Below are 56,847 nucleotides of genomic sequence, written 5' to 3' on the forward strand. Positions count from 1 at the left end.
GGGGCTGAATCCCCCGGGTTGTCATCGGTAGTGATCATCCCCCACCGCGCCCTGTCAGGGGCGGTACGGGATGGGCTCTGCAGGTGGAGTGCTTCTGGCCGGGATAGCTTCGTTCATTCCTGCCATTTTCAGCCTCCTCCTCTCTTTTTTGCCCGATGGAACCGGAATCTTAAAATAAGACAGGAGTAAGCAATGAGCCCGATCAATGTCGCCAAGTTTGGCGGAACCAGTGTCGCCAACTTCCCGGCCATGAATCACTGCGCCGATATCGTGCTGGCCAATCCCGCCACCCGGGTGGTGGTACTGAGTGCCAGCGCCGGTGTCACCAACCTGCTGGTCGCCCTGGCACAAGGGGAGCTGGACGAAGCGGGCCGCGACGAGCAGCTGGCCAAACTGGCCGGGATCCAGCAGGCCATTCTGACCGATCTCGGCAACCCTGTTGATGTGAGCGCCCTCATTCATGGCCAGCTGGACGAAATTCGCCTCATGGCCCAGCAAGCCCACCTGCATACCGATGCGGAGCTGGCCGATCGCCTCATCGCCTGCGGCGAGCTGATGTCTACCCGCCTCTTTACCGAGCTGCTGCGCCAGCGCGGCGTCAAGGCCCACTGGCAGGATGTGCGCCAGCTGATGCGCACCGACAGCCGCTTTGGCAAGGCCACCGTCGATCTGGCCACCACCCGAATCCTCTGCCAGCAGACGCTGGGCCCGCAGCTTGGCGACAGCCTCATCATCACCCAGGGCTTTATCGGAGCCGACAGCGATGGCCGCACCACCACGCTGGGGCGCGGCGGCTCTGACTACAGCGCGGCCCTGCTCGCCGAAGCGCTCGATGCCGCCAGTATCGAGATCTGGACCGATGTGCCCGGCATCTACACCACGGATCCGCGCCTCGTCACCCGCGCCCGTCCCATTCCCGAAATCAGCTTTGTCGAAGCGGCCGAGATGGCCACTTTCGGCGCCAAGGTGCTGCACCCCGCCACCCTGCAACCGGCGGTGCGCCAGAATATTCCGGTGTTTGTCGGCTCCGCCAAGGATCCTGCCGCCGGTGGTACCTGGATCCGCGCCAGCACAGATTCAAGCCCGCTGTTTCGCGCCGTAGCCCTGCGCCGCCAGCAGGTGCTGGTGACCCTGCACAGCCTCAACATGTTCCACGCCTACGGCTTCCTGGCCGAAGTGTTCGGCATTCTGGCCCGTCACCGCATCTCGGTCGACCTCATCACCACGTCGGAGGTGAGCGTATCGCTGACGCTGGATCACACCGGCAGCCAGAGCAACGGCGAACCGATCCTGAGCGACAAGGTACTGGCCGAGCTGGGGCAGCTCTGCAAGGTGGAGGTGGAAACCGGTCTGGCACTGGTGGCGCTCATCGGCAACCGGATGAGCGAAGTGAACGGGGTGGGCAGTCAGGTCTTTGACGCCCTGCGCGAGCACAACATCCGGATGATCTGCTACGGCGCCAGCGCCCACAACCTCTGCTTCCTGGTCAAGGAGAGCGAGGCGGGCAATATCGTCAACCGCCTCCATCAGGAGCTGCTGGACTGACCCTCCCCCGAGGCGAACCAGACCATGCAACAGGGCGCCCGCAAGGCGCCCTGTTCATTTGTACTCCGCAAAGGTATTGGCTCAGGCAAGGCTGGTGGCTGGCAACTGACAGGCGACGGCTTCGCGGCGCAGCTGCTGCAAGCGGGCCAGCAGCCCGGTCTGGCCCAGCTCCGTCTCCTGAGGCGAGAGATTGTCCACCAGCAGCGGATAGTGATCCGTCACTGCCTGCATCAACCAGTCGAGGCGACGCAGGGTGAGCGGGCCGCAGCTCTGGCCGCTCAGATCATCGGCCACATCGAGCCGGTGGCTGCGATACATGTCCCGCCACCAGTTGGCGACCAGCGCCTCGTCGCTCGCCAGCGCGGCGCTCCACTCCCCTTGCAGGGCGTGCAGACGGGCCAGCACGGGCGCGCTGGCCCCTTCGCGGATCAGGTGGTGGATCTCCCGTTTCACCCATTTCAGACAAAGCTCGCGCCAGTAGCGAAATTGCGGCAGAGGATCGGCCTCATCGAGCCAGAGTCCGGAGAGGGTGCGGGTCTCCAACCGCTCCGGCACATGAAACTGCGGGTCGACCAGACCATTGGAGTTGTATTCAAAGCGGGGATCGAAGGTCCACATATAGCCAAAGTCGAACACGCAGATCTGCTCGCCGTCATCGAGCAGGTTGCCCGGGCTCGGGTCCCAGTCAAACCAGCCCCAGCGGGCCAGCTCACCCTGCACCTCCAGCATCTGGGCCAGATTGCGCTCGTTGAGCTGGTGGACCGGCACACCCCGCAACCAGGGAGAGACCAGCACCCCGGCCCGCGCCGAGCCGAAGCTGGTGCAGACCACGTGGGAGAGGACAGTAGGGTGCAGCTCGCGCAGCGCCTCGATTTCGCGCCGCCGCTCCAGCTCGGTCAGAAAGGCAGTCTTGCCATCGAGGTTGGCCACCAGTGAATCCTGACGGCGCCGCTTGAGGCACCAGTGATGCCCCTCCACCTTGAGGTGAAACACCTCGGCGGTGAGACCGTGGCGATAGACCTTGACCACAGCCGGATGGCTATCCTTCAGCTTGACCAGTTGGGCCAGCGGCAGCGGGCAGTCGCGCTCGCGTCCGATCCGGATCTCTTCCTTGCTCTCCAGCATGCGCAGCAATCTGGCCTGACGCGCCATCACTTTGGGATTCATACATGTACCTCCAGTCGCTATCGAGAGACTAAACAGCAGATCCCTCCCAAGCCAGTGGCAAAACCCCATGATGACGCTTTCATCACATATTCCGAACAACCCCTCGATCGGGATCACAATTTGCAAGGTTGAGCTGTAACCAAATATTCATTAAGTGGTCATTAAATTGACAAGCTGAAACAAGGCCCGCACCATCGGGTCAAACTCTATGCGGATGAACGATCTCTCCCTCACTCGCTCAAAGGATGAGCTTATATGAATCGCCCCTCCTCAGGCCGCCCCCGCGTTCTGAGTCTGCCCTCTCTGCTGCTTGCCCTGCTGGGCGGATTGCTGCTGCTGACCCTGTTGTTGCCGCTGATCAATCCCGGCAGCTGGCTGGGCCGTGCCCAACCGCTGGTGCTGGGGCCCGCCGACAATCCGCTGGCTACCCTCACACGCCACGCCCTGCTCTATAAAAGCGACAGCCGCGGCCTCTATCTGGTGGTACGGAGCCAGTGGCAGTTGCGAGGGCCGCTGCAAGCGGGGGACAAGGTGCGAGTGGAGCTGCTCAACGACAAGGGGGAGCGGATCGACCAGCTCAGTCAAGCGGTGGATAAGCGTCAGGTGTGCCGCAATAACCGCTGCACCCTGGATCTCAACAGCACCCTGCGCGCCCCGGATGATGCGCTTGATAGCCGCTATCAGCTGCGCATTGGTCTGCTGCTCAAAGATCGCCCCGAGAGCGGCGACTTCAGCCAGATCCTGCAAACCCTGCCGGAGCAGGGCTTCAACCTCACCTATCTGGTGGTGAGCCTGACGCTGGTGCTGGCCCTGAGCGCCGCTGTGCTCAAAACGGTGCTGCCAAAGCTGCGCCGCAGCCTGCGCTGGCGGATCATCGGCAGCCTGCTGCTTGGCAACCTCACCTTCGTGCTGCTGCACGGCTTCGTGGTGTTCAAGCTGGGGGAATTTCTGCTCTGGTCAGGCTTTCGCCCAGAGCACTACTATCTCGCCTGGGGCAGCATGGTGCTGGGCTGGAGCCTCTGCGCGCTGGCGGGCTTCAACCTCTATATGGGGCTGGTCTTTACCGCGCTGTCAGGCATAGGTCTGCTGGCCAACTTTATGAAGATCGCCATCTACGGCGTGCCGCTCGGCGGGGACGATTTTGGCAACCTGCTGGCGCTGCTGCGGATCCTGCTCGATCAGCACCCCATCCTGCCCATCTTCACCGTCTTGCTGGCACTGTTTCTCTGCTGGCGCTTTGCCCTGTCACGCTGGGTATTGCGCACTGCCGCTGCCACCGTCGCCTTCTTTGCCCTGTGCGTCTTTGCCACCCAGACCGGCAACAAGCTGCTGGGAGCCAACATTCGCTACGTGGATCGCGCGGTCAACTACCACAGGGACATCATCCGCTCCGGCCCCGGCCTCTATCTGTTCAATCTGGTGGACGAGATGCTGCAAAGCGGCAGCGTGTTTCGCTACCCCTTGCAGATCAACGAGCTGACCCCGCAGCTGAGCTATCCGCCCCAGGGCATAGCGCCGCGCTGGGATCTGGTGATCGTGCTGCAATATGAGTCGCTCTGGCTCGACTGGAAGGGGAGGATCTGCGCCCCGGCTCCCACACTCTCCCTGCCCGCCAGCGTGCAGCAGTGGCAAAAGACCATCCACTCCCCCACCACCGGCGGCATGACGGTGCTGGCGGAGTTCGAGATGAACACCGGCCTGCCGGTGGGCTTGCTCAAGCAGGGGGTGGTGCCCTACTACTACCTCTCGCAGCAGGTGCCGGGACTGGCCCAGAGCGCCAGACAGAGCGGCTATAAGACCTTGTTTGCCCACCCCTATGTAGAGAAGTTCTGGGGCCGCGCCAAGGCGATCCCGGCGCTGGGCTATGAGGAGCGCTGGTTCGACACCCGCTTCACCACCCTTGAGCACAAGGGGCTCTATATCTCCGATGATGCCCTCATCGACCACATACTCAAGCGCAGCGAACAGGATGACAAACCGCTGTTTGCCTATGCAGTCACCATGCAGGGGCACGGCCCCTTCGATGGCCCCCGCTATCAGGGGCAGGAGCGCAGCGGCGCCTGCCCGAACCAGAGCGAGAGTGACACCCAGCTGCTCAACACCTATTACACCGGGGTGGTGGATGCCATGGCCTCGCTGGAGCGGCTGCTCAAGTCCCTAGACCAGTCGGGCAAGCGCTATCTGGTGGTGGCATTTGGCGATCACCAGCCGTTTTTGATGTCCGCCGGCAAGGGCATTCACGGTGACAAACCGGCGCGCGATGCCACCTACCAGATCCCCATGATGGCCTTCACCCGCGCCGATGACCCCCTCAATCTGGCGACCCAGTTTGCGCCGGTACGCCAGCTCTACCAGATGGGTCAGGCCACTCGCCAGCTGCTGGCGGGGGATATCACCCCCATCGAAGAGAAGCCCCTGCTCCATCCGGTACTGGGGGAAGAGAAGGGATTCGACCCTTCAAGCCTGGTGCCGCAGATCCGCGCCAGCTTCCGGCCCGATGCACTGCCCTGATCCCTCTCCACAAAAACAGACAAGGCCGCATCAGCGGCCTTGTTGTTGGACATACATTTCGCCCTCATTTTGCTCGCCACCAGGGCTGCAGCAAGGTGAGCTGCTTAAGGTCGAGATCGAGCGCCACCTCGATGCCCAGCGGCAACGTCAGCATGGGGTGGGTATGGGCGCAATCAAACTCCGCCAGAATGGGGAAATCCGGCTCCCCCACCACCTCCAGCAGGATATCGAGGGGGCGCTTGCCGCTACCCTGATCGTTGAACAACTCGTGCTTGCCAAGGATAAGGGCGCCGATCCGATCAAACACCCCGCACAGCTTGAGATGGGCGAAGGAGCGCTCCAGCGTCTCGGCAGATTTCAGGCTGTCCTCCAGCAGCAAAATGTCGCCGTGCTCGATGGGCGGCATATAGGGGGAGCCCCAGATCCCCGCCATGGTGTTGAGGTTGCCGCCAATCAGCCGTCCCTCAACCCGGCCTGAACCCACAGAGATCAGCCGATTGGGCTGGCAGCGCTTGGCCCGGGTCTGGTTCTCCCAGTCCAGCCGTTCATCGCTCCACTTTGCCGGGGTGGGCAGCGTGCAGGGGACGCCAGCTTCATCGGCCAACGCAATCTGTAAAAAACTGGCCAACGTCTCATCCACCAGCGGCGGCAACTCGCCAAAGGAGGCCACCAGCGCCGGGCCATAAAAGGTAACCAGGCCAGTTTGGGCGTGGATGCCGAGCAGCAGGGCCGTCACATCGGAGTAGCCAACGATGATCTTGGGGTCGCGCCTCAGCGCCTCAAAATCGAGGTAGGGCAGCAGGGAGTTGGAGTTGCTGCCGCCAATCACCGACATGATGCAGCGCACTTCTGGGTCGCGAATAAGGGCGTTGAGCTCCTCGGCCCGCGCGGCAATGGAGCCGGATCGCCAGTGATCCTGCTGGCCGGTGAGGCTGCCCGCCTTGAGCCTAAAGCCCTGCCCCTCAAGAAAGGCTTTTGCGCGGGCAAAACGGTTGGGTGCCCAGGCGGTCGCCGCGCTGGAGGGGGAGAAAAAAGCGATGGTATCGCCACGTTGGAGCAGCGGGGGAACCAATAACGTCATGACACACTCATCCTTGCCAATATCCAGCCATCACAGAGTCGTTGAGACTCCTACACAACCCCTTTGATCACAACGGGTTTATCACTGTCGTTTAGAAATACAAAACACTTGATTCATTATTAACAGATATTCTAAACACTATCCCCTTCCTAGAATGACCTCATTGCGATGGCCAACCCCGGTTGGTTGTCAGAACGGTCGGCCTGACAGCCCGGACGTTCTCTTTCCCACTTTTTCTCTCTGACTTATCAATGAGGTGCCTGTCATGAACAAAAACGCATCCCCCAGCGCATTGGTTGTAGAAGGCGGCGCCATGCGCGGCATATTTGCCAGCGGCGTGCTGGATGCGTTTATCGAGCATGACTATCGCCCCTTTGACTTCGCCATCGGCGTCTCGGCGGGGGCCACCAACTTGCTGGCTTATCTCGCCAGCCAGCATGGCCGCAGCCACGAGATCCTGACCAAACTGGCGTGCAGCCAGCAGTTTATGGATCCCCTGCGTTTTGCCAAGGGGGGCAATCTGGTGGATATCCACTGGCTGTGGAACACCAGCTGCCGCAAGTATCCCCTCGACATTCACGCCTACCGGGAGACCGGCATCCCCTTCTATGCGGTGGTGACCAATACCCTGACCGGCAAGGCGGAGTACATCCGGGTCAAGCCGGAGAACATGAACGAGGTGCTGCCCGCCAGCTGCGCCATTCCCCTCGCCTCCCATGAATACCCGGAGGTGCACGGGGTGCCGATGACAGATGGCGGGGTGGCCGACTCCATCCCGGTGATCGAGGCCTACCGCCGCGGTGCCCGTCACCTGACGGTGATCCTCTCCGAGCCCCTTGGCTATCGGCTCAAGCCGATGCCTTTCCCCTGGATGATCCGCACTCTGCTCAAGACCCGCCCCGCGCTGGCACAGGCGCTGGAGCAGCGGGATCGCAGCTACAACGAGGCGCTCGATTTTATCGCCAATCCGCCGGAGGACTGCCAGATCGAGGTGATCGCCCCGGCCGACTACTTCCCCGTCTCCCGTTTCACCCGCGATATCAACAAGCTGGAGATGGGATACGTGATGGGCAAGTGCGCAGGCTATCAGGCCGCCCTGCTCAATTGATAAGGGTTTTACAGGCATGACCCGACCTGCCGCGACGCACGCGCCGCCAACACAATAACAATCGGGTCAGTTGAGCAACATGAGTCATAAAAACAGACCGTGGCGAGGCAAGCGCGGCCAGAACCGATGCCAGACATCCTGACCGGCCCGCTCCTCATCCCTATGCCAGGGCATCTCACCCTCATACAAGGTGTTTATTTATGTCGTTTCTTCTCACCCATCCCGCGCTGGCGCAGCTGTTCGAGCGGCTGCTGCCCGATTACCGGATCATGGCGCCCGCGGCCGAATATCGGGGCGGCCGCTTCTCCGACACCGACAACGTCACCTACCACAGCATCCGCCATCCGGCCGATCTGGTGTGGCAGGAGAAGTCCCACTTCTCCCCAAAAGAGGTGGTGCTCCCCATCACCCAGACCCTGTTCCACTTCGACAATCTGGAGCTGCGCGAATCAAAGGTGGAGGCCAAGCCCACCCTGCTGTTCTTGCGCAGCTGTGATATCCACGCTCTGCGCAGGCTGGATCAGGTCTACCTGAAAAATGGCCAGAACAGCGACGTCTACTACGCCCGGCTGCGCAGCAAGCTCAAGCTGGTACTGCTGGAGTGCCGCGAGAGCTTCGAGAACTGCTTCTGCGTCTCCATGGGCAGCAACGAGACCCAGGACTACGCCGCCGCCATTCGTCTGAGCGATGAGGGTGCCCGTATTGAGGTGAAGGATCCCGAGCTGCTCGGCTACTTTGCCGAGCTCGGGGAATCCGATGACTTCACCCCGGAATTTGTCCAGAGCAACCCGGTCAAGGTACGCCCCCCGGACAGCGTCTGTAACGACCCCCAGCGGATCCGCCAGATCCTCACCGCCCATCCGGTCTGGGCCGAGTACGACAGCCGCTGCATCGGTTGCGGCCGCTGTACCACCTCCTGCCCGACCTGCAGCTGCTACAGCGTGCATGACCTCACCTATGCGGAGAACCCCAAGCAGGGCGAGCGCCGTCGCCAGTGGGCCAGCTGTATGGTGGATGGCTTTAGCGACATGGCCGGTGGCCACGGTTTTCGCGCCAAACATGGCGAGCGCCTGCGTTATCGCGCCCTGCACAAGGTCAACGACTACAAGGCCCGTCAGGGGGAGGAGCACATGTGCGTCGGCTGTGGCCGCTGCGACGATCGCTGCCCTCACTACATCTCCTTTAGCAACATCATCAACAAGATGGCCGATGTGGTCGAACAGACCATCGCAGCCGACAACGCGAAGGGGGCGAACTGATATGTGCCAGTGCCAGCAAACCGCAACAGCAGAACCGCAGCAGGACGTGGTCGAAAACCGCCTGCTGCCCAAGGCCTACACCATTCTGGCCATCGAGCGCCACACCGAGCTTGAGTGGAACTTTCGGGTCTCCCGCGACTTTGATGTCCACTACGGCCAGTTTGTGGAGATCTCCCTGCCCACCGTCGGCGAAGCGCCCATCTCGGTCTCCGACTATGGCGATGGCTATGTGGATCTGTTGATCCGCAAGGTCGGCAAGGTGACCGATGCGCTGTTTGTCCTCGATGTGGGCGACAAGGTGTGGATGCGCGGCGTCCACGGCAACGGCTATCCGCTGGAGACCTACCGCAACCAGCACCTCATCGTGGTGGCGGGCGGCACCGGCGTCGCCCCGGTCAAGGGGTTGCTGCGTCGCTTCAGCAAGCATCCGGAAGAGGTGAAAGCCCTCGACATGATCCTCGGCTTCAAGAACGAGCAGGCGGTGCTCTATCGCCACGAGATGCCGTTCTGGGCCGAGCGCCAGAACCTCATCGTCACCCTGGACGAGGGCAAGGAGAGCGAGCAGTTTCGCATCGGCCGGGTCACCGACTACATCGACCAGCTGGATCTCGCTGACAAGGAAGATATCCAGGTGATCGTGGTCGGCCCTCCCATCATGATCCGCTTCGTGGTGCTCGCCTTCCTCGAGCGGGGCATCCCCAAGGATCGCATCTGGGTTGACTACGAACGCCGCATGGCTTGCGCCGTGGGCAAGTGTGGCCACTGCCGGATGGGCGACACCTATATCTGCGTGGATGGACCGGTCTTTCGTTTTGACCAGGCCCAGCATCTGATCGACTGAGGGAGAACACCATGAGTCTCGATATCGACATCATCAAAGCCCGCGCCAAGAACGAATACCGCCTCTCCAAGGTGCGTGGCGAAGCGATGATCAGCGTACGCATTCCCGGCGGGATCATGCCCGCCCACCTGCTGGCGGTAGCCCAGCAGATCGCCGAACAGTATGGCAACGGCCTGATCCACCTCACCACCCGCCAGAAGCTGGCGATGCCCGGTATCAAGTATCAGGACATGGACAAGGTCAACGCCGCCCTCGAACCCTTTATCAAGGAGATCGAGGTGGAGACCTGCGGCATCGAGGTGGAGGATACCCAAGCCGGTTACCAGACCATCGGCGGACGCAACATCGTTGCCTGTCAGGGCAATACCATCTGCCAGAAGGGCAATATCGACTGCACCGGGCTGGCCCAGCGGATGGAGAAACACCTCTACCCCAACCCCTATCACCTCAAGATGGTGATCGCCGGCTGCCCCAACGACTGCGCCAAGGCCAACATGGCCGACTTCGGTATCCTCGGCATCGCCAAGATCCACTTCAATGCCGAGCGCTGCATCGGCTGCGGCGCCTGCGTCAAGGCGTGCAGCCACCACGCAGTCGATTGCCTCGCCATCAAGCATGGCAAGGCGGTCAAGGAGGAGAGCAAGTGCATCGGCTGTGGCGAGTGCGTGCTGGCCTGCCCGACCCTGGCCTGGCAGCGGGATCCCAAGCAGCTCTACATGGTCAAGCTGGGGGGACGCACCAGCAAGAAGACGCCTCGTACCGGCAAGCTGTTCCTCAACTGGGTGACCGAAGAGGTGCTGCATGCGGTGATCAAGAACCTGTTCGAGTTCGAGGCCGAGATGCTGGATGGCAAACCCATCTACCTGCACATGGGTCACCTTATCGACCGGGCCGGTTATCACAAGTTCAAGGAGCGGGTGCTGCGCGGCGTCACCCTCAATCCGGAAGCCATGGTCGCTGACCGTATCTTCTGGGCCGAAGATCAGTACGTCGCCAACATGCACGTCAAAGCGGTGCAATAGGAAAAACCTCGTTTGGGGAAGCGTGATCAAGTGGCCGACACCGGTGGGGATCTGTCGTTGGCCCGGGCGTAGATCACCCTTCCCCTTTTTTATTCCCGTCGGGGGATCTTTCCCCCGACCATCCTGGGTGCGTCACGGCGCGCCCTGCTATCTCGCCCGGCGCGGCATTGCGAGCGGGCCAGCATCCGGAGCCTGTTATGGACTTTCTCCCTCTCTTCTGTCAGCTGCAAAACAAGCCGGTCCTGATCGTCGGCGGTGGTGAGGTGGCTGTGCGTAAAGCGCGCCTGCTGCTCGATGCCAAGGCGAAGATCACCATCAATGCCCCGCATTTGGAACCCCAGCTGATGAGCTGGGCCGAGCAGGGTCGCCTGACCGTCTGCGCCGCCAGCTTTCACCCAGAGCTGCTCGATGGCAAGTGGTTGGTGATCGCCGCCACCAATCAGCAAGAGGTCAACCAGCAGGTCTTTCACGAGGCGAACCTGCGCCAGATCTTCTGCAATGTGGTGGACTCTCCGGCCCACTGCAGCGCCATCATGCCCGCCATCATTGACCGCTCGCCGCTGATGGTGGCCATCTCCAGCGCAGGCGCGGCGCCGGTACTGAGCCGCCAGTTGCGGGAAAAACTCGAAGCCATGCTGCCGCAACACCTCGGCCAGCTCGCGGCGCTGGCGGGCAAGCTGCGCGAGCGGGTCAAACTGATTCCGGACAAGCTGGCCCGCCGCCGCTTCTGGGAGCGGCTCTTTAGCCATGAGCGACTGGCATGCCAGCTGGCCCGCGGCCAGCAACAGGCCGCCGAGCAGAGCGTCGCTGAACTATTAAATGAGCCGCTACAGAGCAAGGGAAGCGTCACCCTGGTGGGCGCCGGCCCCGGCGATGCGGGGCTGCTCACCCTGAATGGCTTGCAGCAACTGCAGCAGGCGGATGTGGTGGTCTATGACCGGCTGGTGTCGCAGGAGGTGTTGGCGCTTGTTCGCCGGGATGCCGAGCGGATCTTTGTTGGCAAGGAGGCGGGCCGCCACTGTGTGCCCCAGCAGGCGATCAACCAACTGTTGCTTGAACAAGCGCTGCTGGGCAAACAGGTGGTGCGGCTCAAGGGGGGCGATCCCTTTATCTTTGGCCGGGGTGGCGAGGAGCTGGAAACCCTGGCCGAGGCGGGCATCCCCTTCTCGGTGGTACCGGGCATTACGGCAGCCTCAGGCTGCGCTGCCTACAGCGGCATTCCCCTCACCCACCGCGATCATGCCCAGCGAGTACAGTTCATCACCGGTCACGACAAGGAGGGCAATATCGCCCAGGAGTGGTCGGCGCTGGCGGCCCCCCGCCAGACTCTGGTGTTCTACATGGGGCTGGCCCACGCCGCCCGCATTCAGGATGCGCTGCAAACCCACGGTATGCCCGGTCACACCCCGGTGGCGCTGGTAGAGCAAGGCACCCAGCTCAGTCAGCGGGTGGTGCGCGGCGAGCTGCAGCAGTTGGCCGAACTGGCCTGTCAGGTGAAGAGCCCGAGCCTCATCATCATCGGCTCGGTAGTCACTCTGGCCGACAAGCTGGACTGGTATGGGGAAGCCAACGCCATCCACGGCATCTAACCCCGCACGGCTATCACCCAATAGAGACAACAAAACAGAGAGCGGCCATGCCGCTCTCTGTTTTTTGCATCAATGACCAAGCCGTGGCACGACGTGTCTGTTACTCGAGCCGGATGGGGCCGGTATTCTGAACATCGCTGTCATTCCAGTCGCTCTCATCGCGAATGCGCGGATCCCCCTGCAAGGTGTAGAGGATGGTTCCCTGACGAAACTGTAGCGCGCCATCGGCCCGCTTGGCCTTCACCTTGACTCCGTTGACCCACACCTGCTCCTTGCCATCCACCTGAATATTGGCCACCGTGGCGCCTGTCTCGCGGTTCTTGGCGATCCACTTGCCCTGATAGGGTGAGTCCCCCTTGGCCATCGGCAGTGCGGCGGCCTTGCCCGCCGACCAGGCGTGCACGGTGCAAAAGCCGTGGGCCCGGCGATCATGCTTGATGACGTAATCCAGGGTGGGTTCGCTGGCGGGTAGATCGAAGGTGATCCCGATGACCACCTTGCCGCTTGTGGCCGAATAGGCGGCGGGCGCCAGCGTTTTCAGGGTCGCCTTCTTGCCATTGATAAAGACGTTGCCCCCTTGCGACTTGACCCGGATATCGGTGGGACAAGTGGCGCTGAAGTTGGGCAGCGCCGCGAGGGCACTGCCGGCATGGGCAGTCATGGCCAACATGACAAGGGTCAGCAGAGCAGGTTTTTGATTCATAGTGATACGCCTTCAAGAGAAGAGAACCTCGTCCGTGAGCGGTGTTGTTCCTGATGGCGGCACTCTAGCTTGACCCTCTCGGGCTACCCAGTTAAAAAAAATAAAACCGGCTAGCCGAATTATTAATAAATATAAATATTTAAAATCAATTATTTAAGCAATATTCCCGCCAGCCGCCACGTATCAGACAGGCAATAAAAAAGCCGATAACCCGGTTATCGGCTCATTGCCCATGAAGACGCTGGAGCCCGATCAGACCACTACGGCGGTGCCACTGATGCTGACCATCAGCATGCTGCCGTTTTGCCCCACCACTTCGTAGTCGATATCGATGCCGACCACCGCATTGGCGCCAAGAGCGGCGGCACGCTCTTTCAGCTCATCGAAGGCGATCTCGCGGGCACGGGCCAGCTCTTTTTCATAGGCGCCGGAGCGGCCGCCGATGATGTCGCGGATCCCGGCAAAGAGATCCTTGAAAATGTTGGCGCCGAGAATGGCTTCGCCAACCACGATGCCGCGGTATTCACGAATGGCTTTGCCTTCCAGCGTGGGGGTCGTTGAGAGGATCATCTTGAACTCCTGTGAGTAGCAGAAGGGCTCAGACTACCCCAACTGCCCGAAAATCCCAACCAGGGGGTGGCCTGTACGACGCCGACCTTAAAAATCACGACGGCCAGATAAAAAAACACCGCGCACGGGGCGCGGTGTTTGTTTCAGAGGGCCATTGCCAACGGCAAGCCGTCACGGATTGTAAGAGACCACCGAGCCACTGAGGCCGGTCATCTGGGAGATCCGCCCCTGCATCCCTTGCAGTTTGGCCTTGGAGACATCCGGTCCGATAAAGACCCGGTTGAGCTGACCCTGCACCGGTGTGCGCGGCGAGGTGTGGGCAGAGTAGCCCGCCGCCCGCAGCTTGCTCACCAGCGCGTTGACGCTGTCGACGTTCTTGAAAGCGCCAAGCTGGAGGATCCAGCTACCCTGCGCCGGTGCCGCAGCAGGCGCGGGTGTGGTCGGCTGGGTCATCTTGCTTTCAATCAGATCGTCGAGGGACTTGATCTGACCCGCCTGCGGCTTGGTCGGTGCGGGTGCCTTGGCAACTTCAACCGGTTTGGCTGGCGTCGGCTTGGGTGCTGGCTTGGGCGGTTCGACCGGTTTTTTGGCCACCACTTCCGGCTTGGGCTGTGGCTTGGGTTGGGCATTCTGTTGCGGCTGTACCGATGCGGCAGGGGTTGTCGCCGGCTGTGCACCGTTGCCCTGACCGGCGAGGGTCATAGGGTCAGCCACCTCTTCCACTTGCCACTGTTGGGCCGCAGAGGCCTGTTGCTGGCTGGCCAGATGATCGGCGGGCAGGCTGCTGGCTGCCGAGACCTGCAGCGCAGGCTTGGCAGGCTCCAGCTCGGGGCGCAGCGGGATCTTGGCAAAGGCCTCCTCCTTTTGTGCCAGCTTGTGACCATCCAGCAAGTCCGGCAGGAAAATAACAACCAGGGCCACCAGGATGACGGTGCCCACCAGACGGTTTTGAAACTTCGAGGCCAAGTTGAATCCTACCTTTACGTAACTCAATATGCGATTTGGCTCCCCGCCCGAAGGCCGGGGAGCCGGGGTGTGGCCTAGACGGCGACACCCGCCAGAATGTCGGCGACAGTGTAAAACGAACCAAACACAATGACCATATCGTCCGGACTCGATGCGGCCAACGCTGCCTGATAAGCGGCGCTGACATCATCAAACTCCCTGGCAGGCCCTTTGCCCTCCCCCAACGCCGCAGCCAGTTGCGCAGCAGTGGCGGCGCGCGGGCCGGTGAGACTGGCCAGATACCACTCGCCAATCAAGCCATCGAGTTCGGCAAGGGAGCCCGCCATGTCCTTGTCTTTGAGCATGCCGACCACGGCGCGGCGTACACCCGAGCAGGGCATCTTGCGCAATTGAGCTGCCAGATAGGCTGCCGAATGGGGGTTATGGGCCACATCGACGATCACCAGCGGCGCACTTTGCAGCTGCTGCATCCGGCCAGCTAGCCGGGCATTGGCCAGCCCGTCACGGATAGCAGACTCCGGCAGCGGCAAGCCGAGGGATTCCAGCGCCGCCAGCACGGTCACCGCGTTCATCAGCGGCAGCGCCGGTTTTGGCAGATCCCGCCACTGGTTGAGGCCGTGATAATCCCAACCGCTCTCGTGCTCATCGCCACGAAAATCGATACCGACCTGACGCAGGTTGGCGCCAAGACGCTGGGCTTCGCTGGCAATAGTCGCGGGCGGATTAGGCTCACCGCTGATGGCGGGCTTGCCAGCGCGATAGACCCCAGCCTTCTCCACAGCCACTGCTTCGCGGGTATCCCCCAGCCAGTCGCAGTGATCGAGGGCAATGGAGGTGATCATGGCGACATCGGACTCCACCACATTGGTGGCGTCGAGCCGACCGCCCAGCCCCACTTCCAGCAGCAGCACATCGGGCGCGGCGCGGCAGAAGAGCCACAAACCGGCCAGGGTGGCGAACTCGAAGAAAGTAAGGGCAATCTCGCCACGAGCAGCTTCCACCTCGGCAAAGGCGGCGCAGTGATCGCTGTCGGGCAGCTCTTGCCCGTTGACCCGCACCCGCTCGGTAAAGCGCAGCAGATGGGGCGAGGAGTAGACGCCGACCTTGTAGCCTGCGGCCATCAGAATGCTGGCCGCCATGGCACAGCTGGAGCCCTTGCCGTTGGTACCCGCCACCGTGATCACCTTGAACGGCAGCTGGGTAAGCCCCATACGCCGGGCAACGGCACCGACCCGATCCAGCCCCATGTCGATATTGACCGGATGGATCTGCTCCAAATAAGAAAGCCAGTCGACAAGCGACCGGCTTTGGGATTGTTGCATGTTTGAACTCATCTTCACTCTTCGATGACGTGAGTATTCAGCATTTTGGCGAGCAGGCTGGCCAGACGGTTACGCATTTCGCGGCGATCGATGATGATATCGATGGCACCCTTTTCCAGCAGGAACTCGGAGCGCTGGAAGCCTTCCGGCAGTTTCTCGCGCACGGTCTGCTCGATAACGCGCGGGCCGGCAAAGCCGATCAGAGCCTTGGGCTCGCCCACGTTGATGTCACCCAGCATCGCCAGACTGGCAGAGACGCCACCCATGGTGGGGTCGGTCAGCACGGAGATATAGGGCAGGCCCGCCTTGGTGAGTCGGTCCAGCGCTGCACTGGTCTTGGCCATCTGCATCAGGGAGAAGAGGGCTTCCTGCATGCGAGCACCACCAGAGGCGGAGAAGCAGACCAAGCCACGGCCTTCCTTGATGCACTCCTCAACGGCGCGCACAAATCGGGCACCGACCACGGAGGCCATGGAGCCCCCCATGAAGGAGAATTCGAACGAACAGGCGACAACCGGTACCCCTTTGAGGGTCCCTTTCATCACCACCAGCGCATCTTTCTCCGCCGTCTCTTTCTGAGCGGCAGACAAACGATCCTTGTAGCGCTTGGAATCCTTGAATTTCAGTACATCCTGCGGCTCCAGCTCGGCACCGATCTCGGTACGACCCTGCTCATCGAGGAAGCTCTCGAGACGGGCGCGGGCGCTGATGCGCATATGATGATCACACTTGGGGCACACTTCGAGGTTGCGCTCCAACTCTGCCCGGTAGAGCACCTGTTCACAAGCACTGCACTTGGTCCACACCCCTTCCGGAATGTTGTGACGACGAGGCGCAGTGATCTTGCTCTTGGGAAGAATCTTCTCAAGCCAGCTCATGGAATTCCTTAATGCTTTTGTGCCTGACAAAACGCATCGAGCCTAGATTGTTCAATGACTTAATAGCTCGATGGCAACAAATGACGGGTCATTAAACCACAATTTTTCGGGCGCAGTTACTAAAAACTGGTCGTACCCGGTGCCGAGTCCGGCAGCCACAGCGGGCCGAGCGGCAACTGTGGCAGAGCAAACTCGGCCGGGTAATCCACGTCGACCAGATAGAGGCCACCGGCCTTGGCGGTCGGCCCGGCCAGATTGCGATCCTTGGCAGCCAGCACCTCGGCAATCCACTCCACTGGTTTGAGCCCCTGCCCCACCAGCAGCAGGGAGCCGGTGATGTTGCGCACCATATGGTGCAGGAAGGCGTTGGCCTTGATATCGAGCACGATGTAGGGGCCGGAACGGCTGACACACAGATGGGTCACATTGCGCCACGGGGTGTTGGATTGGCAGGCGACGGCACGGAAGGTGCTGAAGTCGTGCTCCCCCAGCAGGCTCTGGCCCGCCTGGTGCATCAACTCGGCATCGATGGTCTCGTGGTAGTGGCTGACGCCACTGCCGAGGATCGCCGGCCGGTAGTTGTGGTTGTAGATGACATAGCGGTAGCGACGGGCAGTGGCGCTGAAGCGGGCGTGGAAGCTCTCGTCCACCTGCTTGACCCAGCGCACGGCGATATCCGGCGGCAGGTTGGAATTGAGCCCCAGGGTCCAAGCCCCTTCGGCACGGTTCGCCTCGGTATCGAAGTGGATCACCTGACCGGTCGCATGGACACCGGCATCGGTGCGCCCGGCACACTGGATGGAGACAGGGTGGTTGGCAATCCGGCTCAGCGCCGTCTCCAGTTCAGCCTGCACGCTGATCACTTCACGCTGACGCTGCCAGCCGAAATACCGGCTGCCGTCATATTCAATACCTAGGGCAATTCGCATGGATAAACTTGTCTTGTTGTGAAAACGCAGTGAAAGAAACGTGGCGGATTATACGCGCTCAGCCCGAAAAGTCCCACCACGCGCGCAATTGGCCTCTATTATGAGCCTGCGCGGCCATGACCCCCATCGCAAATCGCCAAAAGAAGAGGGCAGCCTGCTGGTTGCCCCCGTTTTGCTGATCCCGTGATGGGAGATGCTTTAGCCCAACCGCTTGAGCAACTTCTCGGCTTCGGCGCGCTGGTGATCGCTACCCTGTTCCGCCGCCTCTTGCAGCAGCTCGCGGGCGCTATCCTTGTCGTCAATCTCGAGGTAGGCACGGGCCAGATCCAGCTTGGCACCCACACCGCCGTCATCGGCATCCACGTCAAATCCGGTGGATTCCGGCAGCACCTCGGGGAAGCCATCGAGCCCCACATCCAGCGAGAAGCCCTGATAAGGCTCCTGCTCCGGCGCGGTGGCATCCGCTTCGGCCAGCAGCTTGTCGATCTCGACGTAGCCGCTCTCTTGCGCCTGCTCACGGGGCTGGAGATCTGCCGGATGAGATTCCACCTCGGCGAACGCATCTTCGAAATCGGAGAGCGCCAGCTCGTTGGGATCCCACTCCAGATCCAGCTCAGCTTCCTTCGCCTTGACAGGCTCAAGACCGAGCTCGGCCAGCATGGCATCCGCACTCTCGTCGGTGTCCTCTGCGGCACTGAGATCAATGGCGTTATCATCTTTGCCAGCAGCAGGCTCGTCGAGGGCACTGTCGAAATCGCCGAGATCGAAGCTAGCCAGATCGTCGTCAGCGGCACCGACTTCGTCGATGGAGCTCAAATCGGGCTCGAGGTCGGCTGAGAGATCCGCATCCAGCTCGGCGAACAGGGCTGCCTGCAGCTCCTCTTCGCTCATGATCTCGTCAGCGGCCTTGGGCTTTGGATTGAACTCGCTGGCCAGATCCATGGCGGGCTCGTTGGCAAGCGCGATAGGCTCATCCAGCGAGAGATCGAGATCCGGCACCAGATCCGGGTCACGACTGGCTGGCTGGGCCGCCATCCGCTCGGGCTCGAAGCCCTGCAGCTCCATCTCGCCCTCGTCGCTGAACACCAGATCGACATCCGGCTTGGCGGCCGGCTCGTCAGGCTCCATCGGCATAAAGCCATCCGGGGTGTTGAGATCCGGCACCGGGCGCACCGGCTCGTTGTCGGTCACATCGACGCTCAGCAGATCATCAAACTCGCTCTGCTCCTGATCCATCATCATGGCGGTGGATTCGGAGAGGCTCTTCTCCTGCTCTTCCAGTTCGCGGCGGGCACGGGCACGCAGCCACAGGGTCACCAGCGCCAATACCAGCAGTACCGGCAGCAGAATGATCATGGCGAGGTTGAGCGGCGAGGAGAGCAGCTCCATCAACCAGTTTTTCTCAGGCTCAGGCTCGGCTGCCACCGGCGGGACCGGTTGAGCCTTGAGCTCGGCAATCTCTTTTTGCAGCGCGGTCTGATCCTGCAGCTGGGCCTTGAGGGTCTCCACCTCTTCGGTCAGGGATTGCAGACGCAGCTTGAGCCTGTGGTTCATCTCGGTCACCTGGCCGAGCTGGGCATTGGCATCTTCCAGTGCCAGCGCCATCTCGGTAGCCGGTTTGCCCACCGGTTTATCCAGGTCGGAAGGCAGAGGCGCCGGGGTGGTGCCTTCTGCAGCGCTAGGAGCAGGTGCTACCGCCTCTTTCGGCGCAGGCTCGCTCACCTTGGCCACTTCTTTGGTTTCGGCAGCCGGTTGCGGAGCCACCACCGGGGCGGGAATGGGGGCGGCTTTCGCTACTGGCAGCGGCGCAGGCGCAGCCTTCACCGGCTCGGTCTTGGCGGCTTCCACCTTCGCGGGTTTGGCGGCAGCCGGCTTGGCAGTATGGGTCTGCTTGTCAGCCAGATATTTGGGGCTTAACCCCTTCCAGCTGGCGTTGTCGCTGCGGAACTTGGCGCGGGCCTGTGCATCAGTGATGACGCTCGCCTCGGCCGCGGTCGGCAGCAGAATGCGGGAACCCACCAGAATGTGGTTGATATTGCCATCGGCAAAACTGCGGGGGTTTTTCTCGTAAATCGCCACCATGGTCTGGTAGACGCTGACCCGATTGGAGGGGCGATATTTGCTCGCCAGGCTCCAGAGGGTATCGGTCGGACGAACGGGGCCATAGCTACCGGCATTGGCAGTGACCTGACGTACCACCGGCTGGGCGGTTGCACGCACCGGTTGCGCCACGGGTCTGGCGACCGGCTGCGCCAGCGGCTGGGAATTGACGGCGGGAGGTGCGGGTTCGTCAGGGCCTTTTAGCTCGACAAAAAAAGGCTCCCGCGCCGAGTCTTCAGCCTGGACGGTGCCCAGCAGACCCAATGCGAGTAGCGTTGCCAATGTTATGCGGGAATGTCCCATATTCGTTCCTTCGTATGACGGCCCTATCACATTGAAAAATCTGGATAGTTACCCCAAAACAGTCGGTTCAATATAAATCAGGCTCGCCTGGCAAGCCAGCAGTCCGACACATTTAGCACCCAACTTGACCCTGAGTGTAGGAAAAAACTTAATCAGTTGATATCGCAACAGAATCTTGAAGTGACGGAGTGCGGCATGGGTCACACCCCGGTTTGATCACAGGCCGGATGCGCAGCACTCCCTGCTGCGCATCTGTGGCATCTGACCAGCCTTACAGATAGTCGCGAACCAGCAGCTCGGCAATCTGTACACTGTTGGTTGCCGCGCCCTTACGAACGTTATCGGCCACGATCCACATATTGATACCACTCGGGTGAGAAATATCCTGGCGCACCCGACCCACCAGCACCTCATCCTTGCCGGTTGCGTCACGCACCGGGGTCGGATAATCCCCTTCGTCATCAAACAGGGTCACACCCGGCGCATTGCGCAGCAGGTCCTTGACCTGTTCGGCATCGAGCGGCTGGTGCAGCTCGACGTGTACCGCCTCGGCATGGCCGTAGAAGACCGGCACCCGCACGCAGGTGGGGTTCACGGCAATGCTGGCATCGCCGAGGATCTTCTGGGTTTCCCATACAATCTTCATCTCTTCACGGGTGTAGCCGTTGTCGGTGAAACTGTCGATCTGCGGGATCAGGTTAAAGGCGATCTGTTGCGGATAAAGGGTCGGTTCCACCGGACGGCCGTTGAGCAGATGAGCTGTCTGACCTGCCAGCTCGCTGACCCCCTCTTTGCCGGAGCCTGATACGGATTGATAGGTGGCCACGTTGATGCGGGCAATGCCCACTTCGTCGTGCAGCGGCTTCAGGGCCACCAGCATCTGGATAGTGGAGCAGTTGGGGTTGGCGATGATGTTGCGATTGCGAAAATCGGCCAGCGCATCCGGGTTCACTTCCGGGATCACCAGCGGGATATCTTCGTCGTAACGGAAGCAGGAGGTGTTGTCGATGACGATGCAGCCGTGTTCGGCAGCAATCGGCGCCCACTTGGCAGAGACCTCGGCACCGGCGGAGAAGAGTGCGATCTGCACCTGGCTCCAGTCAAACTCCTCCACATCGAGGATCTCGAGGTTCTTGCCGCCAAAGCGCACGGTATCACCGGCGCTGCGGCTGGAAGCCAGCGGATAGAGGGTCGCTACCGGAAATTCGCGCTCTTCCAGGATCTCGATCATCGCCTGACCCACGGCGCCGCTGGCACCCAATACCGCTACGTTAAACTGCTGGCTCATTCTGTTCTCCTCTGATAATGCTGCAATGGCGCCGGGTGGCGCCATGGTCGGCAGGCTCCCGCACGGCGAGATGACGCTGCCTGATATGGCTGAGCCGGCGCAGTAGCATCTGCGCCAGCTCAGTAAAAAAGGGGTCGAGGTAGCCAGTATGGCTCACCCCTTCCGGTTATCTTCCAACTCTTAGCCCCCGATTCAGGGGCGTGACAGCGCAAATCCCAGCTCACCCAGCGCCTGGTCGGCAAACGCCCCCTCAACCTGCAGGGAGGATAGTTCACGGCGCTCGGGGTAGTGTTTGCGCTGCTCGTCAAAGCTGCCGGGCAGACCGAGTCGGGCACGGAAACGGGCATCATCGCGGCGCACGTCATAAACCAGATGCACCAGCTGCTTGATCAACGCCTGATCCGGCGCGCGGCCCGGCACCACCGCCTGCACATCGGGGGCGGGCAACAGCTGACTCAAATCCTGACGAGGCTGGCGTCCCAGCTGCTGGCAGAGCGCCTGATAGAGCATCCAGGTACCGCGGGCCTTCCCCTCCAGGCTGTAACCGGCGATATGGGGGGTGGCAATCTCGGTATGGGGCACCAGCGCAGCCAGTGGCTCGGGCTCGTTCTCCCACACATCCATCACCAGTCGCAAAGGCGCATCGCCCAACTGGCGCGCCAGCAGGGCCCGGTTATCCCACACCTCGCCACGGGATGCGTTGATCAGGATCTGTCCGGCAGGGCGCGCGGCAATCTGTTCGGCATCGAGCAGATGGTAGGTGGCATCCAGCCCTTCACGGGTAATGGGCACATGGAAGCTGACGATATCGGCGCCAAGAGCGGTCTGATAATCGACAAAACCCGCTGCGGGATTTTCCCGCGCCCTGGGCGGATCGCAGCGCAGCACCCGCATGCCGAGCGCTTGGGCCTTGCCAGCCACGCACTCGCCGGTATTGCCCGCGCCAATCACCGCCAACGTCATGGCCGAGAGGTCGAGTTCGTAACGCTCGGCCAGCACCAGCAGGGCGGAGAGCACATAGTCCCCCACCGAATACTTGTTGCAACCGGGGGCGCTGAAGAAGGGAATATTGCGGCTTGCCAGCAACGCCTTGTCCACATGGTCGGTGCCTATGGTGGCGGTGCCGACAAACCCGAGTTTGGGGCTGGTCGCCAGCAAATCGCCGTTGACGCGGGTGACCGAACGCACCAGCAGCACATCGGCATCCAGCAGATCGCGGGCCTGCATCTGCCGTCCGGGCAAGGGGATCACCTCGCCAAATTCGGCAAACAGCTCCACGGCATGGGGCATATTCTCATCAACGACTATCTTCATCGGGCTCTCTTTGGTCACAACCGCCACGGGGGCGCCATTCTAGCGCAAAGCCGCCCGAGATTTCAGCCTGTGATGCAATCCGGCACGAAAGGGGACCACATTGTGCGGCAGCCGTTCCATCCGCCCGCTCAAACAGAGGATGTCGCCACAAATGTGTAAGCAGAGGTAACAAACGTGCTGCTCGGCTTTGTCCGGGCATGTCACGGTGGCACAATGCCCCTCTTTTTTCGCGATCGCCCATACCCACCATGCCGCCACACGCTCCGCCGCTCCCAATGTCAACCGCCTCACTCACCCGCAGTCAGGTGCTTGGCTTCACAGCCCTGTTAATCCTGCCCCTGTTACTGCTCGCCACATTGCCCTGGCAGCCTTTTCTGACCGGTTCACTGCAATCAGGCTGGCTATGGTGGTCATACGCCCTTACCCGCATGGTCGATATTCCCGGGATCGGGGTCAGTGGCGCCCTCTTGCTGTTGCTGACCCGCTACAAACTCAAACTGGAGCTGTCCCCCTTCATTGCACTGGGGTGTGCGCTGGCAGCCCTGCTCGCCAGCGACTGGGTGCTCAAGAGCCTGATCAAACACCTGACCGAAGAGCCCAGACCCTATCTGCTCTGGCTGGAGAGTCAGTCGCTGATCCCGGCCATCAAGCACTTCTACGCCAGTAGCATCGATGTGCGCAGTGAACAGGTTCATGCCGCCAGCCAGTTGCTGGCCCTGCCAGAGTGGCTCGGCCACCACTGGCAGGCCGAGGTGAACTATGCCTTCCCCTCCGGCCACAGCATCGCCGCCATCAGCCTGGCTCAATTTTTTGGTCTGATCTGGCTGGCCCGCGCTCCCACGGGCGTCTGGCTGCTGCCACTGTGGGCATTGGGAATTGGTCTGTCGCGCATGGTAATGGGGATGCACTGGCCGGTGGATGTGCTGGCCAGCGCCCTGCTGGGGTCGCTCACGGCGCTGATTGCCGCCCGCTGGTGGCTGCACAGATATTGAATCCGGCGCCATCTTGGCGCGGCATCCTGCGTGGGATGGGAGGACAAGCCTGTGCTTTTTTGCCATAATGCCGCCTCATTTTATCCCGACCGAGATCCCATGACCGACGCAGTTCATACCCTCAAGGGCCGTTTCCGTGGTTTTTACCCCGTCGTCATCGATGTTGAAACAGCCGGGTTCAACGCCAAGACTGATGCCCTGCTCGAAATCGCGGCTTACACCCTGAAAATGGATGAGCAGGGCTGGCTCGTTCCCGATCAGGTATTCCACTTTCATGTCGAGCCCTTCGAAGGGGCCAATCTGGAAAAGGCCGCGCTGGAGTTCACCGGCATCGACCCCTACAACCCGTTGCGTGGCGCTGTCTCGGAAAAAGAGGCGCTGACCGAGATCTTCAAGGGGATCCGCAAGGGGATGAAGGAGCAGGATTGCGGCCGCGCCATCATAGTGGCCCACAACGCCACCTTTGATCACGGCTTCGTGATGGCTGCCGCCGAGCGCGCTGGCCTCAAGCGCAATCCGTTCCACCCGTTTGCGACCTTCGACACCGCTGCTCTCTCCGGATTGGCGCTGGGTCAGACCGTGCTGGCCAAAGCGTGCCAGAGCGCCCGCATCCCGTTTGACAATAAAGAGGCGCACTCGGCCCTCTATGACACCGAACGCACCACAGAGCTGTTCTGTCATATCGTTAACCGCTGGAAGAGCATGGGGGGTTGGCCGCCAGCGCATCCGGATGATGACACAACCGATGCGCCTACCGATGATGATGGGCAAGAATAAACGGATGAAGGCTGCCACTGGCAGCCTTCGCTTTTTGGAGAAGTGATTGATTGCTCAGCGCACCGGAAATCGCTATCAACATCACTATCCACCGCTGCACACGCGATGAACGGAGACAAACAGGTCAAAACCCCTCATGTTGAGCAACCTTGTGCCACATGCTGCTGCGATATGAGAGGTTTGACTGATTTTTTACTCGACATTTGTCACATTTTTCGCAAACTAACTCCCCTTCACATGACAGACAGCAATAACAAACTATAAGGAAATCAAATGAATCCAGTTGTTATCGCAGTCGGGCTGATGCTGGTGCTCAGTCTGCTGCGGATCAATGTGGTGGTCTCGCTGGCGCTGGGGGCCATTGCTGGCGGCCTGGTCGGTGGGCTGTCGTTGACCGATACCCTCACCACCTTCAGCGGTGGCCTGGGCGGTGGCGCCGAGATTGCTCTCTCCTACGCCATGCTGGGCGCCTTTGCGGTTGCCATCTCCCGCTCCGGGATCACCGACCTGCTGGCCCGCAAGGTGATCAACCAATTGGGCAAGGATGCCAGCTCGACCCGCATCATGTGGGTCAAAACCCTGCTGCTCTCTTCCGTGCTGGCCGTGGCTATCTCCTCCCAGAACCTGATCCCGGTTCACATCGCCTTTATTCCCATCCTGATCCCGCCGCTGCTGCATGTGATGGCGCAGATGCAGATCGACCGTCGTCAGGTGGCCTGTGTCATCACCTTTGGTCTGACAGCTACCTATATGGTGCTGCCGGTCGGCTTTGGTGGCATCTTCCTGAACAATATTCTGGCCAAGAACCTGATCGATAACGGCGTGCCCATCACCACCAGCCAGATCCCGCTGGCGATGGCCATTCCGGTTGCCGGTATGGTACTGGGCCTGCTGATTGCGGTATTCATCAGCTATCGCAAACCGCGCCAGTACGATCTGGCCAAGATCCTGGATGCCGAGCCCGAAGCGGTCGAGCTCAACCTCACCCACATCTGGGTGGCTCTACTGGCCATTGGCGTAGCGCTGGGGCTGCAACTGATGACCAACAGCATCGTACTGGGTGCGCTGGCCGGTTTTGTCATCTTCACCTGCGGCGGCGTCATCAAGTTTCGCGAAAGCCAGGATGCCTTCACTCAGGGGGTGCGGATGATGTCGCTGATCGGCTTCATCATGATCTCTGCCGCCGGTTTTGCCGCCGTGATGAAGGCGACCCACGGGGTCGACTCTCTGGTCCAGGTGGTCGCCTCCGGCATCGGCCAGCACAAAGGCATCGCCGCCTTCCTGATGCTGCTGGTGGGTCTGCTCATCACCATGGGGATCGGTTCTTCCTTCTCCACCGTGCCCATCATCGCCACCATCTATGTGCCGCTCTGTCTGCAGCTCGGCTTCTCACCAATGGCGATCATCGCCCTGGTCGGTACCGCAGGCGCGCTGGGGGATGCGGGTTCACCAGCCTCCGACTCGACCCTGGGCCCCACCTCCGGCCTCAACGCCGATGGCCAGCACGACCATATCTGGGACAGCGTGGTGCCCACCTTCATTCACTACAACATCCCGCTGGTGATCTTCGGCTGGATTGCCGCCATGGTGCTCTGATAGCCCCTCGGGCTGCGACCTCTGCACGTCACAATGCAAAACAAGAAGGCGACCTGATGGTCGCCTTCTTCATTGATGCCAACCAATTACCCCGCTCGATATGAATAATGGCTGCCAGCCAGACAAAGCCTCTGAGCGGCCACCTAGTCGCCACCCCTTGCGACCGCCGGAGTCAGCGGGCGCAATGCTGTCACTCCCCATCCAACTATCCGCCCAAGTGCACACGTCCCAACGCTTGCCAATACAAAGAAACGGCAGCCAGCCCAGATCTATGGCAGAACGGCGGATGATACCCGACCACGTCACAACCGCCTGTCGAGTAGAAAAGGTATTCTCTCTTTCCCCGACATCCTGTTATCAAATAGTGGCCTTCATTCGCTCACCCATGTAACGGCTTATGCCGATCTGGTGTTTAGTAAGAACACAGGGTAAACCGCAGGCAGAAAAAAGGCCGCTCAATGAGCGGCCTTCTTCATAACGGGATCAGCAATCAGCTTTCGCGACGCTTGCCACCGAATTTGCGATCTTTGTTGAAGCCACCTTCACGGCGCTCCCCGCTCTTGTTGAACGGACGGTCACCCTGGGGACGGCGATCCTTGTTGAAAGGACGGTCGCCACGGAACGGACGATCACCACGGGGCGGACGGCTGCTGGTGTTGCCACCGGCCGGCACTTCGGTGTAGCGAGTGATCTGCAGCGGACGCTGGCAAACACGGGCTTTCTTGATCACTTCCAGTACATCGGCGGTCATGCCTTTCGGCAGATCGACGGTGGAGAAGTCATCAGCGATGTCGATGTTGCCGATGAAGCGGCTCTCGATGTTCGCTTCGTTGGCGATGGCGCCTACGATCTGGCCCGGCTTGACGCCGTGATGGGCACCCACGTCAACGCGGTAGCGCTCCATCTCCACATCCGGGTTGTCTTTCAGCGGACGCGGTTCCAGGGACGGCATGCGACGGGCAGGACGATCGCCACGGTCACCGAAGTCACGACCGCCACGGTCGTTGAAGTCACGGCGCTCGAAACCACCACGATCGTTGCTGTTGTTGAACAGAGGATCCGGAATGGAGTCATCCAGCAGCAGCGGTTGGTCACCCTGTACCAGCTTGGCCAGTGCAGCAGCCAGCTCCAGCGGATCGGCAGAATCTTCTTCGATCAGCTCGTTTACCAGGTTGTGGTAGATCTCGAGCTCTTCACCCATCATGGTTTCGCGGATGCGCTCTTTGAACTTGGCCAGACGATGCTGGTTGATGTCCTCAGTGCTTGGCATCTTCATCGGCTCGATGGCCTGACGGGTTGCGTGCTCGATGGCGCGCAGCATGCGGCGCTCGCGGGGAGCGACGAACAGGATGGCTTCGCCTTTACGACCGGCACGACCGGTACGACCGATACGGTGAACGTAAGATTCGGTGTCGTACGGAATGTCGTAGTTCACTACGTGAGTGATGCGCTCAACGTCCAGACCACGGGCGACAACGTCGGTGGCGATCAGGATATCCAGCTGGCCTTGACGCAGTTTGTCAACGGTACGCTCACGCAGTTTCTGCGGGATGTCGCCGTGCAGCGCTTCACAGGCGTGACCACGGGCGGCCAGCTTGCCAGCCAGCTCTTCGGCAGCGTTCTTGGTACGTACGAATACCAGCAGGGCTTCGTAGGATTCCACTTCCAGCAGACGGGTCATGGCGTCCAGCTTGTGCAGACCGGTTACCTGCCAGTAACGCTGGCGAATAGTGGTAGCGGTAGCAGTCTTGGAGGCGATCTTGATCTCTTTGGGCTGCTTCAGGTGCTTCTGGGCCACGCGACGGATCTGCTCCGGCATAGTGGCAGAGAACAGGGCAACCTGACGAGTGCTCGGGCACTGCTCCATGATCCAGTCAACGTCGTCGATGAAGCCCATACGCAGCATTTCATCAGCTTCGTCCAGTACCAGTGCTTTCAGGCCGGAGAGGTCCAGGTTCTTGCGACGGATCAGGTCCATCACGCGGCCCGGAGTACCGACGACAACCTGGGCACCGCGACGCAGGGCGCGGGTCTGGGTTTCGTAGGAGGCACCGCCGTAGATGGGCAGTACGTGGAAATCAGGCATGTGGTGGGCGTAGCGTTGGCACGCTTCAGCCACCTGCAGCGCCAGTTCGCGGGTAGGCGCCAGCACCAGGATCTGGGTGTTGCGGTTACCAGCTTCCAGACGAGACAACAGAGGCAAGGCAAAAGCAGCGGTCTTCCCTGTACCGGTTTGCGCCTGCCCCAGCAGATCGTGTCCCGCCATCAGGTGGGGAATTGCTGCGGCCTGGATCGGTGACGGGCGCTCATAGCCCACGTCTTGCAGCGCTTTCAATACAGGCGCGGCCAGTCCAAGCTCACTAAAAAGGGGCAGTTGTTCGGTATCAGACATAGATTCTTCCAGATTAAGGCAGGCGGCTAACACCGCGGAATAGCAAAAAGGCGGCGATTATAGCGCCACTTTGTTCTGCTGTCTTGAAAAATGTGATAAGCCTCTCAAGACGTTGGCAATTATAGAGGGATCTGACGAGTATGGCTTGCTTATTTTGCACTCATAGTGCGTTATTGCAGATCACTCCTCGCTGGAGTCCTTGCCCCGCTTGTGTTTGAGCACCGCCATGGTCAGCCGGCTGGTGCACAATAAACGCTCACGTTCGTCCCGAATTTCAATCTGCCACACCTGGGTTGTTGCTCCCAGATGGAGCGGCGTGCAACGCCCGGTCACCACCCCTTCCCGCTTGGCTCGCAGATGGTTGGCATTCACCTCCAGCCCCACACAGTAGCTATCTGGCCCGACAGCCATATTGGCGGCAATCGATCCCAAGGTTTCCGCCAGCACCACGGATGCGCCGCCATGCAGCATGCCCAGGGGCTGGTGAGTGCGATGATCCACCGGCATGGTCGCTTCAAGCCAATCGGTGCCAAAAGCCGTGTAGACGATATCGAGATGGGCCATCAGGGTGTTGCGAGAGGTGGCGTTGAGCCCCTCCAGACTCATGGGTTTACGCCAGATGGGCGCAATATCGTGACTCATTGCGAGCAGACTCCTTATGTAAGCGATGAATGCGTACCGATATGAGTGAAACGCCCTCCATCGGCAACATGGTTCTGTTATATGAGTTGTTGGTTATCAGGTGACGTGGTAACAACGCAGCCCCGCCCGGCGCTGCGTGTTACACAATCATGCCCTTAAGCTGGATGTCACCAGGGGTAGGTAACGCCGGGCCATTCGGACCAAGGCACTTCTCGCCCCGGCAAGCGGGGGTCTGGCCACTGCCACACCCTGGCGAGCCACTCGCGCAGCTGAATCTCCAGCTCCTCATCCGTGATGGACGCCTCGGCCACCTTCCAGAAGAAGAGCTCCACCGCTACCTCTGGCAACACCGAGGGGTAGAGATAAACCCCACCCCAAAATTGCGGCTCCCGATCCGGGCTCCAGAGGCCATAGGCAAAGGAGCGCTTGGCCAGAAACTCCGACTGCTGCCACTCCAGATCCCTTTCGTGCTGGCTCAGGCTGAAATTGGCCGAGGGCCAGAGATCGTTCGGGCGAAACAGCTGATGGAGCTGCTCGCGCTCGCGCAACATGGCGACAAACTCCACCACCGCCTGAGAGGGAGTGGCGGGTAACAGCAAGAAACGTGGATGCCGATAGGCCTTCGGCACCCGAAACCGCTTGGGGAACGTCAGCATCAGAGCAGCTCCAGCAGGGCTTGCAATGGATGTTTGAGCTTTTCCCCCTCCATCCGTTTGACCTGACTGCGGCACGAATAGCCGGTCGCCAGACAGCGCGCTTTGGGCAGGTGCGCGAGTGGCTCAGCCCAGCTCAGTCCATAGATCCCCTTGGAGTTCTCCACCTGTTTGACGTCGTGACCATAGGTGCCCGCCATACCGCAGCAACCCACAGAGACCGGCTGCAAGCTGGCCCCGAAGCGGCCAAACAGGGTGCTCCAGTCACCGTGAGTGGAGGGCTTGGCGGTCTTCTCGGTGCAGTGGGCAAAGAGATACCAGGGCTCACTCCCCTCCTCGATCTTGGTCTTGTTGGCGCTAGCAGGCAGTTGATCTGCCGGCAGCGAGAGCAGCCACTCCTGCGGCAACAACACCTGAAAATCACCGCGGGCCGACCCCAGCGCCTTGGCATACTCGTCGCGATAGCAAAGCACCATGGCCGGATCCACCCCCACCATGGGAATGCCAAGCGCCGCCACCTTGTTGAGGAACTGGGCGCTGTTGGCGGCGGTGCGGGCAAAGGCGCGCAGGAACCCCTTGATATGCTGGGGCTTGCCGTTGGGTTTAAAGGGCAGCAGATAGGGCTGGAAACCGAGCTTGCTGGCGAGTTTCACCAGGTCGCGTACCACGGGGGCATCGTAATAACTGGTGAAGGGATCCTGCACGATGAGCACAACCTGCTTACGCTGCTCGACGCTCATCCGCTCCAGTCCAGGCAGATCAAAATAGCGGGCGCGGTTGTCATGCAGGCTCTCGGCCAGGGTCGGCACCGAGAGCAGCGGCACATCCACCATGCCGATGCTCTTCTCGGTCGCCTTCTGGGCCCACTCTTTTTCGAGGAAGAAGTTGACCAGCTTCGGCGCCTTGGCAAGCAACGGAGCATAGCTTTCAACGGTGCCGACGAAGTAATCCTTCGGCGCGCGCAGGTAGCGGCCGTGATAAAGCTGCATAAAGCGGGCGCGAAAATCGGGTACATCCACCTTGATCGGGCACTGGCTGGTACATGCCTTGCAGGCCAGACAGCCCGCCATCGCCTCCATCACCTCATGGGAGAAGTCATACTCGCCGCGCTGTTTGGCCCAGCTGTTGCGCACCTTGTCCACCAGCTGTTTGAAGCGCACACCACCGGATTGCAGTGCCACCTCTTCCGCCAACGGATCGAAGCCCTGCTCCGCCAGCTGACGCAACCATTCACGCATCAGGCCCGCCCGCCCCTTGGGGGAGTGGCGGCGATCGCGGCTGATCTTGACCGAGGGGCACATGGGGGAGTCGGTCTCGAAGGTGAAGCACAGACCATTGCCGTTACAATCCATGGCGCGGGTGTAGCTGGTGCGCACCGCGAGCGGGATCTGGCGGTCATACTTGCCGCGCTTGGGCCCATCCACCGACACTAACTCAGCGCCGCTACCGTAGGGGATACAGATCTTGCCCGGGTTGATGCGGTTGCCCGGGTCGAATACCCCCTTGACCCGCTGCAGCTCTTCCCACAGCTCGCCAAAGAAGGCGGGGCTGTATTCGGAGCGAAAGCCCTTGCCATGCTCGCCCCACATCAGGCCGCCATATTTGGCGGTGAGCGCCACCACCTGATCGGAGATGCGGCGCAGCAGCACCTCCTGCTCGGGCTCGCACAAATCCAGCGCCGGGCGCACGTGCAGCACACCGGCATCGACGTGGCCGAACATGCCGTAGTCGAGGCCGTGGGCATCCAGCAGGGCACGAAACTCCATGATGAAATCGGCCAGAGATTCGGGCGGCACCGCGGTATCTTCGGTAAAGGCCACCGGCTTCTTGCGACCTTCGGCATTGCCCAGCAGCCCCACCGACTTCTTGCGCATGGTGTAGATGGTCTCGATGCTCGGCAGGTGGTCACACACCTGATAGCCGATGATCCCCGCCTCCCCCTTGGCCAGCAGCGCATCAATACGGCGACAGAGCTCCGCCACCTTGGCCTTGTGTTCTGCTTCATAGGTATCGGCAAACTCGACGATATTGAGCCCCTGCAGATCCTTGCCGGGCACATCCTGAATAAGTTCTTTCACCGAATGCCAGATGATGTCGGCGCGGGCCAGCCCGAGCACCCGGGAATCCACCGTTTCCACCGAGAGGGCCTGCGCCTGCACCATAAAGGGGGCATTGCGCAGGGCGGAGGAGAAGCTGTCGTACTTGACGTTGACCAGGGTGCGGTAGCGCGGGATGGGGGTGATGTTGAGTTTGGCTTCGGTGATAAAGCCGAGAGACCCTTCAGATCCGCACAGCACCCGGCTCACATCCAGCGTGTCGGTATCGGGTTGATAGAGGTGCTTGAGATCGTAGCCTGTCAGAAAGCGGTTGAGCTTGGGGAAGGTCGCCTCGATGTCGGCGCGGCGCTCCTTGCCGATGCGATAGAGGGTGCGATAGATCTCTCCTTCGCGACTCTCCAGCGCCAGCTTGTCGGCCAGTCGCTCACCGGTCAGCGGCTCGGTGGCCATGATGTCGCCATTCTCCAGCACCGCCTTGAGACCCAGCACGTGATCCGAGGTTTTGCCGTAGACCAGAGACCCCTGCCCCGAGGCATCGGTGTTGATCATGCCCCCTAAGGTGGCGCGATTGGAGGTGGAGAGATCCGGCGAGAAGAAGTAACCGTGGGGCTTGAGATAGGCGTTGAGCTGGTCTTTCACCACCCCGGCCTGGGCTCGCACCCACCCCTCCTCCAGATTAATTTCCATGATCTGGTTCATATAACGGGAGAGATCGACGATAATGCCGCCGCCCAATGACTGGCCATTGGTGCCTGTACCGCCACCGCGAGGGAAAAAACTCAGGGAGGCGAACGCCGGCTCTGCGGCCAGCTTGAGCATTGCTGCTATGTCGTCCGCACTGCGCGGATAGAGAACCGCCTGAGGTACTACCTGATAGACGCTGTTATCCGTCGCCATCGCCAACCGGCTTGCATAAGACTTTTCGATATCACCACGAAATGCGCTGCGCTCTAGCAACTCAAGAAACTGCAGGGTTGCGGGTGACAAACTGTCCTGGTAATCGAGTCTCGGGATCATGAATCCTTGTTCCCATCCTTTGCTTGATGCCGGCACGCCGGCGACAACGACTGGCCAGCCGCCTGTCAATGGCAGTCAGGCCAGTCCGCTCACATGTGAGCGGGCAGTATATCAGCTAGAAAACCGCTTGCGCTTGGCAATATTCACCATTTGAAAGGAGGACTTTTATGGCTCACCACAGCCATGTTATCAGTACGCTGGTCACCACCGAAAAACAGGCGCTTACCCTGTCGCTGTTCGGTTGTATCACCTTTGCCATCTTCGGCATCGGCTACGGCCTCTTCGTCGGTTCCAACGCCATCATGCTCGATGGTATCTTCACCCTGTTCAGCATGGGCATGACGGGCCTCGGTCTTGTTACCGCCTATCTCGTTACCCGCCCTTCCGATGCGCGCTTCCAGTATGGCTACGCCCACTTCGAGCCCATCACCAACGTCATCAATGGCACCATTATTCTGCTGCTCTGCCTTGGCGCTCTCTATAGCGGCATCACCACCCTGCTGGATGGCGGACGGGAGATCGATCTCGGCCACGCCCTCATCTATGCCGCCGTCTCCACCTTCTTCTGCGCCATCATCTATCGCATCGAAGCCCAGGTCGCCGAGCAGGTAGACTCCGAGCTGGTGCGGGTCGACTCCAAGGAATGGCTGGTGGATACCCTGCTCAGCGCCACTCTGCTGATTGGCTTTGTGGTCGCCATCGGCCTCGATGCCATCGGCTACGGCCAATACAACCGCTACATAGACCCGGTGCTGGTCTCGCTGCTGGCCCTCTGTGCCACCCTCATTCCCATCAAGGTGCTCGGTCGCAACCTGCGGGAAGTGTTGAAGATCGCCCCCAAGGGGGATGTGCCACGGCAAGTCGAACAGGAGATCGAAGCGCTGCGCCAGCGCCACGGCATAGAGTGCTACAGCCATCTGGCCAAAAGCGGTCGCCGCTTCGATCTGGAATTGAACATTCTGGTGGCGCCGGGTCAGGAGTGGCCCGTCGAACGTCAGGATGCCCTGCGTCAGGAGCTCTGGTCTCGCCTTGGCGACACCCTGGGGGATGCCTGGCTGTCGGTCTGTTTCACCCGCGAAAAGCGCTGGTTGTAACGACCGCACGGGGGAGAGCGGCACCGCCGCCTCCCCCTGTCGCATCACAACCCCATCACGCCGCGCTGACACTGCGCTTGCCAAATTGGCGCCAGCCGCTATCATCAGGGCTCATTTTTCACCCGAGGTTTTATTGCCCATCATGGACAATCCCCGAAGTTGCCCTTCGTCTCTCTCTGTCAAAGCCTATCTTTTTCTGCTTCATCAGCGCCTCTGAATAACACCTTTGCCTTGCTGTTACTGCGGCCATCGTGCGCCGTGATCACTCTCTGCTCTGTCTGTTTTTATTGAGGTCGTCACAATGGAATTGCTGCTGGATCCCCATATCTGGATCGGTCTGTTTACCCTGATCATTCTGGAAATCGTGCTGGGGATCGACAACCTGGTCTTTATCGCCATCCTGGTGAAAAAACTGCCCCCCGCCCAACGGGACAAGGCACGCATCATCGGCCTGTCGCTGGCCCTGCTGATGCGACTTGGGCTCTTGAGCGTCATGTCATGGCTGGTCACCCTGACCACCCCGATTTTGCACCTGTGGGATCACCCCTTCTCCGGTCGGGACCTGATCCTGATGGGAGGCGGCCTGTTCCTGCTGTTCAAGGCTACCTCCGAGCTGCATGAGCGACTGGAAGCCAAACCCCAGGATGACGGCCCTGTCGGCGCCTACGCCAGCTTCGGCGTGGTGATCGCCCAAATTCTGGTGCTCGATGCGGTCTTCTCGCTCGACTCCATCATCACCGCCGTCGGCATGGTGGAACACCTTGGCGTCATGATGGCCGCCGTGACCATCGCCATGGTGGTGATGGTGCTCGCCTCCAAGCCGCTGACCCGCTTCGTCAACGCCCACCCCACCGTGGTGGTGCTCTGCCTGAGCTTCCTGCTGATGATCGGTTTCAGCCTGGTGGCGGAGGGCTTTGGCTTCCACATTCCGAAGGGCTACCTCTACGCAGCCATCGGCTTCTCGGTGCTGATCGAGTTTTTCAACCAGCTGGCCCAGCGCAGCGCCATGCGTCACGAATCCAAGCTGCCCCTGCGCGAGCGCACCACCGCCGCCATCTTCAAATTGATGGGCAGCAAGGCCTATCAGGATCAGCCGGATGACGATCTGGATGCCCCGGCCGTAGCGCCGGTGAGCTTTGGCGAGGAGGAGCGCTATATGGTGACCGGCGTACTGTCGCTGGCCGAGCGCTCCATTCGCACCATCATGACCCCGCGCTCGGAGATGGCCTGGATCGATATCAACGACTCCAGCGACGAGATCCGCGCCCTACTGCAGCGCGAACCCCACAGCCTGTTCCCCATCTGTGACGGGGATCTGGACGAGGTGATCGGAGTGGTCAAGGCGCGGGACCTGCTGTTTGCCTTGAACGAAGGGCAATCCTTAAGTGAACTGGCCAAGCAGAACGATCCCATTATCGTGCCGCAGACCATCAACGTGATCCGTCTGCTGGCGGAGCTGCGCAAAGCCAAGGGGAGCCTTATTCTGGTCTCCGACGAGTTTGGCGTGATCCAGGGGCTGGTCACCACCCACGATCTGCTGGAGGCCATCGTCGGCGAGCTGCCGGACGAGGACGAAACCCCGGATATCGTGTGCGATGGCGAAGGGTGGCTGATCAATGGCAGCACCAACATCCACCATGTGGAGCAGGTGCTGGAGCACGAGGGGCTGGTGAGCGAGAGCGATGAATACGTGACCCTGGCGGGCATGCTGCTCTCCCACTTCGGCACCCTCCCCACCCCGGGTCAGCAGTTGCAACTGCAGCAGCTCAACTTCGAGGTGATCGAGGTGAGCGAGCGGCGCATCGAGCGGGTGAAAGTAATGCCCGCCACGGCTTGAGCCTGCCACCAGCAGAATAAAATAGAGGGCCATACGGCCCTCTATTTTATGCTTCAACTTTATGCCTCAACGCCTTCTTTCCCGGCAGGTTGCACTGATTGCTGCATCAAGCACAATTCTCTTGTGCAATTACCCCTCTTTTTCACAACAAGATGGCGGCATAAAGTGGCTTCACTTCCACCATGAGGAACTCAAGATGAGCCACGATCACCTGTTCTGCCCGCTGCGCCTCGGCCAGCTGCACCTTGCCAACCGCATCGTCATGCCCCCCATGACCCGCTCCCGTGCCAGTCAGCCGGGTGACGTGGCCAACGCCATGATGGCCAACTACTACGCCCAGCGCGCCGAGGCGGGCCTGATCATCAGCGAAGGCACCCAAATCGACCCCATGGGCAAGGGCTATGCCTGGACGCCAGGCATCTACAGCGCAGAGCAGATCGCTGGCTGGAAGCTTGTGACCGATGCCGTGCATGCCAAGGGGGGCACCATCTTCGCCCAGCTCTGGCACGTGGGCCGGGTCACCCATCCGGATAACATCGGCGGCGCCCAGCCCATCTCCGCTTCAGCCCTGCCCGCAGTGGGCGTCAAGGTGTTCGTCGATAACGGCAGCGATGCGCCGGGCTTTGTCGAGACAGTCACCCCGCGCGCCATGACCCAGGCCGATATCGATGCGGTAGTGGGACAGTTCCGTCAGGCGGCCCGCAACGCCATCAGCGCCGGTTTTGACGGCATCGAGCTGCACGCAGCCAACGGTTATCTCATCAACCAGTTCCTCGACTCCGAATCCAACGCCCGCACCGACAGTTACGGCGGATCGTTGGAAAACCGGCTGCGCTTTCTCAAAGAGGTGACAGAAGCGGTTAGTAGCGAAATCGGCGCCGATCGGGTCGGGGTGCGTCTTGCGCCGCTCACCACCCTCAACGGCACCGTAGATGCCAACCCGCAGGAAACCTATCTGGCGGCCGCCCGCCTGCTGGGCCAGCTCAACGTGGTCTACCTGCACATTGCCGAAGCGGACTGGGACGATGCCCCCCTGATGCCGGAGAACTTCAAGCAGGGTCTGCGGGATGCCTTCCCCAACACCCTGATCTACGCTGGTAAATATGATGGCAAGCGGGCTCGCGCCGCCCTCGACGCGGGCTGGGCCGACATGATTGGCTTTGGCCGCCCCTTCGTCGCCAACCCGGATCTGCCGAACCGGCTGCGCCACGGCTATCCGCTGGCTCCCCACGATCCGGCTACCCTGTTTGGCGGCGGCGAGAAGGGGCTGACAGACTACCCCGTCTACCAGGCCGATGACGCAGCGACCAGCTGCTGATTGCCAATGGCCAACCGGCCACGTAACGCAGGCCCCACTGGTTGGGGCCTGCCGTATTGTTGCCCATTCGCAGCAGTGGCAGTTTCTCTGTATTGCTGTTGCAATGACCTCGTTGTTCTCTCCCCTCGCTTTCACAAGGAGTCATCATGAATCACACCCAAGCCTGGTGCTGGCATGCCCCCGGTGAACCGATCCAGCTTACCCTCGTCGACCTGCCCCTGACACCGCTCGCCCCTGACGAGGTACTGGTGGCAAACCGGGTTATCGCCTTCAATCCGGTGGACTGGAAGCTGATCGAATATGGCCACTCCCACTGGCAGGATGGTCAGGTGCCCGGCGTCGATGGCATGGGCACTATTGTGGCCCTCGGCACCAACGTCAGCCATCTGCGTCTCGGTGCCCGGGTCGCCTACCACACCGATCTGCGCCACCACGGCAGCTTTGCCCGCCACACTAGAGTACCGGCCCGCGCCCTGCTGCCAGTGCCCGATGCCCTGAGTGACGAGGCGGCCGCCGCCCTGCCCTGTCCCGGCCTCACCGCGTGGCAGGCGCTGGCCAAGCTGCCGCGCCTGCACGGGGAAGCGCTGCTCATCACAGGTGCCGGCAGCAGCGTCGGCCGCTTTGCGGTACAGCTCGCCCTCAAGCAAGGAGCGCGAGTCTTTGCCAGCGCCAGCCCACGCCACCATCACTGGCTCAAACAGATCGGTGTGCAGGGTGTAGCCGATTATCGGGATCCCGACTGGCTGGCCACCTTGCAGACTGCCAACGGCAACGAGCCGTTCGAGGGGATCATCGATCTGGTCTCCAGCCAACAGGCAGAGAGCCTGCTGCCTGCCCTTGGCTACTACGGTCACATGGTGACTGTGCTCGGGCGCATCCCGCACAATCCGTTGCCCGCCTTTAGCCATTGCCACTCATTGCACGAGATTGCGCTGGGCGCCCAGCACGCCTTTGGCTCGGACAAACAGTGGAGCCGACTGGTGGCCGCCGGTGTCGCCATGATGGAGCAGATGGTGAGCGGCGAGCTGACCCTACCGCCGCTGGTGGTGGGCAATTTCGAGGCGCTGCCCACCCTGCTCGAGCGCTTCAAGCGCGAAGGACAGGGTGAGAAGTTTCTGGTGCGAGTGGCGTAACACTGCCTTCCCCGGCAACCACACCAGCCTTTGAAAGATGAGAGGCCCGCCAGTGATGGCGGGCCTCTCTTTATATCCACTGCATGTCATCTCGACTTCATTGGCGCCTGACTCAATGCAGGATCACCCCGTGAGTCTCGGCATAACTGCGGATCTCCCGGGTCAGCCGCGCCTTGTCGGCCAGAGACAGCCAGCTCGCCTCAACGGCATTGAGCGACAAGCGGCAGAGCTGACTCATGGTCGCGCCAAGGCCATCGGCCAGCGCCACAAAGTTGGCATTCATATAGCCGCCAAAGTAGGCGGGGTCGTCCGAGTTGATGGTGACGCAGAGCCCCTGCTCCAGCAGCCGCAACACATTGTGCTGGGCCATATCGCCGAACACCTTGAGCCTTGTGTTGGAGAGGGGGCAGACGGTAAGCGGCAAGCGGGTATCGGCCAGATAGCGCAGCAGCTCGGGATCATCGGCCGAGCGCACCCCGTGATCGATGCGGCATACCTGCAGCTCGTTGATCGCCTGCCAGATGTAGTCGGCAGGCCCCTCTTCGCCCGCATGGGCCACCACCGGCAGCCCCAGCTCGCAGCATTTGGCAAAAATCCGGGCAAATTTGCTGGGCGGATTGCCCTTCTCCCCCGAGTCGAGGCCGATGCCGTGGATCCGTGACAGGAAGGGCTCGGCCTCTGCCAACGTAGCGAACGCCTCCTCCTCGCTCAGGTGGCGCAAAAAACTCATGATAAGCCGCCAGCTGATGCCAAACTCCTGCTCACCGCGCTGCAGCGCCCGCTCGATACCGCCGAGCACGGTAGCAAAGGGGATGCCGCGGGCAGTGTGGGTCTGCGGGTCGAAGAAGATTTCCACATGCACCACCTTGTCGGCGGCGCACCGCTCAAGATAGGCCCAGGTGAGGTCGAAGAAGTCCTGCTCGGTCACCAGCACACTGGCACCGCGATAGTAGAGGTCGAGAAAGGATTGCAAGCAGTCAAAGTCATAGGCGGCGCGCACGCTGGCCACATCGGGCCACGGCAGTGGCACATTGTTGCGTTTGCCAAGCTCGAACATCAGCTCGGGTTCGAGGGTACCCTCAATGTGAAGGTGCAGCTCCAGCTTGGGCAATTCGGCTATAAAGTGTTCGGCAATAGGGTTATCCATGGCGACGGCTCCATCAGCGACCAGATCCCGGGGGCAACCCCTCCACACGATTGCCCCGACTTCATGCTTATTGTGCGCTCAAGTTGCAAGACAGGGGAGACTTGTCATCAAACAGATTTATAATGGCGTCACAAAAATCATAAATGATTGAACGTCTTACCGATTGGCAGCTCGTCTGCGCCCTGACAAGGAGTTTTCATGAAGAACGTCATCTGTGACATCGACGGTGTCATCCTGCACAACAACGATCTCATTCCCGGCGCCGACCGCTTCGTCCATCGCCTGCTGGAGCAGGGCAGCAAGCTGCTGTTTCTGACCAACTACCCGGCCCAGACCCAGAAAGATCTGCAAAACCGCTTCCGCTCCGCCGGGATCGAGGTGCCGGAGGAGTGCTTCTACACCTCCGCCATGGGCACCGCCGACTTTCTCAAGCGCCAGGATGGCAAGAAGGCCTATGTGATCGGCGAAGGGGCGCTGACCCACGAGCTCTACAAGGCCGGCTTTACCATCACCGATATCGACCCCGACTTCGTGGTGGTGGGCGAGACCCGCAACTACAACTGGACCATGATCCAGCAGGGGGCCAAGTTCGTCGATCAGGGGGCCCGCTTTATCGCCACCAACCCCGATACCCACGGCCCCATGATGCACCCGGCCTGCGGCGCTCTGTGCGCCCCCATCGAGCGGATGACCGGCAAGAAGCCGTTCTATGTCGGCAAGCCGAGCGCCTGGATCATCCGTGCGGCACTGAACCGGATGGAGGCCCACTCCGACGACACCATCATCATCGGCGACAACCTGCGCACCGACATTCTGGCGGGCTTTCAGGCAGGCCTCGAGACGGTGCTGGTGCTCTCCGGGGTGAGCAAGGTCGCCGATATCGACCGCATGCCGTTTCGGCCAAACCACATCTTCGACTCCGTGGTCGACATCGATATCGTCTGATACCCAAGGATTTAAACCGGGCAGGTCTCCCCTGCCCCAGCTGGACCTGTTATGGAACCCATTCTCATCGCCGTGGCCTTTGGCTGCGGCATGCTGGTCAATCTGATTGGCCTGCCTCCTCTGCTCGGCTTTCTGGCCGCCGGTTTTATCCTCAATGGCATGGGCTATCACAACACCCCGGCCCTCAACGAGATCGCCGATCTCGGCGTCACCCTGCTGCTGTTCACCATCGGTCTCAAGCTCAATATCAAGACCCTGATGCGGCGCGATGTGTGGGGCACCACCAGCCTGCATCTGCTGCTCTCCACCCTGCTCTTTACCGTGGTGCTGCTGGTCTGCAAGGGGCTCGGGCTGGTGCTGGCCCTGTCGCTGGACTGGAAACTGGCACTGCTGCTGGGCTTTGCCCTCTCCTTCTCCAGCACCGTCTTCGCGGTCAAGGTGCTGGAAGATCGCAGCGACATGAATGCCCTCTACGCCCGCATCGCCATCGGCGTGCTGGTGATGCAGGATGTGTTCGCGGTGGCGTTTCTGGCCTTCTCCAGCGGCAAGTGGCCCAGCATCTGGGCGCTCTGGGTACTGGGACTGCCGCTGCTGCGCCCGCTGCTGTTCAAGATGCTGGAGCGGGCCGGTCACGGCGAGCTGCAGGTGCTGTTCGGGGTCTTTCTGGCACTGGTGGTAGGTGCAGCAGGTTTTGAGGTGGTCGGCCTCAAGCCGGATCTCGGAGCCCTCATCATCGGCATGATGCTCGCCTCCCATCCGGCAGCGGCGGGCCTTGCCAAGGCGCTGTTCAACCTCAAAGACCTGTTTCTTATCTGCTTCTTCCTCACCATCGGTCTCAACGGTCTGCCGACCCACGACACCATGTTGCTGGCGCTGGCGCTGGTACTGGCCCTGCCGCTAAAAAGCGCCCTCTACTATCTGGTCTACAGCGGCGCTCACCTGCGGGTACGCACCGCCCTGCTCTCCACCCTGGCGCTCACCAACTTCTCGGAATTTGGCCTGATCGTCGCGGCCATCGCCGCCAAGGCGGGCTGGCTCTCCTACGAGTGGCTGGTGGCGGTTTCGCTGGCGCTGGCGGCGAGCTTTATGATCTCCGCTCCGCTCAATGCCCAGAGCGAGCGGATCTACCATCGCATCGGTCACTGGCTCAAGGGGTTGCAGGCGAGCAACCTTCATCCGGAAGACAGACCCATCGAGCTGGGCGATGCAGAGGTGATCATCCTCGGCATGGGGCGGATCGGTCAGGGGGCCTACTTCGAGCTGGAGAACAAGTACGGCAACGTCATCCTCGGGGTGGAGAACGACAACGAGAAGCTGCCGACCCTGCGCGCCCAGGGGATGAACGTCATCGAGGGGGATGCCACCGATACCGACTTCTGGGACAAGGTGCTGCTCTCCAATCAGGTCAATCTGGTGCTGCTGGCGATGCCCCACCACTCGGGGAATCTCTACGCCATCGAGAAACTGCGCAGCCACGGCTTTGCCGGCAAGATAGCCGCTATCGTCCGCTTCGAGGATGATATCGCCTCCCTCAAGGAGCAGGGGGTGGATGCAGTGTTCAACGTCTACAACGAAGCGGGCAGCGGCTTTGCCCGCCATGTGATCCGCCGTTTGCAACCGCTCTGATCCTGCGGCCAGCGGCCCTTGGCAAGGGAATACACATCGTTTAAGTTATGCACAACCTCGTTTAATAAAACGAACAAACGCGGGGCCGGATGGCCCCGCGTTCCTATCTGCCGCAGCCAAGGAGGCACCATGAAGACCCTCAACGACTGGATTTTGCTCGACCGCCATGAGGCGGCCCCTACCCCGCTGATGTCCGCCCCCGAGCGCATTAAAGCGGGCCACCCGAGCCAGACGGTGTGGAACCACTACTCCGATCCCAGCCAGCAGTTTCACATCGGCTTCTGGGCTTGCGAGCCGGGCCGCTGGGCCATCCACTACACCGAGCACGAGTATTGCCAGCTGCTGGAGGGGGATGTGGTGATCCACGACAGTCTGGGCGGCCAGCTGGCCCTCAAACCCGGCGATCAATTTGTCATTCCCGCCGGTTTTGTCGGAGAGTGGGAGACCCTTACCCCCTGTCGCAAGGTCTACGTCATCTTCGAACCCGCCTCGACTTGACGCTCACGTCACCCTGCCCCGTTGCAGCAGCCCTTATCCTGTTGATCCGCTTGACGCTTACGGCATGATTTTCTGCGGTTTTCCCGCTTGCAAAAGGTTTTTCCGCTAGGCATTGTGTCTGACGAGGAATGTAAATGGAATTTCGAGCCCAAACGTGGGGGGCTCATATAAAAATCAAGAGGATTACCGCCAATGTGTTCAATTTTCGGCATTCTGGATATCAAGTCCGATGCAGTAGCCCTGCGCAAATCGGCGCTGGAGATGTCCAAGCGACTTCGTCACCGCGGGCCTGACTGGTCCGGCGTCTACAGCTCCGACAAAGCCATTCTGGTGCACGAGCGTCTGGCCATCGTCGACCCGGGCAATGGCGCCCAGCCGCTCTACAACCCCGAGCGCACCCATGTGCTGGCGGTCAACGGCGAGATCTACAACCACAAAGAGCTGGAGAAGACCCTCAAGGTCGACTTCCAGTTCCAGACCAAATCCGACTGTGAAGTGCTGCTCGCTCTCTACAAGGAGAAGGGCCCGGCGTTTCTCGACGATCTCAACGGCATCTTTGCCTTCATTCTTTATGACGCCGAACAGGATGCCTACCTGATTGGTCGCGACCACATGGGGATCATCCCCCTCTATACCGGTCGTGACGAGTACGGCAACTTCTATGTCGCCTCCGAGATGAAGGCGCTGGTGCCGGTCTGCAAGAGCGTCGAAACCTTCCCGCCGGGACACTACCTGTGGAGCAAGGATGGCGAGCTCAAACAGTGGTACAAGCGTGACTGGATGGAATACAGCGCGGTCGAGCACAACGTCAGCGACAAGGCCGAGCTGAAAGCGGCGCTGGAAGCAGCTGTCAAGCGCCAGCTGATGTGCGACGTGCCCTATGGCGTGCTGCTCTCCGGCGGACTGGACTCCTCCGTCATCTCCGCTATCACCAAGCTCTATGCGGCGCGCCGCATCGAGGACGATGGTAAGAGCGAAGCCTGGTGGCCGCAACTGCACTCCTTCGCCGTCGGTCTGGAAGGGTCGCCGGATCTCGCCGCCGCCCGCAAGGTGGCTGATCACCTCGGCACCATCCATCACCAGATCCACTTCACCGTGCAGGAGGGTCTGGATGCCCTGCGCGACGTCATCTATCACCTCGAGACCTATGACGTCACCACCATCCGCGCCTCCACACCCATGTATCTGATGGCCCGTTACATCAAGGCGATGGGGATCAAGATGGTGCTCTCCGGCGAAGGCTCCGACGAGCTGTTCGGTGGCTACCTCTACTTCCACAAGGCGCCCAACGCCCGCGAGTTCCACGAAGAGAACGTGCGCAAGCTCGCCTCTTTGCACCTCTATGACTGCCTGCGTGCCAACAAGTCGATGGCCGCCTGGGGTGTCGAGGGTCGCGTGCCCTTCCTCGACAAGGAGTTCATGGACGTGGCGATGCGCCTGCAGCCGGCCGACAAGATGTGTGGCAAAGGCAAGATCGAGAAGCACATCCTGCGCGAAGCGTTCGAGGATCTGCTGCCCCACGAAGTGGCGTGGCGCCAGAAGGAGCAGTTCTCCGACGGCGTAGGCTATTCGTGGATCGACAGCCTGAAAGCCATGGTCGAGACCGAAGTGACGGATCAGATGTTCGAAGCGGCTGCATTCCGCTTCCCCATCAACACCCCTCTCACCAAGGAAGCCTACTTCTACCGAGCCATCTTCGACGAGCACTTCCCGCTGGAAGCCGCCGCCCGCACCGTGCCCTACGGCAAGTCGGTCGCCTGCTCCACCCCCACCGCGCTGGAGTGGGATGCCAAGTTCAAAGAGATGGCCGACCCGTCCGGCCGCGCCGTGATGGACGTGCACCAGCAGGGCTACTGAGCCTACACGCCAAACCGAGTGGATAACGTCAGATAGCAAAAAGCCCTTCACCATGGTGAAGGGCTTTTTCAGGTCCCCTGTCTAGTCCTGAAATAGGTTTACACATTTTCAACTAGCATTTCTCTACTCAGAACCCCCGATGTACCACATCGGGGGTTCTGTATTTCAACGCATGATGCGGCCGCTCTGCGTTGTAAATATTTACTGCTTCACGCACCATTTCCCGCGCTTGCGCCAAATCCTGCGGGCTTTGCAACAATAACTCTCCTTTCAAAATCCCGTTCACCCGCTCCGCCAACGCATTCTGGTAACAGTCATACCCATCCGTCATCGAGCATTTCACCCCGTACCGTTCATGTAGTGACTGATACAGCCCCGAGCAATACTGCACGCCGCGGTCAGAGTGATGGATTAACTCCCCGCCGCCACGCCGTTGCTTCAGGGCTTTCCTGAACGCCATCGCCACCGACTCGGCATGCATTCCTTCGTGTACGTGATGGCCCACTATCTTGCGTGAGTACGCATCCGTTACCAGGCTCAGGTACAGCGGCCTGCTCCTGGCTGGCAGATAGGTGATATCTGCGACCCAGACCTGCTCCGGTGCTACCGGCGTAACCTGCTCTGGCCCCGCCTTGAGCAAGTTGGATGACGGTAGAAACGGTGAAAACTGTGGGTGGTCTTGTGATACGCCCGTCTGGGCAGCACCAGCAAACGGTGCTCGGCCAATATCTGAAACAGCCTGTCCCGCCCGACCTTGAACCCGTCATCATCCTGACCCAGCAGCAGATAATGCAGCTTGCGAGTGCCCACCCGAGGTTGTCGCAGTCGAACCTGACGCACGAAATACACCACCTGCAATCCCTGTGCATGGCGCTCGTCGGCGACCCGATTGCGCTTGTAGTAAGCCTGCCGGCTTATCCCCAGAAACAGGCAAGCCCTGACAATTGTCAGCCTCTCAACTTGCCGCTGCGAGAGGACTTGCCGGGTCGCTTTTTTACGATGGAGACGCCGTAGTCATTCTTCAGTACATCGACGACGGCCTCAAAGAACTGGGCCTTCTAACTCATCAATGCCAGCTGTTGCTCGAGTTCCTTGATGCGCTGTTCGGGCGTCAGGTTGTCGGGGTCAGGCATGGTGATGCTCCTGCCGGCACGTACAGAAGCCCCCTGGCTCCAATCTTGCCGACCATGTTTACGCAACCATACCAGAACGGTGGAACGGCCCTGAATGCCATAACGCACCTGAGCCTGTTTGTAGGTGAGCTCGCCTTTTTCAATCTGCTCGACCAGTGCCAGTTTAAAAGTCAGCGAGTAATCGCGCTGTGTCCGTTTCACACCTTGTCCCATCGGGCTCTCCATTTATTGGGGGGAAAGGTGTAAACCATATTCAGGACGGGACAGGCAAAATATTTCTAGTGGCCTTTCGTAACTCTTTGATTTTAATGGTACCGAGGCCGGAATCGAACCGGCACGACGCGAACGTCGAGGGATTTTAAATCTGATTTGACCCTATGATAAAACAAGCACTTACATAAAAATCAAAGGGTTAGTGAGCAAATGACAACTAAAAATGACCACTCATTTAAAATTTTGTCGCCACTCTGTCGCCACTCTAATGCAATCCGACAGCCGATTTCCGAAGGCTATGGTTGGGGACCTACAACGAACAACTATAGGCCCCACAACTTCCAAACACCACCAAAGTGATCAGCTAACTACCCCATACAATTCACACAACCTCTCAAAGTTAACGCCCCATTGTTGAAGAGCGTTCTCTCTCTTATTGAAGAGAATCCACAACAACTTTCTCCTTACACTTGAGTCTCCCAAGTGAATAGCTCTGTGACAACACGGACACAACGAAACAATGTTGCCTAGCTGGTCCAGGCTAAATTGGAAGGATGCTTGCTGCGACATTGGTATCAGGTGATGAGCCTCCATGAAGTTTCTTCCCGTTACAGGAGAAATAAATGTTTGATGAAGCGGCTCTATTTCACAAGTGAAGTTACTCTGTTCGATAGCAGCTTTCGCTATTAGCGGGTCTCGCGTATAAACATTGCGCGTTTGCTCAACAGGAATTCCAGCTTGAGACGACATGATATTTTGCTGATATGAAGCGTCATCATTATCTTGTGCAGCAAGAAGCGTCATAACCTCTGACGCTTGGTTCAAAGCGTCCCAGAATTGATCCCATAATGCAGATGGAATAAAACCGACTGTAAGATAGGCATCAAATGGGCGGTTAAAAATAATAAAATAGTCCCCTTTATTCCCCGCATACCCCCTGGTAGCTTGCATGTACAATCTCAATTCATTCCCAGTACTTTTTGGAAATACTATAGGTATATCAAGAGCAAACGACTCAACCAAAGTTTGAGGTTTAAGGACTGAGAACCACTGCCTGTCAGGTAGACCATCATCCATCTGTCCACCACGCCGCTTAATGCTTGTCAGCGCAAGTTTCTGCACCAAGACATATTTTTCATCCGAGTCTAAAGTCACACTACGGTCATGGTTAGCTTCCCACTCTGTAACAATTGAGTACGCCCCGTGAGTTGCTCCCAAAAGTTGAAGTTGTTTACCTGTCATCATCGCCATAAATCATCTCCCATCCACCAACAAAGATTAAAGCCCAAGCCTATTTCAATACAGCACACAGCAACCCTGTATTACAGGGAGAACTGTAACCCCGTAATACAGGGAGCGTCAACACCCTGTATTGCGGGGTAATGCAAATCACTGAAAATAAAGCACTTTTTATTTCAGGCGCTTCAGGCCAAGCCGCAGATGGTAAGCGGGTTCAACTTAACCGCATCTTCCAGATGATCAGGGGCAAAATGTGCGTATCGCATGGTCATGGCGATGGTGGAGTGACCGAGGATCTTCTGTAGCACCAGGATGTTGCCGCCGTTCATCATAAAGTGACTGGCGAAGGTATGGCGCAGAACGTGGGTATTTTGTCCGGGTGGTAGCTCCAGCCCGGCACGTTCGACCACCATTTCGAAAGCTCGATAACAGTCACCGAACAGGCGGCCGCGCTTTCTCGGCAACTGGGCATAGAGATCGGGGCTGATGGGGACGCTACGACTCTTCTTGCTCTTGGTGCGAGTGAAGGTAATGCGGTTGTGAGATACCTGAGACTGGGTTAATTCTTCCACCTCAGACCAACGGGCGCCGGTGGCCAAGCACAGTTTCACGACTAGCAGCAGATCGGGGTTTGGACTCTCGGCGCAAGCGGCCAACAGGCGCTTGAGTTCGTCAGGGTAAAGGAAGGCCAGTTCGGCCTCGGCCACCTTGTAGGCCCGAAGCCCATCGAGGGGGTTTTCCCCCTGCCACTCCCCTAGCCTTTTCAGCTCGTTGAATACCGCGCGCAGGTAGGCGTGTTCGCGGTTCACCGTGTTGGGGGTGACGCCCTGTTTCTCCTGGTTGATGGCCCGCCTATCGGTGATATCACCCGAGAGGCGAGCTTCACGGTAAGCGGCAAAATCGCGAGCTGTGAAGTTGACCGCCAGCGGGTCGCCGAGGGAGTGGCACACGGTCAGCAGCTTGGACTTACGGGCCTCGCCATCACGCAAGCTCTGACCATGGCGACCAAACCAGAGCTCTACCAGATCAGAGAGATGCCGGCCATCGGTTGGCTCCCCCTGCCCTTCCAGCCAAGGTTTGCCTTTGTCCGGGTCCAGCACAAAGCGCTCGAACGCCAGTGCCTCCCCCTTGGTAGCAAACTGCTTGCGGATCCGTGGCGCATTGGGTTTTTCCTTGCTCGGTCGTCCTTCTGGATATAGCTCTGCCAGCCACTTGCCAGATGTTTGCTTTCTTACTGTCATTGTTCTGCTATAACAACCATAATTAGTTAATCTCAGTTCTTAATTGCTTTGATTATATCTGAAAGCTTTTCTTTAGGGATTTTATTCAGAATCTCCTCTAGTGGACTAGCTGAGTCACACCTTTCATACAAACGAACTGGGTTTTCTGAAAAGTGTAAAACTATATTTTCCAATAGTTTACCATGCATGTCTGAGCTCGCCCCATTTGCTTCCTCCTTATAACCCTGATATGCCATAGCAATAGCACTTTTATATGAATAGTCTTGCCTCAATTTACTCGCATGTCCAAACTGCCGTCCGGAAAACCAAGCCAACCAAATTAATGGAGAAATAACTAAGGCTTTAACCAAAATAGAAATGTAACTTAACCCCTCCGTTTCAATTTCTTGAACACTCGCTTTAGAAGAAACTTGTTTTTCTTTTGGATTTATATCAACACCATTGTGAGTTAGACTCATGTTTTGACTCTGACTTAAATTAAGTTGATGCTCATTCAAATAAAGACCTGCGCTTGCAATCAACAATAAAGAAAAAACAAAAATACAAGCCCACACTTTCATCGGTGCTTGAAGACTATCAGCCATGTGAAGAAACGACTTTGCCATCCCTTGTCTGTTTGCTGCAGTAAATATTGAATCTATATTCTCTTTTCTTTTATTACAATATTCATTTACCAACTCTATATCTTGAAGATATTCAGATTGTTTTTTTCTCACTTCTTGAAAGTCTAAAAATAAAGAATTTACTTTAGCCACAGTTTTTTCAGTCGTATTCTTGTTTTTCGAAAGAGTATCACCAATTGAAATCATTGTATGATCGACAAACTGCTTTAGATCTGCTTTAACTTCCGCCCTTAATTTTTGGACATCATCACTAACGCCACTCAAGACCACCTTCAAATTCAAATCATGATCTATTCTTTTTAACTTGACTCTATAATCATTAAGCTCATTTAAAAATGAGCTTTCTGTTTTATCTTCATTGAAAATTATTTCATCATTTAAGATGGAGCTTAGAACTCCCACATACCATTTTAAATATTTATTAATAATAGGCAACCCTAAAAAATCCTTATCCCTTTCCCCATTGTAACTACTATTAGATAGTAACCCCCTAATTCCAGCATCAAGGAAATAGCTAAAAACAGTTCTTGTAAGAACTGATGACTCATATATTAAATATACAAGCCAATCATGCGCCTTAACACTTTCAATTAATTCTGTTTTTTTAATCTGATGTTTCTCTAGAATTCTTTTCGTGAATGCCCCAGATGCGTTATTGAAATCATCTCTAACTTTATCATTCGCAAATATAAAATCATTATTATCAGATTCCGGCCGTAACCGATTTGATAACATTCTAATTTTAATTAGAGTGTTTTTATCGATTCCAACCCCATTGTTATTTTCACCCTCAATTTTCAATAAAGAGATAGAATCATAAGCAACTGCTTGCAAAATATTCTGCAACATACCTCCCCCCCCCAAAAAAAGTATAGTTAGATATTAATTTAATTATTTAAGCCAACCCATTAACAACATTAGCATTGCAGCAGTATCTGCAACCATCTGATTTTTATATAATTTCTCATTGTTTTTCTCATTGGAGTTTTTTGGAAACGCTTTATCCAGAGCATTTACTAGCTCTTCAGCCAAAGGTTTCAAATCATCGACGCTCTTAATAGTTCGTTGAAGCTCAGGCTTTAATGACTTACTGGTATACATTGCGGCCACGAGATCAGAGCAGGTTGCAAGCTTGTCAGCATCACTGGCTTTTTGCCATTGCAAAGCATTTGCTTGGTGAAGGGTCCCCCCCTCATACCATTCAGCTGCCTGAGCTGCAGCAATTGGACTATATCTTACGGGTAGTTCAATTGAGGCAACTAAAAAAAGTGCATATATTACTAATACGTACATAAGCTTTTTGGTCATTTTTATCTCCTTGATACCTGAGTAAGAAAGCGTTCATTTGCACGTAAATGAAAAAAAGGGCGCATCAGCGCCCTATCGTTTTCTAAATATCCGGTGTTCTACCATCACGCCGATGATCTCAATGTGCTGCCGATCGGAGTGCATAGGAGGGTAATCATCGTTGAGGGGGACAAGCTCAAACACTTCTTGCCCATTCTCATCGATGCCGCGGGGTCGGTACTTCTTGAAAGTAGCCCCTTCGCTACCGTTCTTGGCAACGACATAATCACCAGGGCGAGGTGACTCATCAGGGTCAACGATGACCAAGTCCCCTTCATTGAAGATCGGAGTCATGGAATTGCCGCGCAGCCAGAGACCGAAGCCGCGAGGACCAATATCGATACCCGCAGACACATACTCGACATTGCCATCGAAGGTCGTGGCCTGCTCGCACATCTCCCGCCAGTTACCAGCTTGGACATAGCTCAGAATCGGCACCCGATTCCCCTGCGGGATCACTGCCGGTTCGACGTTGTGATAACCAGGAATAGGCTGCTCTTCAGCTAGCTCAGGTGTATCCCCACTCCCTGTCAAAAGCCAGTCAACAGTTACCCCCAGCGCTTCGGCCAAATCGTTCAGATAACGGCCTTTAGGCTGGTTCAGGCCAGATTCCCACTTGCTGATTGAAACGCGGGTAATCCCTATTCGCTTAGCAAGTTCGTCTTGGCTCATTTTCTGCGCGCGTCTACGTGCAGATATCCGGTCATTGATAGTTTCCATAAACCTAAGTTACCACCCCACGACGTAACTAAAGCAACGAAACCGCTTGATCTTGGATCGACCCTTAAGTTACATTCATTTCACGCCGACACTAATGGAACGCGAAAAGAGGTGAGGAATGCAAAAATCTGAAGTGATAGAACACTTCGGCACGGTAACAGCGACCGCGAAAGCACTGGGAATTTCACATGTTGCTGTCAGCAAGTGGGCTGAAAAAATCCCGAAGGGCCGAGCCTACCAAATCGAAGTGCTAACTGGTGGCAAATTGAAAGCCGAACAGACTCAAACTGCGCAAGGAAGCGTGTAACTTAAGTAACATGAGGCAACCATGATCATAGCCCCTATCCATATCGACACCCCGGTTTGCACGGTCGAAAGCTTCTCCGAACGGACCGGCCTGACCCAGCGCACGGTGGAGAACTACGTGCGAGCCGGGCGCATTCCCATCATGCCCAAGCAAGGCCGTGCTGAAAAAGTGCTGATCAACCTGGTGCTCTACACCCAGCAGGCCATGAATCAGCCGGGTCTGGAACCCATCTCGAAACCTGTGCGCACACCAAGAGTGTCGCGCAAGCAGCGGGATGAAGACCATGTTTGAACAAACTTGCAGCAAACATCCGCACTGGATCAGTGCCTGCCAACGCTTTGCGGCGAACCACAACGTGGCCGAACTCGCCGACAAGGCAGGCATTAACCCGCAGACCCTGCGCAACAAGTTAAACCCCGACCAGCCCCACGAGCTGACCGTGGTCGAGCTGATTGCCATCACCCAGGCAAGTGAAGGGGATGAAACCCTGTTCGATGGCGCCCTGTTCTGTTGTGGCCTGACGGCCATTGCCATCCCCGAGCAGGAGAAGGGCCCTAGCCTGGCCCATCAGGTGATCGACACCACGGCCAAGGTAGCCGGTCTCGGCGCGCAGGCGCTGACAGTGGTGGAGAGCGGCCGCGTCACCAAGGGACAGCGCAATGCGCTGGTCGGTGCCGCAACGGCAGCAATGGGCAACCTCGCCCTGCTGATCACCGAGATCGAGCACAAATACCAAGCCATTCCCTCTCTGTCTTGTGCGCTCGATATGGCGCGCATGGCGGCCGGGGCTTAGGAGAATCCATGAGACTGATTTGCCCCCACTGTGGTGCTCGCGCCAGCACTCGCACATCCATCAGGATGAGCCCGCTTTGCGGCATCGCCACTTATCAATGCAGCAATGTGGATTGCGGCCACACCTTCAAGGCGGGGTTCGAAATCATCGCAACCATCAGCCCCAGTGCCATGCCCAATCCGGCCATTGTGCTGCCCATCGTCCCGCGCAGGGTGAAAGAGGTGGCCCAGTGATCCCCTCACTGGCCGCCAGATTCTGCGCCCAAGTAAAGGAGAAACCAGCATGCAACACACCCAACCAGAGCCCCGCAACATCGCCGGTCTGACCGCCGAGGAGCAGGTGCTGATGAATACCGCAGGCATTGCGCTGTTGCGGGAGCACCTCAACCGGGCGGGTTCAAACCTCGACGGTGATTGGCTTAATGCACCCAAGACCAAGCGCGTCGCCATTTGCGCCATCGCCCGCCAGCCGTGGGATTCACTGATGATGGCGACCCTCTCTGCCCTGCCCTATCAGCAGCGTGAATCGATCCGCCTTGCGGTGATTGCGCTGGATTATCAGTCGCTGTTTCACAGCGGGTGCGACCCCAAGGTGTGGCACCCATCGGTGAAAGTGATGCCAGCAGAACTGGCCGAGCGGAAGAAGAGAGAACAAGCCAAACGCCAGCAACTGGATCATGCGGTGCATGTCGCTGGCCAGATTGGCCAAGAAGGCCCGCGACCCATCGGGCACTAAAAAGCCCGCTTAACGGAGCTGCAACTCCAAGCGGGCCTTTATCAACAACGTATGAGGAAGTCGACATGGCAACTTTAGCGATCCCCTGCGCACTGCGCAACCTTCGCATCCAGCAACGCAAGCTGACGGGCCGATATGGCGCCCGTCTGAGCCAACACCCGGACGGTGTGGCGCTGCTCGAGCGCTCCACCGCACTGGCTTGGGCTTCTCTGTTCAGCCGCATCAACCCCTGCACACCTCAACAAGGAGCCTGACCATGACCGCACAACCAACCCAAATCAATCTGCTCAACCACCATGCCGCCAAGCGCCTGCGCCAGTTGCGGGAACAGTTGAAGCTGAGCCGCCCCAAGTTTGCCGCGCTGCTGGATATCCCCCCTACCACGCTCAAGAACTACGAGCTGGGCTATCGCGAAATTGGTGGTGGCCTGTTCCTGCTGATCGCCAACCACCCGGAGCTGAAACGGCACATCGACTGGCTGCTAACCGGCATCGCTACGCCAGAGGTGCAGCCATGAACAAACTATTCCATCCCGTATCAGAGCAAGAGGCGCTGGCAGAGTTGCCGCGCCTTCAGCAACGACTGACCGCCAAAGCTCGCCCTGCCCCTTTTACCTATCGGGGGTCAGAGGGCAAATCCCTGTTAGTCCAGGCGCAGCAGTCCTTGCGCTGGCACCAGTTGTTTCACCACCTCAACCGGAGGGCCCGCTCATGAGTGACGCAATCAAGATTGCCAGCCAGGCACCCAAGGTGATCGAGGGTCTGCTGGCCGAGATGTTTGCCGCACGCGCCGAGGATAACCGCATCGCCCTGGGCGCACTCTACTCGGGGGATGAATACATCCAGGTGCAACTGGTGGTGACCAGCAAGCCTGCGGATCTGCTCGATGACGATTTGGTGATGGAGGATGAGGCATGAATACCACGCTGTTCACCCTGGCCAGCCTGAAAGAGTGGCTAGCCCAGAACGAACCGAAACTGCTGCCGACAGCCCCGCTTTGCTGTGGTGGTGAACTCGGTATCTCAATCCGCATCGAGGCGGGCCATATCGCCATCGATGCGCCGGACTTTCAGGCAATAGATGAGGCATGCGATGAGCAACTTCGAACTGTTTGAGCTGGACGCCCAACAAGATCACAGCGAAGCCGGCCCTGCACATATGCAGCCCACCACACCGGTCAGCCAGCTAACCACCCATTGGTTTGCCGCCCGCGCCGAGTTTATCGCTGCGGGCAGCGATGCCAGAGGCAACCGGGATCAGGTGGCCGAGCTGCTGGCGCTGGGCGCAATGCGCACCGTCTACTGGTTGGCCGCTGCCAATCAAGAGTTGGCACTAGCCCGGGAAATTGCCGAGTGGTGGGCCGAGTGCGCACCACTGCATGGACAGGGGGAGATCATCAAATGAGCCATGGACTGCAATGGGAGCTCACGCTCCTGCAAGAGCGCTGGCAAGCCACCTACCGGGAAGACGCAGCACGGCTTCGCCTTTATCAGCGAGAGCTGGCCCATGCACGCCGACTACCTGCCCGCCCCCACGCCAGTATCAAACAGTTGCTGCGCCAATGTGCGGCCGTCCGCCGATTAAAAGAGCATGCCCAAATGAGCGTTCGTGGCTGCCAGTTCCGCATCAAACAGCTATCCGGTTATCTGTCTGCATGACCAGCAAGACCAAACGCCTGCCGCTGTCGAAAAGAACGCTGCGGCAGCGCATCGATACCCTTTGCAACTCTCTGCCCGGCGTCAACTTTGACGCCGCTTTTGCTGGTGACCGCGGCCAGTACGATCTGATCTGGGCCATGCAACTGCTCGATGGGCTCTCCACCGAGTTGACCAAGAACCTGTTCAAGCAGTACATCCGCCGCCGCAAGGATTGCAGCTTTACCCATTGCCGCTCTGCCAACATCTGGTTGAGGGAGCGAACCAAGTGGGTGCGGATGCAGCTCCAGACCATCCCGGTCGATCCAAAACAGATGCGCGATGACTCCGGCCGCAAACAGATTGCCCACCAGTTCGCCAACCAGACCGCTGCCATTTACAAGAACATTGAACGAGGCATCAAAGAGGGTGCCGAAGCGGATCTGCTGCAGACCTGGGAGCTGATGCGCCAGCCTGCAGACCAGTGGGGGTTTATCGGCGAGCTGCCGAAGTTCAAAACCCAAGAGGTACGGGATAACTGGATCCTGAGCGTGCTGGTGCGCCTGCTTTCTGCCAAGTGGTGGGAGAAGCGCGTCAACCGCTGCTGGGACCGGCTGCAAGAGCACATCAATATCCTGCTCGGCAAAGTGCGCAAGGGTGTGTCGGCTTTTGTATCAAACGCCACCATGAAGGTGGTGCGCGAACGCAAGCGGGCCATGATGCGCTGGCTGGCCGAGTCGGAAGTGGTGAACGAGCGTTATGACCTGGTCGTATCGATGAAGGATTGCTGGGAGGCCAGCAACGCCAACCCGGTGAACCGCCGCAACGAAATGATGGTGCGGGCGCGAGGGTTCAATGACTATGCCGAGGAGCAGGGTCATGTGGGGGTCTTCTTCACCTGGACAGCCCCGAGCCGCTTTCATGCCTGGACACAAAAGCACAATGGCAAAGCGGTAGAGAACAAGCGATATCAAGGGGCCACGCCGCGGGAGACCTGCGCCTATCTGGCCAAGCTATGGAGCCGCACCAGAGCTGCCCTCAAACGGTGGAACGCGCCCGTTTATGGATTTCGCGTTTGCGAGGCTCACCACGACGGCACCCCGCACTGGCATCTGCTGCTATTTATGCGCCCGGAAGATCGCAACCGGGTGATCGGTATTCTACAACGCTATGCCCTGACCGATGACCACGAAGAGCTGGTACGGGATATCAAGGGCACCCCACCCTTTACCGACTTTACTCCCCGCTTTGACTGGAAAGAGATAGACCCGGCCAAGGGGGATGCCGCCGGCTATCTCGCCAAATACATTGCCAAGAACATCGACGGCGCCTACCTGGACGACGACGACGAGGCTGGCACCGCCGCCGATGAGGGTGCCCTGCATGCCGTAGCTTGGGCCAGTTGGTGGGGCATTCGCACCTTCCAGCAGATCGGAGGTGCTCCAGTCGGGGTATGGCGTGAACTGCGCCGCATCAGCAACACCAAGAAGAATGCCGATCTGGTGGGCCCACCCAAGCCAGTGCTGCAAGACCCGCGCTTTGAGGCGGCTCGCTTTGCCGCAGATAACGGCATCTTTCGCTGTTACCTGCACGCCATGGGCGGTGCACTGGCGACCCGTGCCGAACACCCGATCAAGCTGGCCCACCTCATTGAGGAGCAAGCCAACAGCTACGGCGAAGACATCAAACGCCTGATGGGCATTACCTCCGCTCGCCTTGGCATCAAGACCCGCCTGCAAGGGTGGGAAGTGATGCCTGCTGGTACCTATGTTGCCAATAGAGCCGCCGAGGCTGCAGCGAGGGGTGTTGGGGTTAAGGCGGGCGACAGCCCGGCACCTTGGAGCTCTGACAATAACTGTACGCGGCCGGATCCTGCAGCCTTCGCAAACCAGATCATGAGGGAACAATGGGGGTTATCACCCTTCTCCATCGACCGATTGCGGGCTGGTGCCAACGTCACGGTGGACGGTTTCAGCCTCTGGTTGGAGAACGGGCAGGTGCAGTCGAGCCGCGTGACGCCATCGGGCAATAACTACCCACTTATCGAGCTGGAATGGCTGCGTGCCCTGGTTGGTGTACCTGAGCCGGACGAACAACCCGACACCATTACCTCCGATGATGAGCATTGGCCGACACTGGTGATGGATTGCTACGAGCTGTTCAACACTTGCGGATTTGCAGCATGCCATCAGTGGATCACGGACCTGCCAAATCCATATCGGTGTGAGCTCTGGCGCGTACTTGATAAATTAGACTGGGCAGACCGACACGAAGTGGAAAGCCCGTTGTTTGACGAACTGATGAGCGAGGTAGAGTTTTGACTGACCTATTTTCCAAGCAGGAAGCCCTGCAGGGCGAACTCCCCAACACGCCCATACCTACAAAATTGACGACACACCGGCATGGCCGCCTGAACGAATGCAACAACAAACATCGCATATCAGAGGAGTGGCTGCACCGGACCTACAGACCCGAACGTAAGGGTCTGCCTTCTCTTCCTAAGGCTATGCCTGGTCGCTAAAAGTCCCCCCTAGCGGCTAAGCAACCGCCCTCCGGTCTGATTTCCTAACTGAGGTCGAGCGATGTAAAAGTGAAATAAGACTGTTTGGCGATACTTCCCCTCGTTGTGTATTAAGTGTATTCTTAATCAGCAATGGAGATATTTTAAATTAACCCTCACAAAAATGTGCGTCACAAAACATTTTAACTCTACCTACTGTAAACTCATAATGACAAGCCTTATATCTCACACCACTATTTATTTAGCACTACCTTTCCTCTAACCA

The 56,847-nt window shown here is 59.0% G+C and carries 52 protein-coding genes, 1 pseudogene and 1 riboswitch (1 of these 54 only partly in view); of the genes and pseudogenes, 31 read left to right on the top strand and 22 right to left on the bottom strand.

Translation table 11 applies throughout. The annotated features are described in order from the left end of the window. Positions 1–102: riboswitch (Lysine riboswitch) on the top strand; it begins 122 nt to the left of the window's first position. 90 nt (positions 103–192) lie between these two features. Continuing rightward, complete coding sequence (gene lysC, locus AB5Y99_RS00500; RefSeq protein WP_368208363.1) at positions 193–1,545, top strand: lysine-sensitive aspartokinase 3; 1,353 nt, start codon at positions 193–195, stop codon at positions 1,543–1,545. Positions 1,546–1,626: 81 nt separating this feature from the next. On the opposite strand, the gene AB5Y99_RS00505 is transcribed toward lysC, so the two are convergent. Beyond that, the gene (locus tag AB5Y99_RS00505) at positions 1,627–2,712 is read right to left on the bottom strand and encodes a hypothetical protein (protein ID WP_005333743.1); all 1,086 of its coding nucleotides are present in this window, start codon (positions 2,710–2,712) and stop codon (positions 1,627–1,629) included. 255 nt (positions 2,713–2,967) lie between these two features. Between AB5Y99_RS00505 and AB5Y99_RS00510 the strand changes: the two genes are divergently transcribed. Continuing rightward, positions 2,968–5,223, top strand: coding sequence for an LTA synthase family protein (locus AB5Y99_RS00510; RefSeq protein WP_368208364.1), 2,256 nt, complete (start codon positions 2,968–2,970; stop codon positions 5,221–5,223). A gap of 64 nt (positions 5,224–5,287) precedes the next feature. Here the strand turns inward: AB5Y99_RS00510 and AB5Y99_RS00515 are convergent, their stop codons facing one another. Beyond that, on the bottom strand, positions 5,288–6,304 hold the full coding sequence (locus AB5Y99_RS00515; protein ID WP_368208366.1) for a S66 peptidase family protein: 1,017 nt from the start codon (positions 6,302–6,304) through the stop codon (positions 5,288–5,290). Between the two features lie 265 nt (positions 6,305–6,569). Between AB5Y99_RS00515 and AB5Y99_RS00520 the strand changes: the two genes are divergently transcribed. The 5 genes from AB5Y99_RS00520 to cysG all read left to right on the top strand — a co-directional run bounded on the left by AB5Y99_RS00520 (position 6,570) and on the right by cysG (position 12,123). Continuing rightward, positions 6,570–7,412, top strand: a complete 843-nt coding sequence (locus tag AB5Y99_RS00520) for a patatin family protein (protein WP_005333746.1) — start codon at positions 6,570–6,572, stop codon at positions 7,410–7,412. Between the two features lie 200 nt (positions 7,413–7,612). Then, the gene (gene asrA / locus AB5Y99_RS00525) at positions 7,613–8,671 is read left to right on the top strand and encodes an anaerobic sulfite reductase subunit AsrA (RefSeq protein WP_323893828.1); all 1,059 of its coding nucleotides are present in this window, start codon (positions 7,613–7,615) and stop codon (positions 8,669–8,671) included. A gap of 1 nt (position 8,672) precedes the next feature. Continuing rightward, positions 8,673–9,512, top strand: a complete 840-nt coding sequence (gene asrB, locus AB5Y99_RS00530; RefSeq protein WP_323893827.1) for an anaerobic sulfite reductase subunit AsrB — start codon at positions 8,673–8,675, stop codon at positions 9,510–9,512. Between the two features lie 11 nt (positions 9,513–9,523). Beyond that, positions 9,524–10,534 carry a sulfite reductase subunit C gene (gene asrC, locus AB5Y99_RS00535; protein ID WP_058056676.1) on the top strand — a complete coding sequence of 337 codons (1,011 nt, stop codon included), beginning with the start codon at positions 9,524–9,526 and terminating at the stop codon, positions 10,532–10,534. Between the two features lie 197 nt (positions 10,535–10,731). Beyond that, positions 10,732–12,123, top strand: a complete 1,392-nt coding sequence (gene cysG, locus AB5Y99_RS00540; RefSeq protein ID WP_323893826.1) for a siroheme synthase CysG — start codon at positions 10,732–10,734, stop codon at positions 12,121–12,123. Positions 12,124–12,223: 100 nt separating this feature from the next. On the opposite strand, the gene AB5Y99_RS00545 is transcribed toward cysG, so the two are convergent. From AB5Y99_RS00545 to AB5Y99_RS00585, 9 genes are all read right to left on the bottom strand, one after another. Then, complete coding sequence (locus tag AB5Y99_RS00545) at positions 12,224–12,826, bottom strand: hypothetical protein (RefSeq protein ID WP_064338209.1); 603 nt, start codon at positions 12,824–12,826, stop codon at positions 12,224–12,226. A 252-nt stretch (positions 12,827–13,078) separates the two neighbouring features. Continuing rightward, positions 13,079–13,396, bottom strand: coding sequence for a heavy metal-binding domain-containing protein (locus tag AB5Y99_RS00550; RefSeq protein ID WP_005352756.1), 318 nt, complete (start codon positions 13,394–13,396; stop codon positions 13,079–13,081). A 171-nt stretch (positions 13,397–13,567) separates the two neighbouring features. After that, positions 13,568–14,362 (bottom strand): cell division protein DedD, encoded by a 795-nt coding sequence (dedD, locus tag AB5Y99_RS00555; protein ID WP_323893824.1) that lies wholly within the window; start codon positions 14,360–14,362, stop codon positions 13,568–13,570. A 74-nt stretch (positions 14,363–14,436) separates the two neighbouring features. Next, a complete protein-coding gene (gene folC, locus AB5Y99_RS00560; protein ID WP_160880311.1) occupies positions 14,437–15,696 on the bottom strand; it encodes a bifunctional tetrahydrofolate synthase/dihydrofolate synthase in 1,260 nt (419 codons plus the stop codon). A gap of 2 nt (positions 15,697–15,698) precedes the next feature. Beyond that, positions 15,699–16,562, bottom strand: coding sequence for an acetyl-CoA carboxylase, carboxyltransferase subunit beta (gene accD, locus AB5Y99_RS00565; protein WP_005333765.1), 864 nt, complete (start codon positions 16,560–16,562; stop codon positions 15,699–15,701). Between the two features lie 119 nt (positions 16,563–16,681). Beyond that, positions 16,682–17,491: a tRNA pseudouridine(38-40) synthase TruA gene (truA, locus tag AB5Y99_RS00570; protein ID WP_040066446.1), complete on the bottom strand. Its 810-nt coding sequence runs from the start codon at positions 17,489–17,491 to the stop codon at positions 16,682–16,684. Positions 17,492–17,689: 198 nt separating this feature from the next. Further along, positions 17,690–19,894 (bottom strand): FimV/HubP family polar landmark protein, encoded by a 2,205-nt coding sequence (locus tag AB5Y99_RS00575; protein ID WP_368208369.1) that lies wholly within the window; start codon positions 19,892–19,894, stop codon positions 17,690–17,692. Positions 19,895–20,165: 271 nt separating this feature from the next. After that, positions 20,166–21,182: an aspartate-semialdehyde dehydrogenase gene (locus tag AB5Y99_RS00580; RefSeq protein WP_368208371.1), complete on the bottom strand. Its 1,017-nt coding sequence runs from the start codon at positions 21,180–21,182 to the stop codon at positions 20,166–20,168. A gap of 192 nt (positions 21,183–21,374) precedes the next feature. Beyond that, positions 21,375–22,496, bottom strand: a complete 1,122-nt coding sequence (locus tag AB5Y99_RS00585; protein ID WP_368208373.1) for a 4-phosphoerythronate dehydrogenase — start codon at positions 22,494–22,496, stop codon at positions 21,375–21,377. Between the two features lie 248 nt (positions 22,497–22,744). On the opposite strand from AB5Y99_RS00585, the gene AB5Y99_RS00590 reads away from it, so the two are divergent. From AB5Y99_RS00590 to AB5Y99_RS00600, 3 genes are all read left to right on the top strand, one after another. Further along, positions 22,745–23,488: a phosphatase PAP2 family protein gene (locus AB5Y99_RS00590; protein WP_368208374.1), complete on the top strand. Its 744-nt coding sequence runs from the start codon at positions 22,745–22,747 to the stop codon at positions 23,486–23,488. A gap of 99 nt (positions 23,489–23,587) precedes the next feature. After that, positions 23,588–24,265: a ribonuclease T gene (gene rnt, locus AB5Y99_RS00595; RefSeq protein WP_162516138.1), complete on the top strand. Its 678-nt coding sequence runs from the start codon at positions 23,588–23,590 to the stop codon at positions 24,263–24,265. A 273-nt stretch (positions 24,266–24,538) separates the two neighbouring features. Continuing rightward, positions 24,539–25,861, top strand: coding sequence for a Na+/H+ antiporter family protein (locus AB5Y99_RS00600; RefSeq protein ID WP_005361308.1), 1,323 nt, complete (start codon positions 24,539–24,541; stop codon positions 25,859–25,861). 490 nt (positions 25,862–26,351) lie between these two features. On the opposite strand, the gene AB5Y99_RS00605 is transcribed toward AB5Y99_RS00600, so the two are convergent. The 4 genes from AB5Y99_RS00605 to AB5Y99_RS00620 form a co-directional block, all read right to left on the bottom strand. Next, positions 26,352–28,253, bottom strand: coding sequence for a DEAD/DEAH box helicase (locus AB5Y99_RS00605; RefSeq protein WP_047438936.1), 1,902 nt, complete (start codon positions 28,251–28,253; stop codon positions 26,352–26,354). Between the two features lie 180 nt (positions 28,254–28,433). Beyond that, positions 28,434–28,895, bottom strand: a complete 462-nt coding sequence (locus AB5Y99_RS00610) for a hotdog fold thioesterase (RefSeq protein WP_064336666.1) — start codon at positions 28,893–28,895, stop codon at positions 28,434–28,436. Between the two features lie 167 nt (positions 28,896–29,062). After that, a complete protein-coding gene (locus AB5Y99_RS00615) occupies positions 29,063–29,551 on the bottom strand; it encodes a hypothetical protein (RefSeq protein WP_368208376.1) in 489 nt (162 codons plus the stop codon). Then, on the bottom strand, positions 29,551–32,622 hold the full coding sequence (locus tag AB5Y99_RS00620; protein ID WP_368208377.1) for an FAD-binding and (Fe-S)-binding domain-containing protein: 3,072 nt from the start codon (positions 32,620–32,622) through the stop codon (positions 29,551–29,553). The genes AB5Y99_RS00615 and AB5Y99_RS00620 overlap by 1 nt, the downstream gene beginning before the upstream one ends. 167 nt (positions 32,623–32,789) lie before the next feature. On the opposite strand from AB5Y99_RS00620, the gene AB5Y99_RS00625 reads away from it, so the two are divergent. From AB5Y99_RS00625 to AB5Y99_RS00640, 4 genes are all read left to right on the top strand, one after another. Beyond that, the gene (locus tag AB5Y99_RS00625; RefSeq protein WP_005361338.1) at positions 32,790–33,716 is read left to right on the top strand and encodes a cation diffusion facilitator family transporter; all 927 of its coding nucleotides are present in this window, start codon (positions 32,790–32,792) and stop codon (positions 33,714–33,716) included. Between the two features lie 301 nt (positions 33,717–34,017). Beyond that, positions 34,018–35,553, top strand: a complete 1,536-nt coding sequence (locus tag AB5Y99_RS00630; RefSeq protein ID WP_368208379.1) for a TerC family protein — start codon at positions 34,018–34,020, stop codon at positions 35,551–35,553. A gap of 196 nt (positions 35,554–35,749) precedes the next feature. After that, positions 35,750–36,871, top strand: coding sequence for an alkene reductase (locus AB5Y99_RS00635; protein WP_236285454.1), 1,122 nt, complete (start codon positions 35,750–35,752; stop codon positions 36,869–36,871). Positions 36,872–37,017: 146 nt separating this feature from the next. Next, positions 37,018–38,004: a zinc-binding dehydrogenase gene (locus AB5Y99_RS00640; protein ID WP_368208381.1), complete on the top strand. Its 987-nt coding sequence runs from the start codon at positions 37,018–37,020 to the stop codon at positions 38,002–38,004. 112 nt (positions 38,005–38,116) lie between these two features. Here the strand turns inward: AB5Y99_RS00640 and AB5Y99_RS00645 are convergent, their stop codons facing one another. Then, the gene (locus AB5Y99_RS00645) at positions 38,117–39,151 is read right to left on the bottom strand and encodes an adenosine deaminase (protein WP_368208382.1); all 1,035 of its coding nucleotides are present in this window, start codon (positions 39,149–39,151) and stop codon (positions 38,117–38,119) included. Between the two features lie 198 nt (positions 39,152–39,349). Between AB5Y99_RS00645 and AB5Y99_RS00650 the strand changes: the two genes are divergently transcribed. The 4 genes from AB5Y99_RS00650 to asnB all read left to right on the top strand — a co-directional run bounded on the left by AB5Y99_RS00650 (position 39,350) and on the right by asnB (position 44,077). After that, entirely contained in the window at positions 39,350–40,096 is a 747-nt protein-coding gene (locus AB5Y99_RS00650; protein WP_033115984.1) for an HAD-IIA family hydrolase, read from the top strand. A gap of 51 nt (positions 40,097–40,147) precedes the next feature. Beyond that, complete coding sequence (locus AB5Y99_RS00655) at positions 40,148–41,722, top strand: cation:proton antiporter (RefSeq protein ID WP_368208383.1); 1,575 nt, start codon at positions 40,148–40,150, stop codon at positions 41,720–41,722. A gap of 129 nt (positions 41,723–41,851) precedes the next feature. Then, positions 41,852–42,220, top strand: coding sequence for a cupin domain-containing protein (locus AB5Y99_RS00660; protein WP_368208384.1), 369 nt, complete (start codon positions 41,852–41,854; stop codon positions 42,218–42,220). A 192-nt stretch (positions 42,221–42,412) separates the two neighbouring features. Beyond that, positions 42,413–44,077: an asparagine synthase B gene (asnB, locus tag AB5Y99_RS00665; protein ID WP_368208386.1), complete on the top strand. Its 1,665-nt coding sequence runs from the start codon at positions 42,413–42,415 to the stop codon at positions 44,075–44,077. Between the two features lie 127 nt (positions 44,078–44,204). Here the strand turns inward: asnB and AB5Y99_RS00670 are convergent. From AB5Y99_RS00670 to AB5Y99_RS00695, 6 genes and pseudogenes are all read right to left on the bottom strand, one after another. Next, positions 44,205–45,423, bottom strand: a pseudogene (locus AB5Y99_RS00670) (IS3 family transposase). A gap of 360 nt (positions 45,424–45,783) precedes the next feature. Beyond that, positions 45,784–46,674, bottom strand: coding sequence for a hypothetical protein (locus AB5Y99_RS00675; RefSeq protein ID WP_368208387.1), 891 nt, complete (start codon positions 46,672–46,674; stop codon positions 45,784–45,786). Positions 46,675–46,847: 173 nt separating this feature from the next. Then, positions 46,848–47,903 (bottom strand): site-specific integrase, encoded by a 1,056-nt coding sequence (locus AB5Y99_RS00680; protein ID WP_368208389.1) that lies wholly within the window; start codon positions 47,901–47,903, stop codon positions 46,848–46,850. 32 nt (positions 47,904–47,935) lie between these two features. Further along, on the bottom strand, positions 47,936–49,375 hold the full coding sequence (locus AB5Y99_RS00685) for a hypothetical protein (RefSeq protein ID WP_368208390.1): 1,440 nt from the start codon (positions 49,373–49,375) through the stop codon (positions 47,936–47,938). 42 nt (positions 49,376–49,417) lie between these two features. Then, on the bottom strand, positions 49,418–49,834 hold the full coding sequence (locus AB5Y99_RS00690) for a hypothetical protein (RefSeq protein WP_368208392.1): 417 nt from the start codon (positions 49,832–49,834) through the stop codon (positions 49,418–49,420). A gap of 72 nt (positions 49,835–49,906) precedes the next feature. Beyond that, the gene (locus tag AB5Y99_RS00695) at positions 49,907–50,593 is read right to left on the bottom strand and encodes a LexA family protein (RefSeq protein WP_368208393.1); all 687 of its coding nucleotides are present in this window, start codon (positions 50,591–50,593) and stop codon (positions 49,907–49,909) included. A 118-nt stretch (positions 50,594–50,711) separates the two neighbouring features. Here AB5Y99_RS00695 and AB5Y99_RS00700 point away from each other — a divergent pair, with 118 nt between their 5' ends. The 13 genes from AB5Y99_RS00700 (at position 50,712) to AB5Y99_RS00760 (ending at position 56,382) form a co-directional block, all read left to right on the top strand. Beyond that, complete coding sequence (locus AB5Y99_RS00700) at positions 50,712–50,900, top strand: Cro/CI family transcriptional regulator (protein ID WP_323905985.1); 189 nt, start codon at positions 50,712–50,714, stop codon at positions 50,898–50,900. Between the two features lie 21 nt (positions 50,901–50,921). Further along, on the top strand, positions 50,922–51,191 hold the full coding sequence (locus tag AB5Y99_RS00705; RefSeq protein ID WP_071911273.1) for a regulator: 270 nt from the start codon (positions 50,922–50,924) through the stop codon (positions 51,189–51,191). Further along, positions 51,184–51,693 (top strand): phage regulatory CII family protein, encoded by a 510-nt coding sequence (locus AB5Y99_RS00710; RefSeq protein WP_368208395.1) that lies wholly within the window; start codon positions 51,184–51,186, stop codon positions 51,691–51,693. The genes AB5Y99_RS00705 and AB5Y99_RS00710 overlap by 8 nt, the downstream gene beginning before the upstream one ends. A gap of 8 nt (positions 51,694–51,701) precedes the next feature. Further along, positions 51,702–51,926 (top strand): ogr/Delta-like zinc finger family protein, encoded by a 225-nt coding sequence (locus AB5Y99_RS00715; RefSeq protein WP_005351998.1) that lies wholly within the window; start codon positions 51,702–51,704, stop codon positions 51,924–51,926. Between the two features lie 49 nt (positions 51,927–51,975). After that, positions 51,976–52,428 (top strand): hypothetical protein, encoded by a 453-nt coding sequence (locus AB5Y99_RS00720; RefSeq protein WP_368208396.1) that lies wholly within the window; start codon positions 51,976–51,978, stop codon positions 52,426–52,428. A gap of 65 nt (positions 52,429–52,493) precedes the next feature. Further along, positions 52,494–52,682 carry a hypothetical protein gene (locus AB5Y99_RS00725; protein ID WP_058056131.1) on the top strand — a complete coding sequence of 63 codons (189 nt, stop codon included), beginning with the start codon at positions 52,494–52,496 and terminating at the stop codon, positions 52,680–52,682. Between the two features lie 2 nt (positions 52,683–52,684). Then, positions 52,685–52,945 carry a helix-turn-helix domain-containing protein gene (locus AB5Y99_RS00730; RefSeq protein ID WP_368208397.1) on the top strand — a complete coding sequence of 87 codons (261 nt, stop codon included), beginning with the start codon at positions 52,685–52,687 and terminating at the stop codon, positions 52,943–52,945. After that, positions 52,942–53,142, top strand: coding sequence for a hypothetical protein (locus tag AB5Y99_RS00735; RefSeq protein WP_368208398.1), 201 nt, complete (start codon positions 52,942–52,944; stop codon positions 53,140–53,142). Before AB5Y99_RS00730 ends, AB5Y99_RS00735 begins: the two co-directional genes overlap by 4 nt. After that, positions 53,139–53,345, top strand: coding sequence for a hypothetical protein (locus AB5Y99_RS00740; RefSeq protein WP_108540203.1), 207 nt, complete (start codon positions 53,139–53,141; stop codon positions 53,343–53,345). Before AB5Y99_RS00735 ends, AB5Y99_RS00740 begins: the two co-directional genes overlap by 4 nt. Beyond that, on the top strand, positions 53,342–53,542 hold the full coding sequence (locus AB5Y99_RS00745) for a hypothetical protein (protein WP_368208400.1): 201 nt from the start codon (positions 53,342–53,344) through the stop codon (positions 53,540–53,542). Before AB5Y99_RS00740 ends, AB5Y99_RS00745 begins: the two co-directional genes overlap by 4 nt. Next, complete coding sequence (locus tag AB5Y99_RS00750; RefSeq protein WP_236353172.1) at positions 53,520–53,831, top strand: hypothetical protein; 312 nt, start codon at positions 53,520–53,522, stop codon at positions 53,829–53,831. The genes AB5Y99_RS00745 and AB5Y99_RS00750 overlap by 23 nt, the downstream gene beginning before the upstream one ends. Further along, entirely contained in the window at positions 53,828–54,085 is a 258-nt protein-coding gene (locus AB5Y99_RS00755; protein ID WP_368208401.1) for a hypothetical protein, read from the top strand. The genes AB5Y99_RS00750 and AB5Y99_RS00755 overlap by 4 nt, the downstream gene beginning before the upstream one ends. Further along, positions 54,082–56,382: a replication endonuclease gene (locus AB5Y99_RS00760; protein WP_368208403.1), complete on the top strand. Its 2,301-nt coding sequence runs from the start codon at positions 54,082–54,084 to the stop codon at positions 56,380–56,382. Before AB5Y99_RS00755 ends, AB5Y99_RS00760 begins: the two co-directional genes overlap by 4 nt. The last annotated feature ends 465 nt before the right edge of the window (positions 56,383–56,847 follow it).

The organism is Aeromonas sp. R4-2 (assembly GCF_040908295.1).
Lineage (GTDB): Bacteria > Pseudomonadota > Gammaproteobacteria > Enterobacterales > Aeromonadaceae > Aeromonas > Aeromonas veronii.

Bases quoted from the DNA above. Each gene is read 5' to 3' on its own strand.
- lysC (WP_368208363.1), top strand. From the start codon at position 193: ATGAGCCCGATCAATGTCGCCAAGTTTGGCGGAACCAGTGTCGCCAAC.
- AB5Y99_RS00505 (WP_005333743.1), bottom strand. From the start codon at position 2,712: ATGAATCCCAAAGTGATGGCGCGTCAGGCCAGATTGCTGCGCATGCTG.
- AB5Y99_RS00510 (WP_368208364.1), top strand. From the start codon at position 2,968: ATGAATCGCCCCTCCTCAGGCCGCCCCCGCGTTCTGAGTCTGCCCTCT.
- AB5Y99_RS00515 (WP_368208366.1), bottom strand. From the start codon at position 6,304: ATGACGTTATTGGTTCCCCCGCTGCTCCAACGTGGCGATACCATCGCT.
- AB5Y99_RS00520 (WP_005333746.1), top strand. From the start codon at position 6,570: ATGAACAAAAACGCATCCCCCAGCGCATTGGTTGTAGAAGGCGGCGCC.
- asrA (WP_323893828.1), top strand. From the start codon at position 7,613: ATGTCGTTTCTTCTCACCCATCCCGCGCTGGCGCAGCTGTTCGAGCGG.
- asrB (WP_323893827.1), top strand. From the start codon at position 8,673: ATGTGCCAGTGCCAGCAAACCGCAACAGCAGAACCGCAGCAGGACGTG.
- asrC (WP_058056676.1), top strand. From the start codon at position 9,524: ATGAGTCTCGATATCGACATCATCAAAGCCCGCGCCAAGAACGAATAC.
- cysG (WP_323893826.1), top strand. From the start codon at position 10,732: ATGGACTTTCTCCCTCTCTTCTGTCAGCTGCAAAACAAGCCGGTCCTG.
- AB5Y99_RS00545 (WP_064338209.1), bottom strand. From the start codon at position 12,826: ATGAATCAAAAACCTGCTCTGCTGACCCTTGTCATGTTGGCCATGACT.
- AB5Y99_RS00550 (WP_005352756.1), bottom strand. From the start codon at position 13,396: ATGATCCTCTCAACGACCCCCACGCTGGAAGGCAAAGCCATTCGTGAA.
- folC (WP_160880311.1), bottom strand. From the start codon at position 15,696: ATGAGTTCAAACATGCAACAATCCCAAAGCCGGTCGCTTGTCGACTGG.
- accD (WP_005333765.1), bottom strand. From the start codon at position 16,562: ATGAGCTGGCTTGAGAAGATTCTTCCCAAGAGCAAGATCACTGCGCCT.
- truA (WP_040066446.1), bottom strand. From the start codon at position 17,491: ATGCGAATTGCCCTAGGTATTGAATATGACGGCAGCCGGTATTTCGGC.
- AB5Y99_RS00575 (WP_368208369.1), bottom strand. From the start codon at position 19,894: ATGGGACATTCCCGCATAACATTGGCAACGCTACTCGCATTGGGTCTG.
- AB5Y99_RS00580 (WP_368208371.1), bottom strand. From the start codon at position 21,182: ATGAGCCAGCAGTTTAACGTAGCGGTATTGGGTGCCAGCGGCGCCGTG.
- AB5Y99_RS00585 (WP_368208373.1), bottom strand. From the start codon at position 22,496: ATGAAGATAGTCGTTGATGAGAATATGCCCCATGCCGTGGAGCTGTTT.
- AB5Y99_RS00590 (WP_368208374.1), top strand. From the start codon at position 22,745: ATGCCGCCACACGCTCCGCCGCTCCCAATGTCAACCGCCTCACTCACC.
- rnt (WP_162516138.1), top strand. From the start codon at position 23,588: ATGACCGACGCAGTTCATACCCTCAAGGGCCGTTTCCGTGGTTTTTAC.
- AB5Y99_RS00600 (WP_005361308.1), top strand. From the start codon at position 24,539: ATGAATCCAGTTGTTATCGCAGTCGGGCTGATGCTGGTGCTCAGTCTG.
- AB5Y99_RS00605 (WP_047438936.1), bottom strand. From the start codon at position 28,253: ATGTCTGATACCGAACAACTGCCCCTTTTTAGTGAGCTTGGACTGGCC.
- AB5Y99_RS00610 (WP_064336666.1), bottom strand. From the start codon at position 28,895: ATGAGTCACGATATTGCGCCCATCTGGCGTAAACCCATGAGTCTGGAG.
- AB5Y99_RS00615 (WP_368208376.1), bottom strand. From the start codon at position 29,551: ATGCTGACGTTCCCCAAGCGGTTTCGGGTGCCGAAGGCCTATCGGCAT.
- AB5Y99_RS00620 (WP_368208377.1), bottom strand. From the start codon at position 32,622: ATGATCCCGAGACTCGATTACCAGGACAGTTTGTCACCCGCAACCCTG.
- AB5Y99_RS00625 (WP_005361338.1), top strand. From the start codon at position 32,790: ATGGCTCACCACAGCCATGTTATCAGTACGCTGGTCACCACCGAAAAA.
- AB5Y99_RS00630 (WP_368208379.1), top strand. From the start codon at position 34,018: ATGGAATTGCTGCTGGATCCCCATATCTGGATCGGTCTGTTTACCCTG.
- AB5Y99_RS00635 (WP_236285454.1), top strand. From the start codon at position 35,750: ATGAGCCACGATCACCTGTTCTGCCCGCTGCGCCTCGGCCAGCTGCAC.
- AB5Y99_RS00640 (WP_368208381.1), top strand. From the start codon at position 37,018: ATGAATCACACCCAAGCCTGGTGCTGGCATGCCCCCGGTGAACCGATC.
- AB5Y99_RS00645 (WP_368208382.1), bottom strand. From the start codon at position 39,151: ATGGATAACCCTATTGCCGAACACTTTATAGCCGAATTGCCCAAGCTG.
- AB5Y99_RS00650 (WP_033115984.1), top strand. From the start codon at position 39,350: ATGAAGAACGTCATCTGTGACATCGACGGTGTCATCCTGCACAACAAC.
- AB5Y99_RS00655 (WP_368208383.1), top strand. From the start codon at position 40,148: ATGGAACCCATTCTCATCGCCGTGGCCTTTGGCTGCGGCATGCTGGTC.
- AB5Y99_RS00660 (WP_368208384.1), top strand. From the start codon at position 41,852: ATGAAGACCCTCAACGACTGGATTTTGCTCGACCGCCATGAGGCGGCC.
- asnB (WP_368208386.1), top strand. From the start codon at position 42,413: ATGTGTTCAATTTTCGGCATTCTGGATATCAAGTCCGATGCAGTAGCC.
- AB5Y99_RS00675 (WP_368208387.1), bottom strand. From the start codon at position 46,674: ATGGCGATGATGACAGGTAAACAACTTCAACTTTTGGGAGCAACTCAC.
- AB5Y99_RS00680 (WP_368208389.1), bottom strand. From the start codon at position 47,903: ATGACAGTAAGAAAGCAAACATCTGGCAAGTGGCTGGCAGAGCTATAT.
- AB5Y99_RS00685 (WP_368208390.1), bottom strand. From the start codon at position 49,375: ATGTTGCAGAATATTTTGCAAGCAGTTGCTTATGATTCTATCTCTTTA.
- AB5Y99_RS00690 (WP_368208392.1), bottom strand. From the start codon at position 49,834: ATGACCAAAAAGCTTATGTACGTATTAGTAATATATGCACTTTTTTTA.
- AB5Y99_RS00695 (WP_368208393.1), bottom strand. From the start codon at position 50,593: ATGGAAACTATCAATGACCGGATATCTGCACGTAGACGCGCGCAGAAA.
- AB5Y99_RS00700 (WP_323905985.1), top strand. From the start codon at position 50,712: ATGCAAAAATCTGAAGTGATAGAACACTTCGGCACGGTAACAGCGACC.
- AB5Y99_RS00705 (WP_071911273.1), top strand. From the start codon at position 50,922: ATGATCATAGCCCCTATCCATATCGACACCCCGGTTTGCACGGTCGAA.
- AB5Y99_RS00710 (WP_368208395.1), top strand. From the start codon at position 51,184: ATGTTTGAACAAACTTGCAGCAAACATCCGCACTGGATCAGTGCCTGC.
- AB5Y99_RS00715 (WP_005351998.1), top strand. From the start codon at position 51,702: ATGAGACTGATTTGCCCCCACTGTGGTGCTCGCGCCAGCACTCGCACA.
- AB5Y99_RS00720 (WP_368208396.1), top strand. From the start codon at position 51,976: ATGCAACACACCCAACCAGAGCCCCGCAACATCGCCGGTCTGACCGCC.
- AB5Y99_RS00725 (WP_058056131.1), top strand. From the start codon at position 52,494: ATGGCAACTTTAGCGATCCCCTGCGCACTGCGCAACCTTCGCATCCAG.
- AB5Y99_RS00730 (WP_368208397.1), top strand. From the start codon at position 52,685: ATGACCGCACAACCAACCCAAATCAATCTGCTCAACCACCATGCCGCC.
- AB5Y99_RS00735 (WP_368208398.1), top strand. From the start codon at position 52,942: ATGAACAAACTATTCCATCCCGTATCAGAGCAAGAGGCGCTGGCAGAG.
- AB5Y99_RS00740 (WP_108540203.1), top strand. From the start codon at position 53,139: ATGAGTGACGCAATCAAGATTGCCAGCCAGGCACCCAAGGTGATCGAG.
- AB5Y99_RS00745 (WP_368208400.1), top strand. From the start codon at position 53,342: ATGAATACCACGCTGTTCACCCTGGCCAGCCTGAAAGAGTGGCTAGCC.
- AB5Y99_RS00750 (WP_236353172.1), top strand. From the start codon at position 53,520: ATGAGCAACTTCGAACTGTTTGAGCTGGACGCCCAACAAGATCACAGC.
- AB5Y99_RS00755 (WP_368208401.1), top strand. From the start codon at position 53,828: ATGAGCCATGGACTGCAATGGGAGCTCACGCTCCTGCAAGAGCGCTGG.
- AB5Y99_RS00760 (WP_368208403.1), top strand. From the start codon at position 54,082: ATGACCAGCAAGACCAAACGCCTGCCGCTGTCGAAAAGAACGCTGCGG.